Source organism: Vibrio sp. 10N.222.47.A9 (assembly GCF_963872585.1).
Taxonomy (GTDB): domain Bacteria; phylum Pseudomonadota; class Gammaproteobacteria; order Enterobacterales; family Vibrionaceae; genus Vibrio; species Vibrio splendidus.
Map to the genome: position 1 here is coordinate 1 of NZ_CAWNBB010000001.1, position 57,671 is coordinate 57,671.

Annotated in this window: 52 protein-coding genes and 1 tRNA gene (1 of these 53 running past the window's edge); 31 read left to right on the forward strand and 22 right to left on the reverse strand. The window is 44.0% G+C overall.

The genetic code is table 11. The features are described from left to right. The first annotated feature begins 54 nt into the window (after positions 1-54). Together AACT19_RS00005 and AACT19_RS00010 are read left to right on the forward strand one after the other, a co-directional pair. Positions 55-139, forward strand: a tRNA-Leu gene (locus AACT19_RS00005). A 157-nt stretch (positions 140-296) separates the two neighbouring features. Continuing rightward, positions 297-1,343 (forward strand): lactonase family protein, encoded by a 1,047-nt coding sequence (locus AACT19_RS00010; RefSeq protein WP_076644728.1) that lies wholly within the window; start codon positions 297-299, stop codon positions 1,341-1,343. Positions 1,344-1,414: 71 nt separating this feature from the next. Here the strand turns inward: AACT19_RS00010 and AACT19_RS00015 are convergent, their stop codons facing one another. Then, a complete protein-coding gene (locus tag AACT19_RS00015) occupies positions 1,415-2,590 on the reverse strand; it encodes a 2-octaprenyl-3-methyl-6-methoxy-1,4-benzoquinol hydroxylase (protein ID WP_076644729.1) in 1,176 nt (391 codons plus the stop codon). A 308-nt stretch (positions 2,591-2,898) separates the two neighbouring features. Between AACT19_RS00015 and miaB the strand changes: the two genes are divergently transcribed. From miaB to lnt, 5 genes are all read left to right on the forward strand, one after another. Further along, positions 2,899-4,323, forward strand: coding sequence for a tRNA (N6-isopentenyl adenosine(37)-C2)-methylthiotransferase MiaB (miaB, locus tag AACT19_RS00020; RefSeq protein ID WP_004735256.1), 1,425 nt, complete (start codon positions 2,899-2,901; stop codon positions 4,321-4,323). A 163-nt stretch (positions 4,324-4,486) separates the two neighbouring features. Beyond that, on the forward strand, positions 4,487-5,608 hold the full coding sequence (locus AACT19_RS00025) for a PhoH family protein (protein WP_017087693.1): 1,122 nt from the start codon (positions 4,487-4,489) through the stop codon (positions 5,606-5,608). Beyond that, on the forward strand, positions 5,609-6,070 hold the full coding sequence (ybeY, locus tag AACT19_RS00030; RefSeq protein WP_004735254.1) for an rRNA maturation RNase YbeY: 462 nt from the start codon (positions 5,609-5,611) through the stop codon (positions 6,068-6,070). A gap of 120 nt (positions 6,071-6,190) precedes the next feature. Further along, positions 6,191-7,081 (forward strand): CNNM family magnesium/cobalt transport protein CorC, encoded by an 891-nt coding sequence (corC, locus tag AACT19_RS00035; protein ID WP_004735253.1) that lies wholly within the window; start codon positions 6,191-6,193, stop codon positions 7,079-7,081. 32 nt (positions 7,082-7,113) lie between these two features. Continuing rightward, positions 7,114-8,631: an apolipoprotein N-acyltransferase gene (lnt, locus tag AACT19_RS00040; protein WP_017087694.1), complete on the forward strand. Its 1,518-nt coding sequence runs from the start codon at positions 7,114-7,116 to the stop codon at positions 8,629-8,631. 112 nt (positions 8,632-8,743) lie between these two features. On the opposite strand, the gene AACT19_RS00045 is transcribed toward lnt, so the two are convergent. Then, positions 8,744-9,214, reverse strand: coding sequence for a zinc ribbon-containing protein (locus AACT19_RS00045; protein WP_004735251.1), 471 nt, complete (start codon positions 9,212-9,214; stop codon positions 8,744-8,746). 265 nt (positions 9,215-9,479) lie between these two features. Here AACT19_RS00045 and leuS point away from each other — a divergent pair, with 265 nt between their 5' ends. From leuS to lipA, 12 genes are all read left to right on the forward strand, one after another. After that, positions 9,480-12,056 (forward strand): leucine--tRNA ligase, encoded by a 2,577-nt coding sequence (leuS, locus tag AACT19_RS00050; protein WP_076644730.1) that lies wholly within the window; start codon positions 9,480-9,482, stop codon positions 12,054-12,056. Between the two features lie 180 nt (positions 12,057-12,236). Next, the gene (locus AACT19_RS00055) at positions 12,237-12,878 is read left to right on the forward strand and encodes an LPS-assembly lipoprotein LptE (RefSeq protein WP_065682573.1); all 642 of its coding nucleotides are present in this window, start codon (positions 12,237-12,239) and stop codon (positions 12,876-12,878) included. A gap of 9 nt (positions 12,879-12,887) precedes the next feature. Beyond that, positions 12,888-13,913 carry a DNA polymerase III subunit delta gene (gene holA / locus AACT19_RS00060; RefSeq protein ID WP_076644731.1) on the forward strand — a complete coding sequence of 342 codons (1,026 nt, stop codon included), beginning with the start codon at positions 12,888-12,890 and terminating at the stop codon, positions 13,911-13,913. A gap of 64 nt (positions 13,914-13,977) precedes the next feature. Next, positions 13,978-14,295 carry a ribosome silencing factor gene (rsfS, locus tag AACT19_RS00065; RefSeq protein WP_076644732.1) on the forward strand — a complete coding sequence of 106 codons (318 nt, stop codon included), beginning with the start codon at positions 13,978-13,980 and terminating at the stop codon, positions 14,293-14,295. 3 nt (positions 14,296-14,298) lie between these two features. After that, entirely contained in the window at positions 14,299-14,769 is a 471-nt protein-coding gene (gene rlmH, locus AACT19_RS00070; protein ID WP_004735246.1) for a 23S rRNA (pseudouridine(1915)-N(3))-methyltransferase RlmH, read from the forward strand. A 6-nt stretch (positions 14,770-14,775) separates the two neighbouring features. Then, a complete protein-coding gene (gene mrdA, locus AACT19_RS00075) occupies positions 14,776-16,668 on the forward strand; it encodes a penicillin-binding protein 2 (RefSeq protein ID WP_076644733.1) in 1,893 nt (630 codons plus the stop codon). After that, entirely contained in the window at positions 16,668-17,789 is a 1,122-nt protein-coding gene (gene rodA / locus AACT19_RS00080; protein WP_004735244.1) for a rod shape-determining protein RodA, read from the forward strand. Before mrdA ends, rodA begins: the two co-directional genes overlap by 1 nt. Positions 17,790-17,792: 3 nt before the next feature. After that, positions 17,793-18,632: a septal ring lytic transglycosylase RlpA family protein gene (locus AACT19_RS00085; protein ID WP_076644734.1), complete on the forward strand. Its 840-nt coding sequence runs from the start codon at positions 17,793-17,795 to the stop codon at positions 18,630-18,632. A gap of 93 nt (positions 18,633-18,725) precedes the next feature. Further along, positions 18,726-19,907, forward strand: a complete 1,182-nt coding sequence (locus AACT19_RS00090) for a serine hydrolase (RefSeq protein ID WP_017079939.1) — start codon at positions 18,726-18,728, stop codon at positions 19,905-19,907. Positions 19,908-20,142: 235 nt separating this feature from the next. Further along, positions 20,143-20,418, forward strand: coding sequence for a DUF493 family protein YbeD (gene ybeD / locus AACT19_RS00095; protein ID WP_017079938.1), 276 nt, complete (start codon positions 20,143-20,145; stop codon positions 20,416-20,418). Between the two features lie 195 nt (positions 20,419-20,613). Further along, the gene (lipB, locus tag AACT19_RS00100) at positions 20,614-21,273 is read left to right on the forward strand and encodes a lipoyl(octanoyl) transferase LipB (RefSeq protein ID WP_017079937.1); all 660 of its coding nucleotides are present in this window, start codon (positions 20,614-20,616) and stop codon (positions 21,271-21,273) included. Positions 21,274-21,277: 4 nt separating this feature from the next. Then, positions 21,278-22,243, forward strand: a complete 966-nt coding sequence (gene lipA, locus AACT19_RS00105; protein ID WP_004735240.1) for a lipoyl synthase — start codon at positions 21,278-21,280, stop codon at positions 22,241-22,243. A 207-nt stretch (positions 22,244-22,450) separates the two neighbouring features. Here the strand turns inward: lipA and AACT19_RS00110 are convergent, their stop codons facing one another. The 3 genes from AACT19_RS00110 to AACT19_RS00120 all read right to left on the reverse strand — a co-directional run bounded on the left by AACT19_RS00110 (position 22,451) and on the right by AACT19_RS00120 (position 25,442). Next, positions 22,451-23,812, reverse strand: a complete 1,362-nt coding sequence (locus AACT19_RS00110; protein WP_076644735.1) for a sodium-dependent transporter — start codon at positions 23,810-23,812, stop codon at positions 22,451-22,453. 275 nt (positions 23,813-24,087) lie between these two features. Further along, on the reverse strand, positions 24,088-24,882 hold the full coding sequence (locus AACT19_RS00115) for a YggN family protein (protein WP_083717856.1): 795 nt from the start codon (positions 24,880-24,882) through the stop codon (positions 24,088-24,090). A gap of 86 nt (positions 24,883-24,968) precedes the next feature. After that, positions 24,969-25,442 carry a GreA/GreB family elongation factor gene (locus AACT19_RS00120; RefSeq protein ID WP_017080322.1) on the reverse strand — a complete coding sequence of 158 codons (474 nt, stop codon included), beginning with the start codon at positions 25,440-25,442 and terminating at the stop codon, positions 24,969-24,971. A 145-nt stretch (positions 25,443-25,587) separates the two neighbouring features. On the opposite strand from AACT19_RS00120, the gene AACT19_RS00125 reads away from it, so the two are divergent. Beyond that, positions 25,588-27,522: a RecQ family ATP-dependent DNA helicase gene (locus AACT19_RS00125; RefSeq protein ID WP_076644736.1), complete on the forward strand. Its 1,935-nt coding sequence runs from the start codon at positions 25,588-25,590 to the stop codon at positions 27,520-27,522. A 256-nt stretch (positions 27,523-27,778) separates the two neighbouring features. Further along, positions 27,779-29,677 (forward strand): methyl-accepting chemotaxis protein, encoded by a 1,899-nt coding sequence (locus tag AACT19_RS00130; RefSeq protein WP_076644737.1) that lies wholly within the window; start codon positions 27,779-27,781, stop codon positions 29,675-29,677. A 126-nt stretch (positions 29,678-29,803) separates the two neighbouring features. Here the strand turns inward: AACT19_RS00130 and dinB are convergent, their stop codons facing one another. Further along, a complete protein-coding gene (gene dinB, locus AACT19_RS00135) occupies positions 29,804-30,880 on the reverse strand; it encodes a DNA polymerase IV (protein ID WP_019350587.1) in 1,077 nt (358 codons plus the stop codon). 163 nt (positions 30,881-31,043) lie between these two features. Between dinB and AACT19_RS00140 the strand changes: the two genes are divergently transcribed. Beyond that, positions 31,044-32,285, forward strand: coding sequence for a diguanylate cyclase (locus AACT19_RS00140; RefSeq protein ID WP_017079932.1), 1,242 nt, complete (start codon positions 31,044-31,046; stop codon positions 32,283-32,285). Positions 32,286-32,412: 127 nt separating this feature from the next. Here AACT19_RS00140 and nqrM read toward each other — a convergent pair whose 3' ends face one another. From nqrM to bolA, 9 genes are all read right to left on the reverse strand, one after another. Continuing rightward, positions 32,413-32,667, reverse strand: a complete 255-nt coding sequence (gene nqrM, locus AACT19_RS00145; protein WP_004735214.1) for a (Na+)-NQR maturation NqrM — start codon at positions 32,665-32,667, stop codon at positions 32,413-32,415. A gap of 16 nt (positions 32,668-32,683) precedes the next feature. Then, complete coding sequence (locus AACT19_RS00150) at positions 32,684-33,688, reverse strand: FAD:protein FMN transferase (RefSeq protein ID WP_076644738.1); 1,005 nt, start codon at positions 33,686-33,688, stop codon at positions 32,684-32,686. A 174-nt stretch (positions 33,689-33,862) separates the two neighbouring features. Further along, on the reverse strand, positions 33,863-35,089 hold the full coding sequence (gene nqrF, locus AACT19_RS00155; protein WP_004735212.1) for an NADH:ubiquinone reductase (Na(+)-transporting) subunit F: 1,227 nt from the start codon (positions 35,087-35,089) through the stop codon (positions 33,863-33,865). Positions 35,090-35,118: 29 nt separating this feature from the next. Further along, a complete protein-coding gene (gene nqrE / locus AACT19_RS00160; RefSeq protein ID WP_004735211.1) occupies positions 35,119-35,715 on the reverse strand; it encodes an NADH:ubiquinone reductase (Na(+)-transporting) subunit E in 597 nt (198 codons plus the stop codon). A 7-nt stretch (positions 35,716-35,722) separates the two neighbouring features. Continuing rightward, positions 35,723-36,355 (reverse strand): NADH:ubiquinone reductase (Na(+)-transporting) subunit D, encoded by a 633-nt coding sequence (locus AACT19_RS00165; RefSeq protein WP_004735210.1) that lies wholly within the window; start codon positions 36,353-36,355, stop codon positions 35,723-35,725. Continuing rightward, complete coding sequence (locus tag AACT19_RS00170) at positions 36,355-37,122, reverse strand: Na(+)-translocating NADH-quinone reductase subunit C (protein WP_004735209.1); 768 nt, start codon at positions 37,120-37,122, stop codon at positions 36,355-36,357. The genes AACT19_RS00165 and AACT19_RS00170 overlap by 1 nt, the downstream gene beginning before the upstream one ends. Beyond that, entirely contained in the window at positions 37,112-38,356 is a 1,245-nt protein-coding gene (locus AACT19_RS00175; RefSeq protein ID WP_004735208.1) for an NADH:ubiquinone reductase (Na(+)-transporting) subunit B, read from the reverse strand. The genes AACT19_RS00170 and AACT19_RS00175 overlap by 11 nt, the downstream gene beginning before the upstream one ends. Before the next feature lie 5 nt (positions 38,357-38,361). Next, positions 38,362-39,702 (reverse strand): Na(+)-translocating NADH-quinone reductase subunit A, encoded by a 1,341-nt coding sequence (locus AACT19_RS00180; protein WP_076644739.1) that lies wholly within the window; start codon positions 39,700-39,702, stop codon positions 38,362-38,364. Between the two features lie 521 nt (positions 39,703-40,223). Next, positions 40,224-40,532, reverse strand: a complete 309-nt coding sequence (bolA, locus tag AACT19_RS00185) for a transcriptional regulator BolA (RefSeq protein ID WP_017079929.1) — start codon at positions 40,530-40,532, stop codon at positions 40,224-40,226. Positions 40,533-40,707: 175 nt separating this feature from the next. On the opposite strand from bolA, the gene AACT19_RS00190 reads away from it, so the two are divergent. From AACT19_RS00190 to AACT19_RS00205, 4 genes are all read left to right on the forward strand, one after another. Beyond that, entirely contained in the window at positions 40,708-41,859 is a 1,152-nt protein-coding gene (locus AACT19_RS00190) for a methyltransferase (protein ID WP_076644740.1), read from the forward strand. A gap of 66 nt (positions 41,860-41,925) precedes the next feature. Continuing rightward, complete coding sequence (locus AACT19_RS00195) at positions 41,926-42,495, forward strand: YajG family lipoprotein (RefSeq protein ID WP_076644741.1); 570 nt, start codon at positions 41,926-41,928, stop codon at positions 42,493-42,495. Next, a complete protein-coding gene (locus AACT19_RS00200; protein ID WP_017079928.1) occupies positions 42,495-43,043 on the forward strand; it encodes a peptidylprolyl isomerase in 549 nt (182 codons plus the stop codon). The genes AACT19_RS00195 and AACT19_RS00200 overlap by 1 nt, the downstream gene beginning before the upstream one ends. A 54-nt stretch (positions 43,044-43,097) precedes the next feature. Continuing rightward, on the forward strand, positions 43,098-44,456 hold the full coding sequence (locus AACT19_RS00205) for an AmpG family muropeptide MFS transporter (RefSeq protein WP_017079927.1): 1,359 nt from the start codon (positions 43,098-43,100) through the stop codon (positions 44,454-44,456). Between the two features lie 73 nt (positions 44,457-44,529). Here the strand turns inward: AACT19_RS00205 and AACT19_RS00210 are convergent, their stop codons facing one another. Next, entirely contained in the window at positions 44,530-45,876 is a 1,347-nt protein-coding gene (locus AACT19_RS00210) for a DUF4397 domain-containing protein (protein WP_076644742.1), read from the reverse strand. Positions 45,877-46,462: 586 nt separating this feature from the next. On the opposite strand from AACT19_RS00210, the gene AACT19_RS00215 reads away from it, so the two are divergent. From AACT19_RS00215 to csdA, 3 genes are all read left to right on the forward strand, one after another. Then, positions 46,463-47,263 carry a nucleoside-specific channel-forming Tsx family protein gene (locus AACT19_RS00215; protein ID WP_004735200.1) on the forward strand — a complete coding sequence of 267 codons (801 nt, stop codon included), beginning with the start codon at positions 46,463-46,465 and terminating at the stop codon, positions 47,261-47,263. A gap of 110 nt (positions 47,264-47,373) precedes the next feature. Beyond that, positions 47,374-48,267, forward strand: coding sequence for a 2-dehydropantoate 2-reductase (gene panE / locus AACT19_RS00220; protein ID WP_076644743.1), 894 nt, complete (start codon positions 47,374-47,376; stop codon positions 48,265-48,267). Between the two features lie 87 nt (positions 48,268-48,354). Continuing rightward, entirely contained in the window at positions 48,355-49,566 is a 1,212-nt protein-coding gene (csdA, locus tag AACT19_RS00225; protein ID WP_076644744.1) for a cysteine desulfurase CsdA, read from the forward strand. 75 nt (positions 49,567-49,641) lie between these two features. On the opposite strand, the gene csdE is transcribed toward csdA, so the two are convergent. The 4 genes from csdE to AACT19_RS00245 form a co-directional block, all read right to left on the reverse strand. Further along, a complete protein-coding gene (gene csdE, locus AACT19_RS00230) occupies positions 49,642-50,070 on the reverse strand; it encodes a cysteine desulfurase sulfur acceptor subunit CsdE (protein ID WP_004735197.1) in 429 nt (142 codons plus the stop codon). Between the two features lie 73 nt (positions 50,071-50,143). Then, the gene (gene tcdA / locus AACT19_RS00235; RefSeq protein ID WP_004735196.1) at positions 50,144-50,953 is read right to left on the reverse strand and encodes a tRNA cyclic N6-threonylcarbamoyladenosine(37) synthase TcdA; all 810 of its coding nucleotides are present in this window, start codon (positions 50,951-50,953) and stop codon (positions 50,144-50,146) included. Between the two features lie 113 nt (positions 50,954-51,066). Continuing rightward, complete coding sequence (gene mltA / locus AACT19_RS00240; protein WP_083717857.1) at positions 51,067-52,179, reverse strand: murein transglycosylase A; 1,113 nt, start codon at positions 52,177-52,179, stop codon at positions 51,067-51,069. Positions 52,180-52,260: 81 nt separating this feature from the next. Then, positions 52,261-52,734 carry a DUF2850 domain-containing protein gene (locus tag AACT19_RS00245; protein WP_004735194.1) on the reverse strand — a complete coding sequence of 158 codons (474 nt, stop codon included), beginning with the start codon at positions 52,732-52,734 and terminating at the stop codon, positions 52,261-52,263. A gap of 163 nt (positions 52,735-52,897) precedes the next feature. On the opposite strand from AACT19_RS00245, the gene argA reads away from it, so the two are divergent. Both argA and AACT19_RS00255 read left to right on the forward strand, forming a co-directional pair. Next, positions 52,898-54,235: an amino-acid N-acetyltransferase gene (gene argA / locus AACT19_RS00250; protein ID WP_065682557.1), complete on the forward strand. Its 1,338-nt coding sequence runs from the start codon at positions 52,898-52,900 to the stop codon at positions 54,233-54,235. Positions 54,236-54,518: 283 nt separating this feature from the next. After that, positions 54,519-54,710: a hypothetical protein gene (locus AACT19_RS00255; RefSeq protein ID WP_004735192.1), complete on the forward strand. Its 192-nt coding sequence runs from the start codon at positions 54,519-54,521 to the stop codon at positions 54,708-54,710. 81 nt (positions 54,711-54,791) lie between these two features. Here AACT19_RS00255 and recD read toward each other — a convergent pair whose 3' ends face one another. Together recD and recB are read right to left on the reverse strand one after the other, a co-directional pair. Continuing rightward, a complete protein-coding gene (recD, locus tag AACT19_RS00260) occupies positions 54,792-57,017 on the reverse strand; it encodes an exodeoxyribonuclease V subunit alpha (protein WP_076644745.1) in 2,226 nt (741 codons plus the stop codon). After that, positions 57,017-57,671: the end of an exodeoxyribonuclease V subunit beta gene (gene recB / locus AACT19_RS00265; RefSeq protein WP_076644746.1), read on the reverse strand. 3,020 nt of this gene lie beyond the right edge of the window; the window shows 655 of its 3,675 coding nt (coding positions 3,021-3,675); its start codon lies beyond the right edge, outside the window; its stop codon occupies positions 57,017-57,019. Before recB ends, recD begins: the two co-directional genes overlap by 1 nt.

Consider the following 57,671-nt stretch of genomic DNA (forward strand, 5'->3'; position numbering starts at 1 on the left):
TTAACTATATACTCTTCGCTAGGCTCTTTGCTTAGTTGAGAGGAAAGCTTTGCTGCGGTCGTGGCGGAATTGGTAGACGCACCAGATTTAGGTTCTGGCGCCGAGAGGTGTGAGAGTTCAAGTCTCTCCGACCGCACCATCATTGAATAGAACCCAGCTTTTTAGCTGGGTTTTGTTTTATCTGGAATATGCAATTCTGCTAGCCAAGTCACCAAGTATTCTCTTCTATAACCTCACTTTTAATACGATTTTATAAGACAATGTCTGCTCCACTTTCTAATTGAGTATGACTACCTATGAAAACCCTCCCATTAACGATCGGTTGCTACACGGATACGCCAAGTAAAAGCCAAGGTGTCTATCAAACTCAGTTAGATCTAGAAACAGGGAAACTATTACCTCTAGAGCTTATTGCCGAATGTCATAACCCCTCTTTTGTCACCGCGACAAAGTCTGGAATCTATACAGCATCTGAGGTTGAGCAAAAGAAACTGCCGAAACTCATTCATATACCTAATGTTGATTCACAAATCGCGTCCAATACAGGCCTTATCTCGGGAGATCACCCCTGCCACGTTGCGATAGATCCACACAATAAATTTGCTATCACTTCCCAATACTCGTCAGGTACATTTGATATCTTTAGCTTAAGTATCAATGGCAACATCGATAAACGACTCAAAACAATCAAGATGGTTGGCTCAGGGCCGAACAAAGAGAGACAAACTAGCCCACACGCCCATCAATGTTTGTTCTTACAAAACTCACCACAGTTTGTGACTGTCGATCTCGGCACCGATCGAATCAACTTCTATTGCTTTGACGAAGAGCAAGAAGAGTTCCTTGATGAGCCAATGCAGTCTATTAAAGCGCCCGCAGGAAATGGAACTCGTCACCTAATCTTCAACAAAGCTGAAGACAAAGCCTATGTAATCTGTGAGCTCTCTGAAACGATATTGATTTTGGAAAAGTCTTTAGGTATTTGGAATATAGTGGATGAGGTTGATGCCTTACCTAATATGGAGAAGGGAGAAGCCGCAGCTGCGATTAAGCTATCCCCTGATGAACAATTCCTTTATGTGTCATGTCGACACCAATCAAGAATCAGCAGCTTCAGTGTCGACTCTGAGGCTCAAAAACTGACTTTCATTGATAGCTACGACACTGAAGGTAAATTCCCAAGAGACTTCCATATAACTGACGATGGGAAATGGCTTATCGCCGCCAACCAGCACTCCAACAACATCACCTCATTCAAGCGAGATAATGAGGATGGGTCTTTGGTTTATACAGGGTACTCGTTAGACCTTGATGCACCAGTTTGTGTCACTCAGCAACAATAAGCATTACAGCAAAAACAAAAAAGGAGAGCATCGGCTCTCCTTCTCTATATAAATAACCTGATCTAACCGTTTTAAAGGCCCAAGGCGTATTTCAATACTTGAGCTTTAATCGGCCCTGAACTTTCCGCTAATTTTAGTGCAGCATTGCGGACAAACTTTAGAGGGCCAATGTCATTACTGAAAGTTTTATAGAAGAAGTCCATTCCACTCTGCATCATTAAGTTGTCACTTCTTCTCATCACTTCATAGCGTCTTGCTACAGATTGATTCAATTCGCCTTTTTCATTGGTGACATCCAATAGTACTGAAACATCTTTAAAGCCCAAGTTGACGCCCTGCCCTGCTAAAGGGTTAATCGTGTGCGCTGAATCACCGACTAAAATGCAATTATTCTTCGAGTATGATTGAGCATGACGTCGTGTCAGAGGAAAAGATCCAGAATTCAATACCTTGATATCACCTAGCTCTTTAGGAAAGTTAGCAAGTACTTCATTTCGCAATTTTTCAGGGGTCATCGATGATAATTGCTTAATGCGAGATGGGGAGTCATACCAGACCAACGATCCCTGCCCGACTTCTTGACCGTCAGAGGTTAGAGAACATAATGGCAAAAATGAACGAGGACCACTTGGTAGGAATTGCTGCCAAGTAATATCTTGTTGAGGCTGCTCGGTTTCGACATTGATAAGCATGCAGTGCTGTCGGTAATCCCAAGCGGTAATACCAATCCCAGCTTGCTGACGAACGGCTGAATTCGCGCCATCAGCACCAATCACCCACTTCGCTGACAACTCAGCTCCTGATTGAAGCTTAACGATATTGGTTTCACCAAACTCAATCTCATCCAGCTTTTCTGGGCATAACAGTTCGAGATTGTCGTAGGCATCAAATTGAGACCATAATCCTAGTTGAATGAGCCTATTCTCAACGATATAGCCTAGACGGGGCAGATCCAGTGATGCAGCCTCAAATCGAGTACGACACTCTGGATGCTCCCACGTTTCTAAACGCTTGTAAGAACACACGCGCATCGCTGCGATATTTTGCCACGCACCAAGATCTTCAAGTAAATCGACCGATGCTTGAGAAATCGCAGACACACGAATATCCATCGCTTGTGACTCATCAAAAGCTTGTGGGGCAAAACCTTCGATCACCGCAACACTCAGCCCTTGCTTTGCAAAGCCGACCGCTGTTGCTGCGCCAACCATGCCGCCACCGACTACCACAATATCGTAACTGTTCATATTTTGTACTTATCAGTTTGATTCTTTGACTGTTTTTGATTGTACTTTTTCATAACTAACTTGTAACCAAAAACCTTATTCGAAAAAAGGGTTATCCCTTATGGTATATGGCGTTAACAATAATAAAAACCACTACATAAGAGATTTGTTCAGACTACTAGTCAGTCGGTTTTGAAACCAGTACAATACGCCGCTTGCCGCTAGAGCCAGTCATAAAATTGAATACCTAATTATGACAAACAATGCTGGCGGATGAATAATGGGCGATTTGCTCCCTTAAATTAAACTAACGATCGAGCGAACATATAATGAGTAAGAAACTGCTAATTAAAACTTGGGGCTGTCAGATGAATGAATACGATTCATCAAAAATGGCCGACCTGCTTAACGCTGCAAATGGCTATGAGCTAACTGAAGTACCTGAGGAAGCAGACGTACTACTATTGAATACTTGTTCTATCCGCGAAAAAGCGCAAGAAAAAGTATTCCACCAGCTTGGTCGTTGGAAAACGCTTAAAGATAAAAAAGAAGGTGTGGTGATCGGTGTGGGTGGCTGTGTAGCAACTCAGGAAGGCGACCACATTCGTCAACGTGCACCGTACGTAGACGTTATCTTTGGCCCACAAACATTACACCGTCTGCCAGAGATGATTAAGTCATCACTGTCTAACGAAAAACCAGTAATGGATATCTCATTCCCTGAGATCGAAAAGTTCGATAACTTGCCGGAACCTAAAGCAGACGGCGCAACAGCCTACGTTTCTATCATGGAAGGCTGCTCTAAGTACTGTACTTACTGTGTTGTTCCATATACTCGTGGTGAAGAAGTTAGCCGTCCAATGGATGATGTACTCTACGAAGTTGCACAACTGGCAGAGCAAGGCGTACGTGAAGTAAACCTACTAGGCCAAAACGTAAACGCATTCCGTGGCCCTACTTACGAAGGCGACATCTGCACATTTGCAGAACTACTTCGCCTAGTTGCGTCTATCGATGGTATCGACCGTATTCGTTTCACTACAAGTCACCCGCTTGAATTTGGTGATGACATCATTGAAGTTTACAAAGATACGCCAGAGCTAGTGAGCTTCTTACACTTGCCGGTACAAAGTGGTAGTGACCGTATTCTTACGATGATGAAACGCCCGCATACGGCAATCGAGTACAAGTCTATTATCCGCAAACTGCGTAAAGCTCGTCCTGATATTCAAATCAGCTCTGACTTTATTGTTGGTTTCCCTGGTGAATCTAAGCAAGACTTCCAAGATACAATGAAGCTAATTAAAGAAGTTGATTTCGATATGAGCTTCAGCTTTGTTTTCTCTCCTCGTCCAGGTACACCTGCCGCAGATTATCCATGTGATGTGCCAGCACAAGAGAAGAAAGATCGCCTGTGGGAGCTGCAACAGACAGTAAACACACAAGCTATGCGTTTCTCTCGCCTAATGCTAGGTACAGAGCAGCGTATCCTTGTTGAAGGTCCATCAAGAAAGAATCTAATGGAACTGCGTGGCCGTACTGAAAACAGCCGTGTTGTGAACTTCGAAGGTTCTGCTGATCTTATCGGACAGTTCGTAGATGTGAAGATCACTGAGGTTTACACCAACTCACTACGTGGTGAGCTAGTTCGCACAGAAAAAGACATGGGTCTACGCGTTGTAATGACTCCAGCAGAAATGATGGAAAAAACAAAACGTGAAGACGAGCTAGGTGTAGCAACATTTACGCCATAGCCAATACAACTGTTTGAGCACAAAGCGCAAACACAAAGCTTGAAATTACCTAACTAAGTGACCATCTTAGAAATAGGGATATCACCATCAGAAGCCCGGTCTAAATCGGGCTTCTTGCTCTTTTTTTTATTTAAGAGTGAGTGGCACAAAATGAGAGGCTAATTTGAGCAATAAAATCGTTACCTTAGAGATAAATCTAGAGCCAGCAGACAACAAGCGCTTGGCAAGTTTATGCGGACCATTCGACGACAACATCAAGCACCTTGAGCGTCGTCTGGGTGTTGAGATTAATTACCGTAGCAACTTTTTCACCATTGTCGGTAAGCCTCACACAACTGCCGCAGCTTTAGACATCATCAAACACCTCTATGTTGAAACGGCTCCAGTTAAAGGCAACATAATCGATATCGAACCAGAGCAAGTGCATCTGGCGGTCACTGAGTCTGGCATTTTGGAGCAACACGTCGAGTCTGAAATCGACTACGGCAAAGAAGTGACCATTAAGACTAAAAAAGGCGTCATCAAACCACGCACACCAAATCAAGCTCAATACCTAATGAACATGGTCACTCATGACATCACCTTTGGTATTGGACCTGCTGGTACTGGTAAAACGTACTTAGCTGTTGCGGCTGCGGTTGATGCACTTGAACGTCAAGAAGTTCGTCGAATCCTACTGACTCGCCCTGCTGTTGAAGCTGGTGAGAAGCTTGGTTTCCTGCCGGGTGATTTAAGCCAAAAAGTGGATCCGTATTTACGTCCACTTTACGATGCACTGTTTGAGATGCTTGGCTTCGAGCGTGTTGAGAAACTGATTGAGCGCAACGTGATTGAAGTTGCGCCACTGGCTTACATGCGTGGTCGTACATTAAATGATGCGTTTATCATTCTTGATGAGAGCCAAAACACCACGGTAGAACAGATGAAGATGTTCTTAACCCGTATCGGTTTTAACTCACGCGCTGTGATCACAGGTGATATTACGCAAATCGATTTACCTCGAGGAGCTAAGTCAGGTCTACGTCATGCAACTGAAGTACTCAACGAAGTGGATGACATTAGCTTTAACTTCTTCATGTCTGAAGACGTCGTTCGCCACCCTGTCGTTGCTCGTATCGTCAATGCGTACGAGAAGTGGGAAGCAAAAGACCAGAAAGAACGCAAAGAGTTTGAAAAGCGTAAACGTGAAGAGCGTGAAGCCAAACTTCTTGAAGCTCAGCAAGCCGTTACGACACAATTAGCAACACAAAATAGCTCTGTAATTACAGAACAAGGTGATAAATAGATGTCTATTGAACTAGACCTGCAAATAGCGGTCGAAAATGAGCAAGGGCTTCCAACTGAGCAAGATATTCAGCTTTGGTTGGACAAAACAATTCCTCAGTTTCAAGAGAATGCCGAGCTCACCGTTCGTATTGTTGATACAGAAGAGAGCCACCAGCTCAATCATGACTACCGTGGAAAAGATAAGCCAACTAACGTGCTGTCTTTCCCATTTGAAGTACCACCAGGAATGGAATTAGATCTACTGGGTGACCTCATTATCTGCCGCCAAGTTGTCGAAAAAGAAGCAGAAGAGCAAAATAAGCCTCTGCTAGCACACTGGGCTCATATGGTTGTACATGGCAGTCTGCATCTGCTAGGTTATGATCATATCGAAGATGATGAAGCTGAAGAGATGGAGTCACTCGAGACAGAAATCATGCAAACTATGGGGTTTGAAGACCCTTATATTCTAGAAAAGTAAATTGATTCTAGTAAAGTAGGTTGCAGAGAAACAATAACTCATCGAACCTGTGATTTTCGCAGGAATCTGAGTTGTAACGTGTGCTATCACACTTCTGGTAGCGTTATTTTTTGAGAAATCATGAACGAAGGTAACCCCCCCACTTCTGAGGGAAGTAAAAAATCTGAAGGTCCGAGTAGAAAGTCCTTCTTTGAACGCCTAGGCCAACTATTTCAAGGTGAAGTAAAAGATCGCCAAGAGCTCGTAGATGTAATCCGCGACTCAGAAATTAATGACCTAATTGACCACGACACGCGCGACATGCTCGAGGGTGTTATGGAAATTTCAGAGATGCGAGTACGCGATATCATGCTGCCTCGCTCTCAAATGGTTACAGTTGAACGCACCGATGATTTAGATACATTGATTGCGCTTATTACTGATGCTCAACACTCTCGCTACCCAGTGATCAGTGAAGATAAAGACCATGTTGAAGGCATTCTATTAGCGAAGGACCTACTTAAGTATTTGGGTTCAGAAAGTGCCCCATTTGATATCGAACAAGTGATTCGCCCTGTCGTGGTTGTTCCTGAAAGTAAGCGAGTTGATCGCCTGCTCAAGGAGTTCCAAGAAGAGCGTTACCACATGTCTATCGTTGTCGATGAGTTTGGCGGTGTTTCTGGCCTGGTAACCATTGAAGATATCCTCGAAGAAATCGTTGGTGAAATTGAAGACGAGTTCGACGATGAAGAAGAGCTAGATATTCGTAAGCTGAGTAAGCATACCTATTCGGTTAAAGCTTTAACCACCATTGAAGAGTTCAACGATACGTTTAACACTTCCTTCAGTGATGATGAAGTCGATACTGTGGGTGGTATGGTAATGACAGCACTCGGTCACCTGCCTGTTCGTGGCGAAATTGTAGAAATCGGAAACTACCATTTCAAAATAACATCCGCAGATAACCGTCGTGTGATTCAGCTACAGGTAACCATCCCTGACGAGCAGCCTCTTCCGACTATCGAAGAATAACAACTTCTCTCTAAAGAGATGACAGAAATTAGATGACTAAGACCTTTATTCATCGCCTATTACGGCCGCTTGCGGCCGTTTTTGTTGGCGCTATAACCACCCTTTCATTCGCTCCATATTCAATATGGCCTCTTGCTATTATCAGCCCAGCTTTGTTGCTGTTACTGATCCATAACCGTTCTCCTAAAAGTGCGCTTTGGATTGGCTACGGATGGGGTTTAGGCCAATTCGCAACAGGTATCAGCTGGGTATACGTCAGCATCGATCATTTTGGCGGCATGCCACTGGCAGCCAACCTGTTTTTGATGGCTTTGCTCATTGGCTACCTAGCGGTTTATTCAGGCCTATTTACCTGGAGCTTAAACAAGTACTTCCCTGCTAATAACCTAAGCCGCTTTTTCCTCGCAGCTCCTGCATTGTGGTTAATCAGTGATTGGCTACGTGGTTGGGTAATGACGGGCTTTCCTTGGCTTTGGCTTGGCTACAGCCAAATCGATTCTCCACTAGGCTCGTTTGCACCGATTGGCGGTGTCGAGTTAATTACTCTGGCAGTCATTGTCTCTGCATCTGCACTCGCTTATATGGTTATCAATAAAGCATGGAGTGTTGGCATCATCCCTGCAATCGTATTCAGTGCAGGTTTTGGCATTCGAAATATCGATTGGGTGACACCGAACCCTGAAAAAACAACCTCAGTGGTATTGATTCAAGGCAATGTAGATCAAGACAGTAAATGGCTACCAAGCCACCGCTGGCCTACGATGATGAAGTACACAGATCTAAGTAGAGAAAACTGGGATGCCGATATCATCATTTGGCCTGAAGCCGCTATTCCAGCATTCGAAGTTGAGATTCCATCTTTCTTACGTAACTTAGATAGCGCAGCGAAGATGAACAACAGCTCAATCATCACTGGCGTACTCAATCAGTCTGAAGATAAGAAGTACTACAACAGCGTTCTTTCTCTAGGTGTCAATCCATACGGTGAATACAGCTACGATCCAGACGAACGCTACCATAAACATCACCTATTGCCATTTGGTGAGTTTGTGCCGTTTGAAGATATCTTGCGCCCATTGGCACCGTTCTTCAACTTGCCGATGTCATCATTTAGCCGTGGCGATTTTGTTCAACCAAACATCGTGGCAAATGGCCGTCACTTAGCGCCTGCGTTGTGTTATGAAATCGTCTTTAATGATCAAGTTAGACAAAGCGTGACTGATGAGACGGACTTTATTTTAACGCTCTCTAACGATGCGTGGTTTGGTCGTTCGATTGGCCCACTGCAACATATGGAAATCGCACAAATGCGTGCTCTGGAGCTTGGTAAGCCAGTGATTCGCTCAACCAACAATGGTGTGACGGCAGTAACCGATTACAAAGGCAACATCATCAAGCAAATACCTCAGTTTGAAACGGCCGTATTAAAAGCTGATCTCATTTCAACTGATGGGCAAACGCCTTTTCACGCAGTTGGTACTTGGCCACTGTATATCTGGGCGATGCTCAGCTTGGTGATTGGCTGGGTAATTAGAAAGCCAAAGAGCTAGATTAGAAATTCGAAGAAAGTGATTTTAGGGTTGGCTGATTGGGTCAACCCTTTTTTATTGCTGCGGTGTAAAGTTGATGGTGCTATGGCTATAGTGTTTATGACTTAAGTGTTTACGGCTTAAGTGCTTTACGGCTAAACCCTGTCGCCCCACACTTGATACATGGAATGATATTGGTCGGGTGGTTGTATTCGGTTTGATGTCCACACTCATCACAGACAAGCGTCCCGAGCCCGATAACCTCATCCGCTTGATACAACCCTTGATGTTCTAAGTCTTGGAACAATTCAACCCATTCCACCTTAGTGCGATCAGTGATATCCAACAATCCTTGCCAAATAGAATCTGTGATCATCAAATAAAATGGACCACCTTTACTCTCTTCATAACTTTCGGAAAACTCTTTTAAGTCCGACTTCACATAGGCCGAGATCAATGAGAGCTCATCTTTGGTCATATCATTGGCTGCTTTCGCATACTTACCTGACGTTTCGATTTTGTTGTTAAGCTCTTCAGGACTATGCTTCAGCGTTTCTATCACCTCTTCGACGACTTCTTCATAGAGTGCTTTTTTCTTCGGCATAACGACCTCCTTAAGATGACCAAGCTTTATCTTAGTGAACGGGGCCGTAGTTAAGCGACCAGTTCCTAACAAACAAATGCAATTCATACCCTTAAGTATAGCTGTCCTAAGTAATTTGGTTGAATTTACGCAATCAACCGTGCTGCAACTGCAAGTATGAAGGGTATAACTATTGTTGTACTAAGCTCCTTTAGGTATTCTATGACGATCTGTAAGATTCTGTTCTAACCGAACTCACAAATTCCAAGATAACCGGATACCATCGATGCAAGAACAATATAACCCGCAAGAGATTGAACAAAAGGTTCAACAACACTGGGATGACAGCGAGACTTTCGTTGTAAGTGAAGACCCAAATAAAGAAAAATTCTACTGTCTTTCTATGTTCCCGTACCCAAGTGGTCGACTGCATATGGGTCACGTGCGTAACTACACCATCGGTGATGTGGTATCTCGTTTCCAACGTCTACAAGGCAAAAACGTAATGCAGCCAATCGGTTGGGATGCATTCGGCCTACCTGCAGAAAATGCAGCTGTAAAAAACAACACAGCGCCTGCTCCGTGGACTTACGAAAACATCGAATACATGAAAAACCAGCTTAAGCTTTTAGGCTTTGGTTACGACTGGAAACGTGAATTCGCAACGTGTACACCAGAGTACTACCGTTGGGAACAAGAGTTCTTCACGAAGCTTTACGAACAAGGCCTAGTTTACAAGAAGACATCTTCTGTTAACTGGTGTCCAAACGACCAAACTGTACTAGCGAACGAGCAAGTAGAAGACGGTTGCTGCTGGCGTTGTGACACTCCGGTAGAACAAAAGAAGATCCCACAATGGTTCATTAAGATCACTGAGTACGCTCAAGAGCTACTCGACGATCTGGACAACCTTGAAGGTTGGCCTGAAATGGTTAAGACCATGCAGCGCAACTGGATCGGTCGCTCTGAAGGTGTTGAACTATCTTTCGCTGTTAACGGTGAAGAAGCGCCGCTAGAAGTGTACACAACACGTCCAGACACACTAATGGGTGTTTCTTACGTTGGTATCGCTGCAGGTCACCCTCTTGCAGAGAAAGCATCACTGAACAACCCTGAGCTTGCAGCATTCGTTGAAGAATGTCGTAACACCAAAGTGGCTGAAGCTGAACTCGCAACGATGGAAAAGAAAGGCATGGATACTGGCCTAACAGCTATCCACCCTCTTAACGGTCGTGTTGTTCCTGTTTACGTAGCTAACTTCGTTCTTATGGATTACGGCACAGGTGCTGTAATGGCGGTTCCTGCTCACGATCAACGTGACTACGAATTCGCAACTAAGTACGGCATCAATATCATCCCAGTAATCAAACCTGAAGACGGTTCTGAGCTAGATGTGTCTGAAGCGGCTTACACTGAGAAAGGTGTACTGTTCGATTCTGGCGAGTTCGATGGTCTTGCGTTCCAAGAAGCATTCGATGCAATTGCTGCGAAACTGGAAGCTGAAGGCAAAGGTAAGAAGACTGTAAACTTCCGTCTACGTGACTGGGGTGTTTCTCGTCAACGTTACTGGGGTGCTCCAATCCCAATGGTAACCACTGAAGACGGTGAAGTTCACCCAGTACCAGCGGACCAACTGCCAGTCATTCTTCCAGAAGACGTGGTAATGGATGGCGTAACTAGCCCAATCAAGGCAGATAAGTCTTGGGCTGAAACAACATTCAACGGCGAACCAGCTCTACGTGAGACTGACACGTTCGATACGTTCATGGAGTCTTCATGGTACTACGCACGTTACTGTTCACCACAAGCTGATGACATTCTAGATCCAGAGAAAGCAAACTACTGGTTACCAGTTGACCAATACGTTGGTGGTATCGAGCACGCTTGTATGCACCTGCTTTACTCTCGTTTCTTCCACAAGCTTCTTCGCGATGCGGGTTACGTAACATCTGATGAACCGTTCAAGCAGCTTCTATGTCAAGGCATGGTTCTGGCTGACGCGTTCTATCACACGAACGAGAAAGGAACGAAAGAGTGGATTGCTCCAACTGACGTGACTATCGACCGTGACGCAAAAGGTCGCATTGAAAAAGCTGTCGACAACCAAGGCCGCGACGTTGAACACTCAGGCATGATCAAAATGTCTAAGTCGAAGAACAACGGTATCGACCCACAAGAGATGGTAGACAAGTACGGCGCTGATACAGTACGTCTATTCATGATGTTTGCATCGCCTGCAGACATGACGCTTGAGTGGCAAGAGTCTGGCGTTGAAGGCGCAAATCGCTTCCTTAAGCGTGTTTGGAAACTGGTTCACGCTCACTCTGCTAAGGGTGCAGCTGAAGCTGTTGACGCTTCTGCGCTATCTGGTGACCAGAAAGCACTTCGTCGTGATATCCACAAGACTATCGCGAAAGTAACGGACGATATCGGCCGTCGCCAAACGTTCAACACAGCCATCGCTGCAATCATGGAACTGATGAACAAGCTAGCGAAAGCACCTCAAGAATCTGTACAAGATCGTGCAATCCTTGATGAAGCGCTAAAAGCGGTAGTACGCATGCTTTACCCAATGACTCCACACATCTCTTACGAAATGTGGATTGCTCTGGGTGAATCAAACGTAGACTCAGCAACATGGCCAACGTTTGACGAGAAGGCACTAGTTGAAGACGAGAAGACTATCGTTGTCATGATCAACGGTAAGCTACGTGCGAAACTAACGGTTGCAGCTGACGCGACAGAAGAGCAAGTTCGTGAACTTGGTCTAAACGATGAGAACGCTAAGAAATTCCTAGATGGCTTAACTATCCGTAAAGTTATCTTCGTACCAGGCAAGCTTCTAAACATCGTTGCTAACTAATTTCGTTAGCACAGTACAATTGCTAAAGAATTAACGAACTTAATTCATCAAAAGCAGTCTTTAGACAGGGTGCAACATTGCCCTGTCTACTTATTTAAGTGCTTTAGACTCAGAGCCCTACGATTCGAAAGCTCTAAAGCCTTTAAATAAGTATTCTACCTTCATGAGAGCCATCAAATAATGCGCCTGATTTCACTATCTTCATTGAAAGTTACTGTTGTTGTTTTAACCGTTAGTCTACTGAGTGCCTGTGGTTTCCACTTACGTGGTGACTATTCTGTACCAGAAGAACTCAACAAGATCTCTGTGACCAGCTACGACCAATACAGTACGTTTACACGTATGATGAAAGGTCAGCTACGTATGAATGATGTAGAAATCGTACCGCCTGCAGAAAACACCCCTAATTTACATATTATTAGCGAAAGCGTTAGTGAGCGAACTCTGTCCCTTTACCAGAATACTCGTGCAGCAGAAAAAGAACTGACGCTCAACGCATCATACCGCGTCACGATTCCTGAGTTAGGCTCAAAGACATTCTCAACGAGCGTAACCCGTAGTTACCTAGACAACCCATTAACTGCATTAGCAAAATCTGTTGAGCGCGACATGATCGAAGATGAGATGCGTAAGCTTGCAACAAGTCAAATCCTTCGTCAAATGGCTCGACTAAAAGCGAACATCGCAGCTGATAGCATGGATCTAGATGCGCTAGAAAATGTTCAAGTGAAAGAGCTTGAGAAACAATACAACATCAAGAACGTCGAAATAGATCCAAGTTCTACGGAAACGGCAAAGCCCGTCGAATCAGCTGAACAATAGGTTTATTTGATGCGTATTTTTGCTGACCGCTTATCAGAGCAACTTGCTAAACAGCTAAGTAATGTTTACCTCATTTTCGGTAACGAACCTCTGCTGTTACAAGAGAGCCGAGAAGCGATTCAAAAGGTTGCAAAACAGCAAGGCTTTGATGAACGTCACCGCTTTGCAATTGATAACAGTCTGAACTGGAATCAAGTCTATGACTGTACTCAAGCATTAAGCCTGTTCTCTAGCCGTCAAATCATCGAACTTGAACTGCCGGAATCAGGAGTCAATGCTGCGATAGCCAAAGAGCTACTGGCAATCTCAGAGCATATCCACAGCGATATTCTGTTGGTCTTGATTGGCACGAAGCTAACCAAGGCTCAAGAAAGTGCTAAATGGTTTAAAGCACTGTCTAATCAGGGTCACTGGGTCAGTTGCCTAACGCCAGATGTCAGCCGATTGCCTCAGTTTGTCCAAGCGCGCTGCCGTCAAATCGGCTTATCTCCAGACCCTGAAGCGATTCAAATGTTGGCACAGTGGCACGAGGGTAACCTATTTGCTCTCACTCAAAGCCTAGAAAAGCTAGCGCTCCAATACCCTGACGGAAAACTTACCCTAGTACGCTTAGAAGAATCACTAAGCCGCCACAACCACTTTACTCCATTCCATTGGAGTGACGCGTTACTGGCTGGAAAAGGTAATCGTGCACAACGAATTCTAAGACAACTGGAAGCTGAAGGTGTAGAGCCAGTCATTTTACTGCGTAGCATACAACGTGAACTTGCCTTGCTATTACAAATGCAGCAACAAATGAAACAGATGCCGATCGGCCAAGTATTCGAAAAACATCGTATCTGGCAATCGAAGAAGCCTCTTTATAACGCCGCGCTAACAAGAGTTTCGATATCTCAATTACATTCGTTGTTTGGGTTGCTGACTCAAGCCGAATTGATGACAAAAACTCAATATGAACAGTCGCCTTGGCCACTAATTCATCAGTTAAGCGTAGAGTTTTGTATCCCTTCAGCTTCAATCCCATTTCACGCATAAAAGCGTGGTATATTCTAGGGTCAACAGATCCTAAAAAGCTAAATTCAGATTAAAGGAACACCCCGTGTTACGTGAAGAACTAAAAGATTTTCTTGCAGACAAAGCCGACGACATGAAAGCAGAATCGATTGTTACTATCGATGTAGAAGGCAAATCAAGTGTTACTGATTACATGATTGTTTGTACTGGCACCTCTAAGCGCCATGTTGCCTCTATCGCACAACATGTTGCCGATGAAGTGCTTAAAGCTGGTATGCAACCACTAGGCATGGACGGGCAGCAAGAAGGTGAATGGGTTGTTCTAGATATGGGAACAAGCATGCTTCATGTTATGCAAGAAGAACATCGTGAGCTGTACCAACTAGAAAAACTTTGGGGCTAAGCGTTGAAGATCCAGTTAATCGCAGTTGGTACAAAAATGCCAAAGTGGGTCGAAGAAGGCTTTAAAGAATATAAACGCCGCTTCCCTCATGATATGCCATTAGAACTCATTGAGATCACTGCGGGAAAACGTGGTAAAAATGCTGATATTGCACGTATTCTCCAAAAAGAAGGCGAAGCAATGTTGGCAGCAGTGCCAAAAGGCAACCGCATTGTCACGCTTGATATCCCAGGTAAAAAGTGGGATACCCCACAACTGGCAGAACAATTGGAAAGTTGGAAATTGGATGGACGCGACGTTTCTATCCTTATTGGCGGGCCTGAAGGATTAGCACCTGCGTGTAAAGCGGCTGCAGACCAAAGCTGGTCTCTATCGGCGCTTACTCTCCCTCACCCATTAGTACGCGTTATCATGGCTGAAAGCTTGTATAGAGCTTGGAGCATCACTGCTAACCACCCTTATCATCGAGAATAAGCGTTAATGTTACGTAAACGTAGCCAAATCCGTGATTACAAAGCAGAAGCACGACTATTTACTAGTCGTGCTTTTGTTGCGTTTGCGGGGATCATAGTCATGATGTCGATGTTGGTTGTTAACCTGTACAACATTCAGGTCAACCAATATCAGGACTATAAAACCCGCTCTAACGACAACCGTATCAAGGTCGTTCCCATCGCGCCTAACCGTGGTTTGATTTACGATCGCAACGGTTTACTTCTTGCCGAAAACCGCCCCGTTTTCAACTTAGAAATTACACCCGAAAAAATCAAAGATATGGATGACACGCTCGTCCGTCTACAAACGTTAATAGAGATTCCACCTGAACGTATCGAGCGTTTTAATCGTGATCGCCGCAATTCACGACGCTTCAAGTCAGTGCCAATTCTGAATCAGCTCACCGAAGAGCAAGTTGCGGTCTTCTCTGTAAACCAGCATAAATTTCCGGGTGTTGAGGTAACAGGCACATTAAAGCGTTTTTATCCGTATGGTGATGTACTGACTCACGTTATTGGCTATGTATCGCGCATCAACGATCGCGATATACAACGCTTAGTACGAGAAGAAAAAGACGCCAATTACAAAGCAACACGTGACATCGGTAAACTTGGCATTGAGCGCTACTACGAAGACATGCTGCACGGTACCGCTGGCTATCAAGAAGTCGAAGTAAACAGCCGTGGACGAGTCATTCGCACACTAAAATTTGTCCCTTCGGTTCCGGGCAAAGATATCGTACTTAACTTAGATATCAATCTTCAACTATATGTGCACAAACTGCTCGATGGACGCCGTGGCTCTGCCGTCGTTCTCGACCCGAAAGACAATGGCGTGTTAGCGATGGTGTCTAGCCCAAGCTACGACCCTAATGCATTTGTGCATGGTATCTCCTCTAAAGGTTATAACGCCCTACTACAGAACAAAGATCGACCTTTGGTTAACCGTGCCACATTGGGTATTTATCCACCAGCTTCTACGATCAAACCGTTTATTGCCGTTGCTGCTCTACAAGAAGGTGTGATTACACCAAATACAACGCGTAATGATCCAGGCTATTGGAAAATACCTAACTCTAAAACCAAGCCGTTTCGCGACTGGTTACGTTGGGGACACGGTGTTGTTGATATAGAGAAAGCGATTGAAGAATCAGTTGATACCTTCTTCTACCAAATCTCCTTTGATCTAGGTATCGACCGTTTATCTCAATGGATGATGCTATTCGGCTTTGGTGACTATACAGGCATTGATATTTACGAAGAAAGCAAAGCCAACATGCCAACTCGCGAATGGAAAATGGCAAGACACCGTGTGCCTTGGTACCAAGGTGACACCATCCCTGTTGGTATCGGACAAGGCTATTGGACAGCAACACCGATGCAAATCGCAAAAGCCACGTCTGTATTGGTCAACGAAGGTGAAGTAACAGCGCCTCACCTATTACGTGCGACGATCGATAATGGTCAGCCATTCGATGACCAAACGGTATCAGAGATCGAAACTTATCCTCCAATCACTGGTGTTAAGCAGAAATACTGGGATATCGCGCAAGAAGGAATGAGACTGGTAAACCACGGAAAGAAAGGTACTGCAAGACGTTCATTCCAAAAGATGTCTTACCAAACCGCTGGTAAATCAGGAACTGCGCAAGTATTCGGTCTCAAAGAAGACGAAGAATACAACGCGGACGAAATAGCAGAGCATTTACGCGATCATGCACTCTTTACTGGTTATGCTCCTTTTGAAGATCCAGAAGCGGTTGTGACTATCGTATTAGAAAACGCAGGTGGCGGCTCATCAAATGGCGGCCCTGTCGTTAGAAAAATATTAGACCATATTATTCTCGCTGAAGAAGATGAAAGTAAGGCAACAAAATAATGAAACTTGATCCTTCTACTGGACGAAATAGAGCCTTGTTTGAAAGGCTCCATATCGATCTTCCATTACTGCTCGGTATTCTGGTGTTGATGGGCTTTGCCTTATTGATCATGTACAGCGCCAGCGGACAAAGCCTTGCGATGATGGATCGTCAAGCAATGCGTATGGTGCTGTCTTTAGGTGTCATGATCTTCTTAGCGCAACTTTCGCCTCGTACCTATGAAACCTTGGCCCCGCTGTTATTTGCAGGCGGTGTCATCTTACTCTTGGGCGTGTTGTTCTTTGGTGAGGCATCTAAGGGTGCCCAACGTTGGTTAAATTTCGGTTTTGTTCGATTCCAACCCTCTGAACTATTAAAGCTTGCAGTACCTTTGATGCTGGCTCGATTTATCGGTAAACGATCACTGCCGCCAACCTTTCAAACATTAGCGATCTCGCTAGTAATGGTGTTTGTACCTACCATTTTAATCGCTAAGCAACCCGACTTGGGTACATCCATCCTTATCGCCGCATCCGGTATCTTCGTGATATTCCTAGCTGGTATAAGTTGGAAAATCATTGCTAGTGCCGCCATAGCGTTAGGGGCATTTATCCCAATATTATGGTTCTTTTTGATGCGTGAATATCAAAAAGTACGAGTAAGAACCCTTTTTGATCCTGAATCAGATCCATTAGGTGCGGGCTACCACATCATTCAAAGTAAGATTGCGATAGGTTCTGGTGGTGTATCAGGAAAAGGTTGGCTACAAGGTACTCAATCTCAATTAGAATTCATTCCAGAGCGCCACACTGACTTCATTTTTGCGGTAATTGCCGAAGAATGGGGCATGATTGGTATTTTGTTCTTGCTTGCTATCTACCTATTCATTATTGGACGGGGTTTAGTGCTCGCGAGCCAAGCTCAAACGGCATTTGGTCGAATGATGGGTGGCAGTATTGTACTGAGCTTCTTCGTTTATATCTTTGTAAACATTGGCATGGTAAGCGGTATTCTACCCGTGGTTGGTGTTCCTCTACCTCTCGTCAGCTATGGCGGTACTTCGATGGTTACCCTTATGGCTGGTTTTGGTATTTTAATGTCGATCCATACACACAGAAAAGCATTCTCAAAGGCGACCTAATCGATGTCTATTACAATATTTCAAAGAAAAGCATCTTTGGTTGATGAGCTGCCAATCAAAAAAATAGTCTCTATCCTAGGCTTAGCGATTTTAATCAACGGCTGTTCTTCACAAAAGCCTACCGGTCGCTACGATATTGATTCGGATATTGCACCGGATGCACCTATCTCGGTAGAGCATCTAGAAGATGCTCACCCTCAATATGAACCTTATAGTTTGGGCGGAAACACTAACTACACACTGCGTGGTGAAGACTACAAGATCATAAAAAGAACCGAAGGGTTTACCGAGAAAGGAAAAGCATCTTGGTACGGTAAGAAATTTCATGGCCATTTAACCTCAAATGGCGAGATCTACGACATGTATTCCATGTCTGCAGCACACAAAACATTGCCGATTCCGAGCTATGTAAAAGTGACGAATACCGATAACAATAAAACGACGATTGTTCGTATCAATGACCGAGGCCCATTCCACGAAGGCCGAATCATTGACCTTAGTTATGCGGCAGCTTACAAGCTCGATGTCTTGAGAACCGGCACCGCAAATGTTGAGATAGAAGTCATCACCGTAGCGATGCCAACCGACGTGAATAAAAAGGCCGCTTTGCCGCAATTTATTATTCAGGTCGCAACCTCTCCACATGAAGATAGGACCGAGAAGTTAGCCAAAGATCTAGGCGAAAAGCTAGCTGTAGCAACGTTCTTGCAGCCAAATGACGATAACTACCGTCTGATGCTTGGGCCATTTCATGACTATGCTCTGACTCAAGAAAAATTAGAACAAGTTAAGCTAATGGGTTACCCGTCAGCTTATATAAAAAAACACACACTAACCCGCTAATTAATCTAACAGTTACTTCTGGTAATCAGCGCTCTGGTGTGACAGAGTGATTCTGTTAATATATGAATAGTTCACCAAATAATTGCATTCAAAATGATTAAATCTAATAAACTTGTTAAATCGATTTTTGCTACTTCTGTTGCTCTTTCTGCAACGATAGCTACATCGTCATTCGCAGCTCCAATTGTAGTCCCTGATGCACCGCAAATCGCCGCTAAAGGTTTTGTTCTGATGGATTACCATTCAGGCAAAGTACTAGCAGAGAAAGAGATGAACACTCAACTTTCTCCAGCAAGTTTAACCAAGATGATGACGAGCTACGTGATCGGCCAAGAGCTAGAACGTGGCAACATCAATCTAAACGACGATGTTGTAATCAGTGAAAATGCTTGGGCTAAAAACTTCCCAGATTCATCGAAAATGTTCATTGAAGTGGGCACAACGGTTAAAGTGGAAGAACTGAACCGTGGTATCATCATTCAATCAGGCAACGATGCTACTGTTGCAATGGCTGAGCATATTGCTGGTTCTGAAGATGCATTCGTTGACCTAATGAACGCATGGGCAAGCTCTATCGGCATGAAAGACACGCACTTTGCTAACGTGCACGGTCTAGACAACCCGAATCTATACTCAACACCTTATGATATGGCGCTACTTGGTCAGGCGCTGATTCGCGATGTTCCTGATGAGTACCGTATCTACTCAGAGAAAAAATTCACTTACAACGGCATCACCCAGTACAACCGTAACGGTCTGTTATGGGATAAGAGCATGAACGTTGATGGCATCAAAACGGGCCATACAAGCAAGGCAGGTTATAGCCTAGTCAGCTCAGCAACCGAAGGCAAAATGCGCCTAGTTGCTGTTGTGATGGGCACCAAGAATGCTAACGCTCGTAAAACAGAAAGCAAAAAGCTACTGAGCTACGGTTTCCGTTTCTTCGAAACAGTGGCACCACATACTGCTGGTGAGACATTCGTTGAAGAAAAAATCTGGATGGGTAGCAAGGACACGGTTGCTCTAGGTGTCGACGAAGATACTTTCGTTACCCTACCTCGTGGTCAAGCTAAGAACCTAAAGGCAAGCTTCGTTCTTGAAAAGGAACTGGAAGCACCAATTAGCAAAGGCGATGTTGTCGGTAAACTATTCTACCAAGTTGATGGGGAAGACGTTGCTGAATACCCACTACTTGCACTAGAAGATGTAGACCAAGGCAGCTTATTTAGTCGTCTATGGGACTACCTAGTATTGCTGTTTAAGGGTTTATTCTAAACCAGTCAAAGCTTTGCTCTAAGCAATACACAAGCTCAGTGCAAAGCTAACTCAATGAGTAAGTTCATTATTTACTCATCGACGAACTAAAAGCCGCCATGTGCGGCTTTTGTTGATCTTGAGTTCAGTGATATTTACACGTAATATTCCGCCCTATTACTCGTGTCTGTTGACCGAACACGCTTTTTATCGACATTTCGCCAATTTGCGAGAGTCTAGCCTTTTGGAGCTATTCATGAACATCAATTCTGATGCAAAACTAAAAGATCTCTTAGAGTTCCCTTGTTCATTCACTTACAAAGTAATGGGCTATGCAAAGCCAGAACTTACTGAGCTAGTGCTAGAAGTGATCCAGCGTCATGCTCCTGGTGACTACAGCCCAACGCTAAAACCGAGTGCGAAAGGTAACTACCACTCTGTTTCGATCAATATTACAGCGACTTCAATTGAGCAAGTAGAAACGCTTTATAAAGAACTGGGCGAGATCGAAATCGTTCGTATGGTTCTGTAATCTCCGATTACACATGAAAAACAGCGGCTTATTGCCGCTGTTTTTGTTTGAAGCACCCTATCTAGGTCAAATTCATTCAACTTAATTTTCAATAAATACAAAGAAAGTTGAAAAACCTTGCAGTCCGTCTGTAGTTAGAAACCTGTTTCGCGTTTATAATGCGTTCACTTTATTAATCCTTGAGGGAGTGCAGCTTTGCAAAATAAGCTAATCGTAAAAAAATTAGGCCGTCAGGATTACGAACCTGTATGGAAAGCCATGCATAAGTTCACAGACGAACGCACAGAAGAAGACGTAGACCAAGTTTGGTTGGTTGAACACAACCCTGTCTTCACTCAAGGACAAGCAGGCAAAGCCGAGCATGTATTAAATGCTGGTGACATCCCTGTAATTCAAAGCGATCGCGGTGGCCAAGTGACTTACCATGGCCCAGGTCAGTTAGTCGCTTACTTTTTGATTAACATCCGCCGCAAAAAATTCGGAGTCCGTGATTTGGTGACTCATATCGAGAACCTCGTAATCAACACTCTGAAAGCTTACAATATAAATTCAACTGCCCGACCTGACGCTCCTGGTGTTTATGTCGATGGCAAGAAAATCTGTTCACTCGGATTACGTATTCGACGTGGCTGCTCGTTCCACGGGTTAGCACTCAACGTCGATATGGACCTGTCTCCATTCCTACGTATTAACCCATGTGGTTATCAAGGTATGGAAATGGCACAAGTAAGCCAGCTAGGCGGGCCAAGTGAACTAGAAAACGTTGAGCAACAGTTAATACAAGAGCTCGTAGAGCTACTCGGCTATGACCAAGTAGACATTCAAGCCACCAGTAACATTACAGCAGAAGCATAAAATCATGAGCAAACCAATCCAAATGGAAAAAGGCGTTAAATATCGTGACGCTGACAAAATGGCATTAATTCCCGTAAAGAATATGCCTGCTGAACAGAAAGAAGTTCTACGTAAGCCTGCATGGATGAAGATTAAACTTCCTTCAGACAGCCATCGTATTCAAGAAATCAAATCAGCAATGCGCAAGAACAACCTGCACTCAGTTTGTGAAGAAGCGTCTTGCCCTAACCTAGCCGAGTGTTTTAACCACGGCACGGCAACGTTTATGATTCTTGGCGCTATCTGTACTCGTCGCTGCCCGTTCTGTGATGTTGCCCATGGTCGCCCTGTTGCTCCTGAAGCAGAAGAGCCGAAGAAACTGGCTAAGACGATTAAAGACATGAAACTGAAGTACGTAGTAATCACTTCAGTTGACCGTGATGACTTGCGTGACGGCGGTGCTCAACACTTTGCTGACTGTAACCGTGAAATTCGCGAACAGAATCCAAACATTCGCATTGAAACCCTGGTACCAGACTTCCGTGGTCGTATGGATGTTGCGCTTGATCTAATGAAAGACAACCCGCCAGATGTTTTCAACCACAACCTAGAGACAGCGCCGCGTCTATACCGCAAAGCGCGTCCAGGTGCGAACTACAAATGGTCTCTTGATCTATTGAAGAAATTCAAAGAACAGCACCCTACTATCCCAACAAAATCAGGGGTGATGATGGGCCTTGGTGAGACGAAAGAAGAGATCGTTCAAGTACTGAAAGACCTTCGTGAACATGGTGTAACGATGCTGACACTAGGCCAATACCTAGCACCAAGCCGTCACCATTTACCAGTAGAACGCTACGTGCCGCCTTCTGAGTTCGATGAGCTGAAAGAGATTGCTCTAGAGCTAGGCTTCACTCACGCAGCTTGTGGTCCGTTTGTACGTTCTTCTTACCATGCAGACTTACAGGCTCAAGGTATGGAAATTAAGTAATCACGATTGCTTAACTAGAAACGCGAAGGCGCTGACTATTATGTTCAGCGCCTTTTTTCTATCTTGTTCGTACCACCAAGCTTTATATTTCATGCCACTATAGCTTTATATAAAAACAACAAAGCCACTCTTTATGAGTGGCTCTGTGCTTAACGTTTCAAGTTCTTCTGAGGGTTTAGGTTCAGAGAGTCCCGATAGGGTTCAGCGTTAGCCGAAAGATGCCCAGATAACCGTTGCGACTAGGATTGGGCACACAAACTTCACATACATTGGCCACACCTTACCAAACCAACCCAATTGGAAATCAGGGCAACCTTGCTCAAGCTCTTTCACCTTAGAAGCTCGACTCCATACCCAACCACCAAACACGCAGAACATCAGTGCTGCGACCGGTTGAAGGTACTGAGTCGCTATCATCGCAACCATGCCAAACATCGCGGCAAAGTTGTAAACAATCACCACACTAAACAACGCGATAACACCACCAATTACCCAGCTCGTAGGCGTTCGTCTAGTGTTAAAACGCTCGCTCACTAGTGCTACAGGGCCTTCAAGCATCGAAATCGATGAAGTCAGTGCGGCAATCGTTAGCAATAAGAAGAAAACAATCGCGAAGATCTGACCAAGCACGCCTAAGCTATCAAACATCAACGGCAGAACCGTAAATACAAGCGTATCAGAACTTAATAGTGAGCCATCTTCCGCATAGATTTGTACCCCTTTCTGCATCGCAACAAACATTGCAGGCATCACGACTAAACCCGCAATAAAAGCGACAGCGGTATCAACTAAGGTAACGTTCATTGCCATTTTGGGCAGGTTCTCTTTCTTACTCAAGTAAGAGCCATAAACCAACATCGAGCAACCACCAATGGTTAGCGAGAAAAAGCCTTGCCCCATTGCTGCCAAAATCAATTTTCTATCCCAAACTTTTTCAAAATCCGGAACCAAGTAGTGTTTCAGGCCTTCCATCGCACCAGATTGCGTCATGATGTAAACAAACAATAAGCCAAATAAAACAAATAGCGCAGGCATCAAACGAGTCGACCATTTCTCGATACCTTGCTTAACACCGCCCTGAACAATCAAGATAGTCAGCACATAGAATGCGACAGTGCCAAATACATTTCGCTCAACACTGAAGCCTTTAAACCAATCAGCAGCAGCCTCTAAACCCATCAGATCAGCGACAGCACCAATGAGGAAGCAGATCAACCAACCACCAACGATACTATAAAATGCCAACACGGCGCTTGGCACACTCAATCCGACCCAACCGACAAACTCACCGACTTTCTTACCCAAAGGGTTCGTAGTCAAAGAACGCATGCTATCGACAGGGTTTGCTTGGCCGTGACGACCAATAGCCATCTCAACCACCAGCATTGGGAAAGCGACCACGAAAATCATGATCAAATAGACTAAGAGAAAAGCGCCACCACCGTTACTGGCAACTTGAGTTGGGAAACCCCAAATATTACCTAAGCCAACCGCTGCACCCGCCGCTGCTAAAATAAAACCCAAACGAGAGCTAAAGAGCTCTCTTGAAGAGGAAGATTGTTGGTCCATATTGCCCGCATCAAAAATCAGTGAACTAGTTGATAAGTACAGTAATCAAAAGCAATGATAGGCACAACCAATAAATGAACAATTATCTTATTTTTACAATCCATTTAGTATTTAAGACCAAGTTATTAACAATTACCCAGACTAACTGACCACATAAAATCAAGACAACGATTGATCCACCTACTGAGAGGCATTCCTAAGTTAATTGTTAGCTTATTTAACCCATAAAAAAAGAGCACCAAACGGTGCTCTTGTGATTCATCAGTCAATTCAGATTAGATCGTGAATACTTGATAGTCTTTTAAGTTCGGAATAATTTCATGCAGCTCTTGCTCTTGTTCCGCCATCTCATCAAGAGAATCACAGAACTCGTTCGCTTCTTCTTGTACTTGTTGAGAGTGTTCTTTCATTCGCTCTTCAACTTTCAGCTTTAATTCAGCCATGCTATCAGCCAATTCGGTAAGGTTTAAACCACCGTCTTGTTTCATTCTTTCTGACATCGCATTAAAAGCGCTTGAGATAAATTCTTGATTAAAGATTTCTTTCGCCTTCTCGAAATCTTCAGACCAACCATTGGCCATCGAATCAAAGCTTTCAGCTGGTAACACTAACTCGCCATCTTTGTAGTAACGCGCTTCCAGTTCAGCAAAGTAGGTTTTCATTGATTCTTTTACATTATCAAATGATTCCGGTGAATCTAGGCTAGCCGCAATATCATCAATCACGTCATTCGCTAACGCTAGGCTATCGTTCGCCATTTGTTTCGCTCGTGGTAAGTACTCACTCATGCTTTCGCGGTATTTTTCAATCGCCGCTTGTTGGTCGGCATCAAGTTCAACCTTCTCACCATGGATATATAAGTCGTTGTTGCCATCGAAAACGGCAGTATCACCATTCACTTGATGGATTTCGACTTTTTGGTCATCGATTCGCAATTCATTTTTCAAATCAACTCGACACTGCGCAGCAAAAGTTGGCAGGCTCACAAAAGAGATTACTGCTGTTAACGATGCGATTAATACATTGTTTTTAATAAATATTTTGTTTTTCATAAATACATTGTTTTTCATAACATCCTCTCATCAATCTGACCGATTACTATACCCTTGGTATATGCTTCTTTGTCAGAGAAACGTTTTATATATACGTTACTCAGTTAGTCGATAGATATTACTTCATAGCAAAACTGTTTATCTGCGACCTTAAACTCAATTTCATCACCGACTTCTTTACCCATTAGAGCCTGGCCAAAAGGTGCATTTGCCGTCACGATGGCAATCTCATTCTCATTCCACGTGACAGAAAGTCCGCCGACTCTCGGCCCCATAAAAAAGTGTTTATATTGATCATGCTCGTCAATGACCACAACGTAGCTGCTCACCGTAATTCGCTCACTGTCGCGCAACACTAAGTTACGATAACACTGAATGTCGTCTTCACACTCTTGCACTCTTACGGCTTGGCCATGAGCAAGATACGAAGCTTCTAATGCCAATGTATCGTACTTATGTTCAGGCACAGTCTCTTCATCGGTCGCAGCATCAATCGCACGCTGAGTCGCAGATTGGGCGATACGTAGTCGGGATTCGAGTTGCTCTAAGATTATTTGGCGAAGCTCTGACTTATTCATACTATTGGGGTGCTTTTCTATAGGAGCTACAGAATAGAATTAGGTACAATCAGGTGCAAGACATTTGATTCATCAAGCGACGCGATCATGAATGGACGCTCGCTTTATCATCAATACGACACTTAATAATTCAGGTAGAACATAAATGATTGAGCAGAAGTTAAAACAAGTATTCGGATTCGACTCACTGCGTAATGGGCAAAAGCAAGTCATTGATAATGTTCTATCTGGTCATTCGACGGCGGCCATATTCCCAACAGGCTCAGGTAAGTCGCTTTGCTATCAATTGCCAGCGCTAGCATTGCCACATTTAACCTTAGTAATATCGCCACTGTTAGCTTTAATGAAAGACCAGCTCAGCTTCTTGCACAGCAAAGGCATTAGCGCAGCTGCAATCGAATCAAGCCAAGACAGACAAACCACCCAACAAGTGATGCAGTCGGTACGTAACGGAGACACCAAGATCCTCATGATCTCCGTTGAACGCTTGAAGAACGAGCGCTTTCGCCAGTTTATCTCCCAAGTGCCGATCTCGTTACTGGTGGTCGATGAAGCGCACTGTATTTCAGAATGGGGACATAACTTTAGACCAGACTACCTAAAGCTTCCCCAATACCAAAAACAGCTCAATATTCCTCAGGTACTGCTACTGACAGCCACCGCGACCACATCAGTTATCCAAGATATGAAGTCTAAGTTTGATATCGATGAGGAACGTGTTGTGGTTACGGGTTTCTATCGTCAAAACCTCGATCTGTCTATTCAACCTTGCGAACAAACCAGTAAACTAGAAACCTTGTGCAACGTCGTTAATCAAGCTTCTCTTGCTCCGACTATTGTTTATGTCACCCTTCAACAAACAGCAGAGATGGTGGCTCAGCAACTTCGTAACGCTGGCGTTAATGCTGTTGCTTATCATGCAGGTCTTAAGCCAGAAAACAGAGATGTAATTCAACATCAATTCATGAATGATGACGTGAACTGTATCGTGGCCACCATTGCGTTTGGTATGGGCGTCGATAAATCCAACATTCGCCGAGTCATTCACTTTGATTTACCAAAATCGATAGAGAACTACTCGCAAGAGATCGGTCGAGCAGGCCGAGATGGCCAGCCTTCAGTATGTATTCTTCTCGCCAACAAGTACGGCCTCAGTACACTGGAGAACTTCGTATTTGGCGATACGCCAGACAACATATCGATCCAAGCAGTATTGAAAGAGATCTACGAAAATCAAAACATTGGCGCTTCTGGCTCAAACCAATGGGAGATTATGCTTAACCAGCTATCACGTGAATCCAACATTCGTCAGTTGCCGCTAAAAACGCTACTGGTGTATCTCGAAATTGAAGGCGTGATTGAGCCGAAGTACAGCTACTTCGCTGACTACAAATTTAAGTTCGTTCGCCCGAAACAGCAGATCACCGAACAGTTCCAAGGCGAACGTCGTCATTTTGTCGAAGCGATTTTCCAGTGCTCGCCTCAAGCCAGAGTCTGGTGCCAAGTTGATTTCGATGCGCTGTGGACACACTTCCAGACTGATCGTCAGCGTGTGATTGCGGCAATCGATTATTTCAATGAACAAGGTTGGATTGAGTTGGAAAGTAAGCAGATCACCGATGTGTATGCTATCCACAACACCTCTGAAGACATGATGCAGTTATCGGAACGTCTAACTGAATTGTTTAAAGAAAAAGAGAACAGTGAAATAAACCGTCTTAACCAAATGCTGAGCTTCTTTGAGGCAGACACTTGTCTAAGCTCACGCCTAGCGAGCTACTTTGCCGATGATAAGGCACCAACAAACTGTGGTCATTGCTCGGTATGCCGTGGTGAGGTGGCAATATTACCAACCGTCGATGTTGATCCCGTTGACGACGAAACCGTAATGACATGGATTCATGAATTTGTATCTAAGAGTCAACAATTAATCACTGACGAAGCCATTACGCGTTTTCTATGCGGAATAGCAACCCCGCTTTCAACCAAGCTTAAAGCCAGCAAAATGGTCGGTTACGGAAAGTTAGAGCAGCAACCATTCAGTGATACCTTAGCGCGAGTTAAACAACTTCCTAGATAAGGCACCTCACGTATTGATATAGAAACTGGCTAGGCTATGAAGTCTAGTCGGTTACATATGGCTTAGATTCCTTAGCTCCTAGAATCAAGCTTTCTTCTCTTCTATGAGCTGCGACCAATTTAATCATTCCTGCCATTAAAAACCTTAAAAACAATCAATAATCTTCAAAAACTAGACACCCTTTCAGATTGGTTAACAATCGGCCAACTTTCAAATTTTGATTGATACCCTTATCTTGTATTAAAGGAACCATAGAATGGTCAAGAAGATATCCCTATCTTTTCTTATAGTTATGCTCGTTTTATTTTTGGTCGCATTAACATCTGCAAATCACTATCTCAACAACTGGAAATGGGAAAACATTCAAGTTAATAACGACGAAGTGGTCAGTGTTGTTTCTCAAACGTTTGAGTCGAACCTAGAAGATACAAAGTCTATGATTCAACAATTCGCGTTTCTACTTCCATATTACGGAACCGACGCCCCTTTTAACGAATCTCGAATGCTCCGAGTGTTAGATAGAGTTCATTCCGCAAACCCTGCTTTTATCGATGTTTATTTTGCAGACATTAATGGCACCCCATTTAGTGCACTATCCAAAGGCTGGGTGAAGGATTTTAATGTTATCGAAATGCAGAGAGAGTGGTTTCTCGCCATATCCGCAAAAGGCAATACTAGCTATATATCAGCTCCCTATGTTAGTAACACAGGTGAACGAGTTATTTCAGTATCTGCACCAATTAAGAGAAGTGGACAGTTAGTTGGAGTATTTGGTGTTGATATAACACTGTCTGAGTTAATGCCGGAGTTTGGTGTCGAATTTGCTATTACAACAAAAGATGGCGAGATTGTGATGGCAGACGCCTCAACCAGAGAAACAGGCTGGGTGAATAAAAATATCTACGATTTACGCCCAAACTTTACAACACTGACCAACATCCCCTATCTATATAAAGCTGAGGGCTCTGACGAACCTTACACAATATCCAAGCAGCCACTGACAGATAGCTATGACTTGTTTGCATGGACTAACCAAAGTCATGAAGACACTATGAATAAAAGCCTAATGACAGGGATCATAGGGTTGTTCGCATGTATTGGTATTTTACTGATGATAACTGTTTATGTCGCTATTCAAAGACAGCTTAGAAACCTACCGATTATGGTATCAACGCTTGAAAAAATGTCCGTCGGTGAGTTCACTCCTATTGAGTCCAACTCAAGTAATAACGAACTCGATCAGGTACAAACCTCATTACAACGGTTACAAAAAAGTATCTCTAATATTGTCGAACAGTCGAATATTAAGATGTCAGATTTAGCCGTACAACAAACGAAAATAGAACAGTTAATAGATGATACAAACACCAATGCAAGCTCTGGGTTTAATAATGTAGAACAGGTAGCAACTGCGGCAACTGAGTTATCGGCAGCTGCGTCTAGCGTATCAGACAACGCTGCGCACGCAGACAGAATGGCAAAAGCGACTATGCAGGTTATTGAAACCAGTGCCAACGTAATCAGCGAAGCCGATAATATAAATCATGATGTGAGTTCAGCGATGGCAGAATCAGCCATTATCGTAAATGAACTAAGGGAGCATTCTGAACACATAAACTCGGTGGTTGAAGTTATCAACTCAATATCAGAGCAAACAAACTTACTTGCTTTAAATGCCGCAATAGAGGCAGCGCGTGCTGGAGAACATGGACGTGGATTTTCAGTAGTCGCTGATGAAGTAAGATCGCTTGCAAAGAGAACTCAAGTATCTACGGTGGATATCAAAAACATCATCACTCAACTTCAATCTCAGTCCAGAAAAGCTGACGAATACATGTCTTCAAATACGGTATTGGTTCAACGCTCGCAAGAAATGATGCTTGAACTTTCACAAGCCTTCTCCGATATCAGACAACAAGTTATAGAAATATCTGAAATGAACACCATGGTATCTTCTGCCTCAGAAGAGCAAAGTATCGTGACGCAAGATATTACCGAACGTATTGAAGGTATTAACACAACAGTAAAAAACAGTGTAACCAGTGCTCAACATACTCAAGACGCCAATATCGTTATTTCAGAAAAAACGGCAGAACTCAAAGAGGTGTTAGCCTTTTTCAATATTAGTCAGATAGGTAACAGAGGCCGAGACTAATAATAACTTCGATAATAATCCAAAGAAAATACGCTTAATAAGGCGTTCGAGTAACGAGCGCCGAAACATATTGGGAAATATATCGCACCACGAAAGTCATATGACGGGTGCCCAATAAACAATGCCCTAAAAGAAACTCAACTGACGCATCTGGTCTTTAGGCTGTAGCATTACGCTCAAACCAAGCAGGCGTATTTCTCGCCCTTGTTGTCTTTTCAGTATTTCACTTAACAGTTCTTTGAAGTGTTCGCGATCAAGAGAGGCGTGTATGTGTTCAATAGTGGTTTGCTGGAAATCGGCGAACTTGAGCTTAATACCCTGCTTGATGATCGCTTTACTTGGGCTGGCTTTTTCGAGGCGAGTTTCAAGCTCAGGAAACAGCTTATCTTCGATCACCTGCCAACATTCCTCGTAGGTAGAAATGTTTTGAGTAAAGGTGCGCTCCACACCTACCGATTTTCGTTCACGTTCGATGATAACTTCTCGGTCATCAACTCCATGACTCCGCTTCCATAGTGATGCACCTTGACGGCCAAACCTGAGCAATAGATCGCGATAATCAGACTCCTTAATATCCTTACAAGTAAAGAAGCCTGCTTGATGCAGTTTTTCGATACTGACCTTGCCAACACCGGGAATCTTTTCGAGTGGGAGCTCATCAATCACAGCTTGTACGTCTTGCGGAGGAATCACAAACTGTCCGTTAGGTTTGTTCATATCCGACGCTACTTTCGCTAGAAACTTTATTGGAGCGATGCCAGCCGAAGCGGTCAAGTTGAGTTCATTCCAGATATCGTGACGAATCGCCTCTGCAATCAGTGTGGCCGAACCATGACATTGCTTGGAATCGGTGACATCAAGGAAAGCTTCATCCAAAGAAAGAGGTTCAATGATGGATGTGTATCGAGAGAAAATTTCGCGGATCTTTTTCGATATCTCGACGTAGACCGACATTCTCCCAGGGACAACCAACAGGTTGGGGCAAAGCTGCAGCGCTTTTCCTGTTGGCATTGCAGAACGAATACCAAACTTGCGAGCTTCATAATTACATGTACTCAAAACCCCGCGCTGTTTTTCATGTCCCCCGACTGCGAGCGGTCGATTTCTATAAGATGGGTTATCTCGCATTTCTACAGCTGCGTAAAAACAATCCATATCAACATGGATTATTTTTCTAACTTTCTCTTCGCCCGCACTACACATTTAGGAATAACTCAACCTTACAACTGTATCTATGAACAGTATAATCAATTATTCTCAGATTTAAAATGATCTGGAGTCCAGCTCAACAGGTTTCTCTTCAATAGCCGCCTACTATTCTGATAGTATTGTTAAGGAGTATTTAGTCTATAAGTAGGGATAGCTTTTGAGTGAGAAAATACTAGTAGTAGAAGACAGTCGTGCATTCAGAAACTACCTGTACCAGCAATTTAAAAATGATGGCTATGATGTTTCACTGGCTGAATCTGTAGCAGAAGCCAAAGCTATCTTAGAGCAAGAGACGGATTTCTTGTGTGCGGTGCTCGATTACTGCTTACCCGATGGCCAAGATGGTGAGATCATTGATTTGGTACTCGGCTATCAACAAAAAATCATTGTGCTCACGGGCATGTTCAACAACACACTTCGAGAGCAAGTACTCGCAAAAGGTGTGCTTGATTACATCCTCAAAGACAGCATGTCGTCAGTCAGTTACTTACTTCCTCTGGTTAATCGAATCTCGAATAACCGATACCATAAAGCCTTAGTAGTTGATGATTCTGCTGTGGTTCGTCGATATGTCGTCCAACTTCTTGAGCATCAATATATTCAAACGATTCAAGCGGTAGATGGAGAGCAAGCACTAGAGCTCCTCCAAAACGATCCTGATATCACTTTTGTCGTTACCGACCATGACATGCCGAACAAAGACGGCATTTCGATGACCCGTGATATTCGAGTCCAACACGATCGTAATCAACTTGCTATTCTCGGCCTATCTGGCAGTGATGATCGCACAATGACCGCTCGCTTCCTTAAAGCTGGCGCCAACGACTTCCTTTATAAGCCATTTAACCAAGAAGAATTTTTCTGCCGTATTCACCAATTGCTCGACATGAAAGAAGCAACCAACGAACTGTTTCGTCATGCAAACGAGGATGCTCTGACCGGACTTTGGAACCGTCGCTACCTTTTCAATCAAACATGCAAAGGCTGCGAACATCGCAGTATCGCTATGATGGATATCGACTTTTTTAAAAAGGTGAATGATACCTACGGCCACGATGGTGGTGACGCAGTATTAATTGAGGTTGGTAAAATCATCAAAGAGCACTTTAAAGATGATTTAGCAGTTCGCTTCGGTGGCGAAGAGTTTTGCATTCAGTCATGCGAACCATTTGAAGATTTTATAGAGACCTTGGAATCGATGAGAGTCGCAATTGAAAATCATGAAGTGCAGCATGATTCACATGTGATTAAAGTGAGCATGAGCATTGGCGTGACCGACCAAGAAGGCTCTTTAGACGAGCAAATCAAAGCAGCAGACGAGCTACTTTATACCGCGAAAAAGCAAGGTCGAAACCAGTTGATATGCGCTCGTAATAACCTTCAACGCGTTAATGAGTAACTCCTGCTTTCCTAGAGCACGAGCCGAGTCAGCCTTTAAAATGAAAAGAGCCCAAGGTGTTAACCTTGGGCTCTTTGTTTTTTGGGGAACAGGTTTCGCTGCTAATCGTTATTGCTGCTAATCGCAATTAAGCAATACGATCTTTATTCCAAGAAGCTTCTTTTTGCTGACGCTCAGCCAGTTTCTCTTCGCGGTACGCTTCACGTGCTTCACGCTTTTTGCGCGCATCACAAGGTTCAGGACAGTTACATACTTTATCAATACCAACAGCACCTAAACCACCACAGCTACCCTTCACAACTTTCTTTTGGATAATATAGCCAATAGACATCGCTGCGATTACTGCAAGAAAAACACCAAATGTAATCAGAAATGTATTCATAATTATCTCGCTTACCTTATTTACCTAAGTATGGCTTAAATGCTTCAGAAGCAATTTCTTTAAAGCCATCTGCTGTTTTTACCACCATGAACACAGGGATGTTATGTTGGTTCGCGACTTCCAGTCCTTTTTCTTCACCTAAGACCATAAGGCCTGTAGATAAACCATCTGCAGTCATTGAAGACGGGTTTAAAACGGTTACAGAAACCACTTTATGATGAAGCGGCTTGCCTGTTTCAGGGTTAATGATGTGTGAGTAACGAACACCATCGTGCTCAAAATAGTTACGGTAGTCACCAGATGTTGCGATCGCCATATCACCCGGCTCGATGATCTCTTGAATGTTGCGCTCGTCGACAGTTGGCTTCTCTATGGCGATACGCCAACCCACACTTTCACGGTTTAAACCCTTCAAGCGGATTTCACCACCTACTTCAACCATGTAATTATGAATACCAATTGAATCAAGGTAATCAGCAACGACATCCACACCCCAACCTTTTGCGATAGTTGAAAGGTCAACATACAAGTTAGGCAAGTCTTTGCTTAGCTTATTACCTTCAACGCTTAAGTGATGAATACCAACCTTAGCCTTGCGAGCCGCAAGCTCTTCATCTGATGGAACCACTTCAGGACGAGCTTCAGGACCAAAACCCCAAAGGTTAACTAATGGTCCAACCGTAACATCCAATGCACCTTCAGTAAGACCGTTCAAACGAATCGCTTCTTTCACAACAGTAGCTGTTTGTTCAGATACTTCGAATGCATCGGCACCTTTATGCTGGTTAAAACGGCTCAGTTCTGAGTCTTCACGGTAGGTCGACATTTGATCATTCACTTCTTCAAGCAGACGGTCGATCTCGGTATGAACTTCGTTAGACTCAGGAAATTCATCACCATTGATATACTTGATATTGTAACTGGTACCCATTGTCGGGCCACTTAAATGCACTTGCTCTCTTGCCTGATCACAGCCCGCAAGAAAAATCAAAGAAGTTAATGCAACAAGCCAAATTCTCACTTGCTTACTCCTGTTTAAGGTTAAGGATTTATATAAGGAAAAATAAGAGTAAAAAATAGGTATTTTGAATGCCTTACTCTTTCTTATATAAGCCGGTTTTTTGTCACGAGTAGTCTTAGAAAAACAAATGGCTGACTCGTAAGAGTCAGCCATAATATCAATCACTTAAATGGATTAACCACCGAAGTCATCTAGTAGGATGTTTTCATCTTCTACACCAAGATCTTTCAGCATGCCGATAACAGCCGCATTCATCATTGGTGGACCACACATGTAGTACTCACAGTCTTCAGGAGCTTCGTGATCCTTCAGGTAGTTTTCGTACAATACGTTGTGGATGAAACCTGTGTAACCGTCCCAGTTGTCCTCTGGTTGAGGATCAGACAGTGCACAGTGCCACACGAAGTTCTCGTTTGCAGCCGCTAGGCCATCGAAATCTTCAATGTAGAACATCTCACGCTTAGAACGTGCACCGTACCAGTAAGACATCTTACGAGTAGAGTTAAGACGCTTAAGTTGGTCGAAGATATGTGAACGCATTGGTGCCATACCTGCACCACCACCGATGAATACCATTTCATTGTCTGTGTCTTTAGCAAAGAACTCACCAAATGGACCAGAAATAGTACATTTGTCGCCTTCTTTAAGAGACCAGATGTATGAAGACATCACACCAGGAGCTACGTCAGGGTTGTTTGGCGGCGGAGTTGCGATACGCACGTTAAGCTTGATGATGCCTTTCTCTTCTGGGTATGAAGCCATAGAGTAAGCACGAATCGAATGCTCTTTAACGATAGACTCGTAACGGAACAAGTTGAACTTATCCCAGTCACCACGGTATTCGTCAGGAATATCGTAATCTGCGTATTTCACGTGATGTGGTTCAGCTTCAATTTGAATATAACCACCCGCGCGGAACGGAACTTCTTCACCTTCAGGGATAGCAAGTGCTAGCTCTTTGATGAAAGTAGCTTCGTTATCATTAGAGATAACTGTACATTCCCACTTCTTAACACCAAAGATGTCTTCGTCTAGCTCAATCTCCATGTCAGTTTTCATAGCAACTTGACATGCTAGACGTTCGCCTTCGCGAGCTTCGCCTTTGGTGATGTGATCAAGTTCAGTTGGTAGGATGTCGCCACCACCAGACTTAACTTTTACACGACACTGACCACAAGAGCCACCGCCACCACAAGCAGACGATACGAAGATACCAGCGCCAGCTAGGGCACCAAGTAGCTTGCTACCAGGTTGAGTAACGATCGCCTTTTCAGGGTCGCCGTTTACAGCAATAGTGATGTCACCTGATGGTACTAGCTTAGACTTAGCGAAAAGAATCACTAGTACTAGAGCCAATACAATAATGGTAAACATCGCTACGCCAAGAATAATGCTTTGCATTTGTTATTCCTTATTACTGGGTGCTTACCCTACAGTTGAACACCAGAGAAAGACATAAAGCCTAACGCCATCAGACCAACAGTAATGAACGTGATACCAAGGCCACGTAGACCTGGAGGTACGTCAGAGTACTTCATCTTCTCACGGATACCCGCAAGAGCAACGATAGCTAACATCCAACCCACACCAGAACCGAAGCCGTAAACAACAGATTCAGCAAAGTTGTAGTCACGAGTTACCATGAAAGATACACCACCAAAGATTGCACAGTTAACTGTGATCAATGGAAGGAAGATACCTAGTGCGTTGTACAAAGGTGGGAAGAAACGGTCTAGAACCATCTCTAGGATTTGTACAAGTGCAGCGATAACACCGATGAATGCGATGAAGTTAAGGAAACTTAAATCGACACCGGCAACAAGTGCATTTTCTTTTAGGATGTGTGTGTAAACAAGGTTGTTTACAGGAACAGCGATTGTAAGTACTACAACTACCGCAACACCAAGACCAAAAGAAGTTTTAACTTTCTTAGAAACCGCTAGGAATGTACACATACCTAGGAAGAAAGAAAGCGCCATGTTTTCGATGAAAATCGATTTAACTAGCAGACTAATATAATGTTCCATGACTACCTTACCCCTTCGCTTCTACTTGTTCTGGTTTGAACACACGAATTGCCCAAATCAAGAAACCAATTAGGAAGAATGCAGAAGGTGCTAGAAGCATCAAGCCGTTTGGCTGATACCAACCACCGTTGCTCACTAGAGGTAGTACTTCCATACCAAATAGTTTGCCAGAGCCTAGAAGCTCACGGAAGAAACCAACAGTGATAAGAACGAAACCGTAACCAAGACCGTTACCAAGACCATCGATGAAAGATGGGATTGGCGCAGACTTCATTGCGAATGCTTCAGCACGACCCATTACAATACAGTTAGTAATGATTAGGCCAACGAATACAGATAGCTGCTTAGAGATATCGTATAAGTATGCTTTAAGCACTTGGTCTACCACGATTACTAATGATGCGATAATTGCCATCTGAACGATGATACGCACACTGTTAGGAATGTGGTTACGGATCAAAGAAACGAAGAAGTTAGACAGAGCAGTAACGAACATTACCGCGATAGTCATAACAAATGCAGTTTCTAGCTTAGTGGTTACCGCAAGAGCAGAACACACACCAAGAACCTGTAGCGCGATTGGGTTGTTATCCAACACAGGCGCTAAGATGCTCTTTTTAATTTCTTTTGCACTAGACATTAGTTCAGACCTCCGTCACGAACTTTTGCTAGGAACGGACCAAAGCCCATATCACCTAACCAGAAGTCAAATGTATGTTGAACACCAACGCTGGTCAGTGTTGCACCAGAAAGGCCATCTACACCGTGCTCAGAACCTTGAGGAGCGCCACCTTTAACAACCTGAATAGCAGGTTTGTGGTTTTCGTCGAATAATTTCTTACCAACGAATTGAGCGCGCCAAGTTGGGTTCTCAACTTCACCACCAAGTCCAGGAGTTTCACCTTGCTCGTAGTAAGTGATACCAGAAACTGTGTTGCCATCAGTTTCTACCGCAACGAATGCGTACATCATTGACCATAGACCGTTACCGTGAACAGGGATGATAACTTTAGAAGTTTCAGCGCCATCTTTCACTAGGTATACCGTACCCGTGTTAGCACGACGAATGATCTTAGCGATGTCATCTTCAGCTGAAAGCTTGATTGACTGAGCCGGATCTTTTGCCGCTTTACGTTGGTCGTATGCAGCAGCGTCGCCGTCAACGAAATCGCCAGTAGCGAAATCAACTAGACGAGGTTCGATGTTCTCTGCGTACAGTGCTGGGATATTACCCGCAAGTTCAATGCCCGCAACTTCAAGGATCTTAGTTTGCTGATCCAGAACTGCGTTAGCTTGTTGCTTAGGTTTAAGAACAACTGCAGCTGTTGAAACGATGATTGAGCACACTAGGCTCAATGCGATAACAACAAACAGCGTCTTTTTAATGCTATCGTTATTACTTGCCATAGCGCGCTAGTCTCCGCTTAATGTTCTTCTCGATTACAACGTGGTCAAACAGAGGAGCAAATAGGTTTGCGAATAGAATCGCAAGCATCATGCCTTCTGGGTATGCAGGGTTAACTACACGAATCATTACACACATTGCGCCGATTAGGATGCCGTACCACCACTTACCTTTATTGGTAAATGAAGCTGATACCGGGTCAGTCGCCATGAAGAACATACCGAATGCGAAGCCACCTAGAACTAGGTGCCAATGCCAAGGCATGCTGAACATTGCATTAGTGTCAGAACCAATCACGTTAAATAGTGTTGATACTGCAACCATACCGATCATTACACCCGCAATGATGCGCCATGATGCAATGCCCATGTAAACAATCATTGCTGCACCAATCATAAGTGCAAGCGTTGAAACTTCACCGATAGAACCTGGAATGTTACCAATGAATGCGTCCATCCAAGTGATTGCTTCACCAGATGTTACGTTCATTAGTGCGCTACCGCCGCCTTGAGCCCATTGGCTAAGAGCAGTTGCACCAGAGAAACCGTCTGCAGCAGTCCAAACTACGTCACCTGAAATCTGTGCAGGATATGCAAAGAATAGGAACGCACGGCCAGCAAGTGCAGGGTTCAGGAAGTTACGACCCGTACCACCGAAGATCTCTTTCGCAACTACAACACCGAAGGTAATACCTAGTGCTGCTTGCCATAGAGGAAGTGTTGGCGGAACGATAAGCGCAAATAAGATAGAAGTAACAAAGAAACCTTCGTTGACTTCGTGCTTACGCACCATACAGAACAGTACTTCCCAGAAACCACCAACGATAAATACCGTTGCGTAGATAGGTAAGAAGTAAGTCGCACCCAAGAGCATCTTACTGCCCCAACCTGCATCGGCCCCTAAGGAGGCTCCAAGCATTTCGGTTAGCCAGTAATGCCAGTTACCATCAATGATAGAAACTAGTTCTGCACCTGAATACATGTGGTTTAGTGCTGCGATAGCCTGACCACCTGCGTTGTACATACCCCAGAACATTGCTGGGAATACCGCAAGCCAAACCATGATCATGATACGTTTTAAATCAACGCTATCACGGACATGCGAGCTTTTCTTTGTAACAGTACCTGGTGTGTAGAAAAGTGTTGCTGCTGCTTCGTAAAGCGCAAACCACGTTTCGTGTTTACCACCTGGTTCAAAATGATGCTCGATGTCTTCAATAAACTTTTTAAGGCCCATGAAAATTACCCTTCCTTCACAATTGTATCTAGGCATTCACGAAGTAACTGACCGTACTCGTACTTACCAGGACATACAAAGGTACACAGTGCTAAATCTTCTTCATCTAGCTCTAGTGCACCAAGTGCTTGTGCACTATCAACGTCACCAGCGCATAGATCACGAAGCAGCAAAGTAGGCTCCATATCTAATGGCATTACTTTCTCGTAGTTACCAATTGGAACCATAGAGCGATCACTACCGTTCGTTGTCGTTGTCATATTGAACAACTGACCTTTAAACACGTGACCAAGGAATGAACGAGTAACAGAGAACTTGTTCTTACCAGGCATAGCCCAGCCGAATAGTTCTTTATCACGACCTTCACGAAGAACCGAAACTTGTTGATGGTAACGGCCAAGGTAAGCATGTGGACCTGAAGCGTGAACACCAGATAGCACTGAACCTGAGATCAGGCGAACTTCACCTGGCATCAACTCGCTGTCCGTCAACTCTTCAAGGCTAGCACCAATTTGAGTACGAACTAGACGAGGGTTGTTAACTACTGGACCAGCCAGAGAAACAACGCGCTCAGAGTAAATCTCACCAGTAAGGAAAAGCTTACCGAATGCGATCACGTCTTGGTAGTTAATGCTCCACGCTACATTTTGTGCATTTACCGGATACAGGTAATGCATATGCGTGCCTGCAAGACCTGCAGGGTGTGGGCCATCAAAAACATGTTCTTCAACGTTAGACTGAGCTGAACGAGGTAAGCTAGTACCTTTTTTACAAACGTACACTTTACCGTTAGTCAGAGTTGAAAGAAGATCTAAACCAGCAACGAAAGCATCAGACTGCTCGTTAATGATTAATTCTGGCTCAGCTGCTAGCGGATTAGTATCCATAGCAGTAACAAAAATAGCCTGAGTTTCAGAATCAACTGCTGGAACCTTGCTGAACGGACGAGTTCGCAAAGCGGTCCATGCGCCAGACTCAACTAATTGAGTTTTAACCGTTTCACGGTCAAGACCTACTAGTTGGTTAGCTTCATAGCTATTGAACGTGATTTGCTCATTGCCTGCTACTTCAATCACTACTGATTGAAGAACACGCTTAGCACCACGGTTCACTTCAATAACTTTACCGCTTGCTGGAGAAGTAAATACAACACCTGGGTTCTTTTTATCTGCAAAAAGAACTTGGCCTTTCTTCACTTCATCACCAACGCGAGCATGCATCGTAGGACGCATACCAACGTACTCTTCGCCAAGCAAGGCGACTTTAGTGATGGACTTACCATCATTAATCACCTGGGATGGAGTTCCTGCGATAGGAAGATCCAAACCCTTCTTTATTGTAATCATACGCACTTGCACTACTTTATCGGGAAAAAGATTCTTTTAATTGCGTAAATTCAGGACGTTTTAAAATCGCCCTTAGACACGACATTACAGTGTCCGGTTTTGGTAAATTTGAGATACCAAAATCGCAACAATACATTAATAAACTCATCACAAGAATTATGTGAGATTTATCAGGTGCCATATTCTAGCATTTTTTGACAACTTGATGCCATGACCAATAACTTGAATACGGCCTTTATTTGGTGAGATTTGAAGCATATGGACTCTCAAATATGTATAAATTTGACGAGCCGCACAGATAGAATGGCTTTTAGAACGTGTTTTAAACAAGAGATTAATACTCTGTCACAAACTAATATTTTACGTGTTATGTTGAAACACTGTTAATAAAAACATTACTCATTGTAGGTATTTTTGGTCGGTCAATTTACCATCAGCTTGAGTAATATAACAACAGAAAACAGATAGATTTTGAGACAAAAGAGGCGGCCTAGCCGCCTCTTCTATATGGGTTAATTATCTTACTTACCACCACCCATACACATCGGGCTATCTGGCACGTTATTTAGCTGCTTCATCCATTCATCTTTTGTATAAGTGTGAATGGATAGTGCGTGAATATTATTCGCTAACTCTTCTGATAGTGCTTTATTTACCGCTCTATGACGAGCAATAAGACGCAAACCTTCAAACACATCGCTGACAACAATCACTTTAAAATGACTCTCAGAACCAGCCGGAACATTGTGCATATAGCTCTCATTCACCACGTTTAAATGACTTGGTGAAAACTCATTGTGCAATTTTGTTTCGATAACTTCTTGGATCATTGTGATTCCTTAAATAGCGTATTGGCATTATCTGTCGCTCCAGTATAAACCCTAACTAACCGACTGTCTGAGTATTTCATCGCTGACTCGAGGGGTTTAGTCGAGTTTTTTATATCTTGTTCAGGCTGCATTTGAGACAATATCTTTGTTATTTCTTACATAAGTATCTCAAGCAATGAAAACTGAACTTACCCTTCACGATAGAACTTTAACCCTAAATCGTTTCCCCAACCGTTCAAATGAAACCCTTCAAGCTTGGGATGCCGGCGACGAATATCTGATTAGCCATGTTGAAGAGATGAATCTTGAACCTGGTAAACACATCCTGATCATGAACGACAGTTTTGGTGCCCTATCCGCTTGGTTCTCCAAAGATCATGACGTGACCATGATGAGTGACTCTTTCATTTCTCATCGCGGAACGTTAAAAAACTTACAGCGCAATCAAAGTAACCGAGTGAACTTCTTGAACACGATGGATGATATCCCACACGGTATCGACCTTGTGATCATGCAATTGCCAAAAACCAACCGCCACCTAATATGGCAATTGAGCCAGTTGCGCCAAGCATTGCCTGAAGGCTGCCAAGTGATTGGTGTGAATAAAGTAAAAGAGATTCACACTTCAACACTTAACCTGTTTGAAAAATATCTGGGTGAAACCAAAACCTCTCTGGCTAAGAAAAAGCATCGCCTTGTGTTCTCTTCTCCAAACTGCCAACCGATTCAAACAGTAGAACCTTCTGTTGAATGGGACGTAGACGGTGAAGATATCCGCCTGAAAAATTTACCAAATGTTTACTCAGGAGAAGCACTCGATCAAGGCGCTCGTTATATGCTAGAGCACATCCCTCAAGATCCTGAGCTACGTCATATCATCGACTTAGGCTGTGGCAACGGTGTATTGAGTGTAAAAGCAGGGCAATTGAACCCACAAGCTCGTATCACCTGTGTGGATGAAAGCTTTATGGCGGTGGAATCGGCGCGCCAAAACGTCAAGGATAACCTTGGTGAAGAAGGCAACTTCCAGTTCATCGCCAACAACTGTCTAGATGGCTTCAAGAAGAACAGCACTTACTTAGTTATGTGTAATCCTCCGTTCCACCAGCAACAAGCGATTACAGACCACATTGCATGGCAAATGTTCTGTGATGCAAAGCATGTTCTTAGCAACGGAGGCAAATTAATTGTTATTGGCAACCGACACCTCGGATACGATGTCAAACTAGCAAGACTATTTGGTGAAGCTAACGTTGAAACGCTTGAACTAAACCAAAAATTTGAGATATTACAAGCAACAAGAGAGCCTGCGAATTTTAATAAATAAGCAGAAACGACTTCACAAGAATTTAAGATACCGAGCTTCTGGTGTGAATTTAGAAAGGATAAAGGAATGAAAAAACTGATTTTGGCTGCTTCTATTATGGCATTGACAGCATGTTCTGCCCCTCAGCAAGAACAGATCAATGTAATGCCAGAAGCTTCACTAAGCTCAAGCAACCTTGTACAAGGCAAAACATACACACTAACCAGTAAAGATGTTCGTGCCGCTCAATATGTAGCCTTGGTTGATAGTGGCCGTTCAAACATTCAGCCAATTCACGCTAAACAAAACATGCGTATTTCGCTAGAGAACGCAGTAGCTCAACAGTTAGAGTCTCAAGGTTTTCGAGCAAGCGTAAACAGTGAAAACTCCATTGTTTTAGAGATTCAAGAAGCACTTGTTACCGTAGAACACACCATTCTGGAAAACAAAATGGACGGTAAAGTAACGCTTGAAGTAACGGCCGAGACACCTGAAGGTAAGCTCGTTAAAACATTCAACGGTACCGCAACTCGTACTGGAGCGCTAAGTGCTTCAAACGACGACATCTCAATGGTTCTTAACGATGTGATCAACTTGGTTCTTACTGAAATTGCGAACGACCCTGAACTACAAAACTACATGAAGGAACGTTTCTAATGAGCCGTATTCTAACTTCTATTGCATTAATGCTGGTGAGCGTGAGCGTTTGGGCAGGCCCAAAAGTGAACGTTGAAACAACATTAGGTGACTTCACGATTGAGCTAAACCAAGAGCAAGCTCCGGTTAGTACTGAAAACTTCCTAAAATACGTGGCAGACGGCAGCTACGAAGGCACTATCTTCCACCGTGTTATTCCTGGCTTTATGGCGCAAGGTGGCGGCTTCGATCAAGACATGAATCAACAAGCGACTTATGCCCCAATCAAAAATGAAGGCAGTAACGGTCTAAAGAATGATACAGCAACGATCGCAATGGCTCGCACTAACGCTCCAGACTCTGCGACTCGTCAGTTCTTTATCAACTTTTCGGATAACGACTTCTTGAATGCAAAAGGTGGTAACCCGGGCTACGCTGTTTTTGGCACGGTAACTGAAGGGTTTGATGTCGTACAAAAGATGGCAACCATTCCGACTAAGCGAATGGGCCGCATGTCAGATATCCCAGCCGACCCTATCATCATCAACAAAGTAACACTTCTTAAGTAATTTCATACAGCGCCCTTAACCTCTTAAGGGCGTTTTTCTATACAAGGACGCCCCATGTCATCTGGCACTCCCTCTCTTTCTTGGATGCAGACTTTCCGTAGCTACCTAGATAAACGTCTACTTTGGGTGTTTATGTTGGGTTGTTCGAGTGGCTTTCCGTGGGTTCTTATCGGCTCTAACATGTCAGGCTGGCTAAAAGATGCAGGATTAACTCGTGCTGCTATCGGTTATTTCGGTAGTGTGTTCGCCGTCTATGCCATCAACTTTCTTTGGGCACCACTGGTAGACCGAGTCAAACTGCCGATTCTACATGCGATATTGGGACAACGACGCAGTTGGATATTTCTATGCCAAAGCTTTGTATTGATCTGCACGCTGTTCATTGCCGGGGTTAACCCTGCCAATGACTTGATGTTCACCTCAATGCTGGCTCTCGGAATTGCGATTGCGTCGGCAACCCAAGATATAGCCATTGATGCCTTCCGTATTGATTCATTTCCTAAATCTGAATCTACCAAATTACCGCAAGCATCCGCAATGGCAGTGATGGGATGGTGGACAGGCTACTCTCTTCCTGGTTACCTCGCATTTATCAATGCCGATACAATAGGTTGGAATGGTGTTTATTACGGCATGGCCGGTGTCGTCATCATTCTGATGCTATTCACTCTATTTGTCGGAGAACCAACAACACAACGTGAAGCATTACAAAAAGAAGCACAACAGCGCCATAATAAAGTTGTGGGCTCTAAAGTTGTGGCCTGGCTAAGCGTTACCGTGTTGGAACCTTTCTACGATTTCTTTAAGCGAAACGGTGTTCAAGTCGCTATTACGCTTCTGTTGTTCGTATTCCTGTTTAAGATAGGTGAAGCCTTCTTAGGCAGAATGTCTATTCCCTTCTATAAAGAGATAGGCTTTAGCAATGAACAAATCGGCCACTACTCCAAGTTAATTGGTTGGGGTGCAACCATATTCTTCACCTTGCTAGGCAGTGTCTTCAATGTGAAATTTGGTATTGTACGTGGGCTAATGATTGGCGGCGTAGCAATGGCAGCCAGCAACCTAATGTTTGCATGGATTGCTCAAGTAGGACCCAATGAAAACTTATTCCTTGCAACGATTATTGTCGATAACTTCACAACCGCCTTTTCGACAGTTGCATTCGTTTCCTTCTTAACGCTACTAACTGGGCAAGCTTTCTCGGCAACGCAATACGCCTTGCTAGCATCATTGGGAAATTTCGGTCGTACAACTCTGGCTTCATTTAGCGGTGAGCTGGTCGACTTCCTCAATGATTGGTCAACCTTCTTTATACTAACGTCATTAATGGTGATTCCAAGTTTGATCATGCTCTACTCGTTACGCCACTTTTTCACTGATTTATTAGAAAAAGCCAAAAACAACCACGAATAAGAGTAAAAAACAAAAGAGAAGAGGGTAGCCCAGTGCTACCCTCTTTTACTTTCTGCCAGCAGAGACTTAAACGCTAATCTGTTGTATTACTTACGATTAAGTTAAAACCAGTTCCCGTCGAGTCATCAATCGCTACGACTTGATAAACAACACCGTCAGCCAAAGTTGCAGGCGCAGAGTCAATGGCAACAGTAGTTGGGTCTCCTGCTACAGTAATTGTCACGTAGTAAGATCCCGCTGCAACATAAATACCATTCGCGTAATCTTTGAACTTCACATCACTTAATGCCGGAGTGCTACCAGATATTCCCACGTTCTCAGTCAAGTAGATATCAACCGATGCTGCAACTGGGTTTGCCGCAGCATGGGTAATGTTTAACACCGCACTGGTCGCAACCGGGCGACGGTTTTCAGGGACAACTAGTGGTTCCAAATTGAGTGGACTTACCGTACCCACGGCATAAATGCTGTAATCCATTCCGGCAAATACAGCCAACCCGTCAGCATCAATCAATGCATTGGTCGTTGTGCCATCGGCAAAGATGTCAATATCGTAAGTCCCTGCTGCTAAATCTAAAAATCCACGGATCTCTTTAAACATTAAATCAGCAAGTGGAGCAAATGCAGAACCGTTGACAAATGGGTCGACATCCGGCGCACCATCAACCAAATGCCCCACTCTTACTTCTGCCGTTTCTGCCATGTCGTAGATTAAAGATGAGCCGCTACCATCCATCACCATCAACTTCACCGGAGATGCACTGTTTGAATCAGCTCTTGGCACCGCCGCAATCGTTAGCTCGCTACCGCCAGAAAGAGTGATTTCTCCAGAGTCAAAAGCAATAGCACTGCCGCTCACGGTTTCTAATCTCACACGGTATTGCCCTGCTGGGATATTGAGTACGTCGGTAAAATCCTTATAACCTAGAGTACCAAGCGGAGCGCCCAATGGATCATTCGGTGCCGTTACGTATAAGTTCACATCCCCAACCCCTGTTGCCGCGTGAACAACTTGCACATCTAAACTTGAACTCGTTGCCGTTCCCTCAGCAGGCCTTGTAACAACTAAAGCCTCAACCGGGTTATTAGAACCATCAGCATCGCCGACCACCATTACGGTGTAATCTAGATCACCGCTCAAATCGAATTGGCTTGGCGGAATCACAGTCGCTACTTCGTCACCTGGGAGTTGGACATCGACTTGCAGAGTGGTTTGGCCTTGATCTAATGAGGCATATCCGGATGCTTGAGCATAATCGACACCGCTCCAACGAGCCTGACTATTTACTAAGACATTAGCCAACGGAGCATCTGGCGATGCATGTACAGCTTGTAGTTGAGTTGTTGGTTCATCGTCATCATCACACCCCACAATGAACAGGGCTGACATCGCTACCGCGAGTACTGGTGAATATTTCATCGGTCTTCTCTCCAAAAAAGTTAGACCAGTTCGTCACACAAATGATTAGTCCAATAACTAATCTTTAAAAATTGTCTCAAAACCTAGTGCAGTGAACTGTCTTTAATTCTCCGTGATTCAAAAAGTAGCTAGGTTGAAATTCCTAGTCAGTCATCACATGAGTTGTTCATCAATTGATTCCAACATCATTACGCAGTTGGTCAAAAATAGATCAAAGACAAGATTGAAAGGAGGTTTGAATGAGTCATTTTTAAAGAGAAAACGCTTAGAAAGGAATACTGTTGATTTTGATATGCATGTCACTCTAATTAGTAGAATCGTTTGCTTAGCACAGTATTTCACCTATTTATCCGCAAAATAATCTAATTTCACAAAATCAATAGAATTAGAGGTGCATCAAGATGCATTGATACATTAAAGTTCCATCATTTAGATCATTAGTGTGATCAACCTCACCTTAATAATTGCAATTTTCACTCCGTCTCACTTTTATTTGAGAACAAAATCGCTATTATGCTCGGCATTCGGACATCATAAACACGCACGGATTAGCGGGTTACTTATTTCAAACATAGAGAGTTCCATTATGCGTAAATCACTTTTAACTCTTGGCCTACTTGCAGCAGTATCTGCTCCAGTAATGGCAGCTGATTATTCTGACGGCGATACTCACAAGAACGATTACAAATGGCTTCAATTCAACCTTATGGGTGCATTTGATGAGCTTCCAGGTGAATCATCACATGATTACCTAGAGATGGAATTCGGCGGCCGTTCGGGAATCTTTGACCTTTACGGTTATGTTGATGTTTTCAACCTAACATCAGACAAAGGTAGCGATAAAGTTGGTGATCCTAAGATCTTCATGAAGTTTGCTCCACGTATGTCTATTGATGGCCTAACAGGAAAAGACCTATCTTTCGGTCCAGTACAAGAGCTATACGTTGCTTCATTAATGGAGTGGGACGGTACTGATTACAAAACTAACCCATTCTCTGTAAACAACCAGAAAATCGGTCTTGGTTCTGACGTAATGGTTCCATGGTTTGGTAAAGTTGGCGTTAACCTTTACGGTACTTACGATGGCAACCGTAAAGACTGGAACGGCTACCAAGTTTCTATGAACTGGTTCAAACCATTCTACTTCTTTGAGAACGGTTCATTCATCTCTTACCAAGGTTACATCGACTACCAATTTGGCATGAAAGACGAATACGTTTCAGCTAGCAACGGTGGTGCAATGTACAACGGTATCTACTGGCACTCAGATCAATTCGCAGTAGGTTACGGCCTTAAAGGCTACAAAGATGTATACGGCATCAAAGATAGCGATGCGCTTAAGTCTTCAGGCTTCGGTCACTACGTAGCAGTAACTTACAAGTTCTAATTGAACTTCTAAGAAAGTTTCCTAAATGGCACCCTCGGGTGCCATTTTTTATTGCTTTCATTTAATGCCTCGCTATCCTTGCAGCATCACTTTCTTATCTCGGTATTGCTGTGAACATCACTATTGTTGGGCCAGGGGCCATCGGCTCTTTATGGGCAATAAAACTACTTCAAGCTGGTCATAATGTGTCTTTGTGGAGTCGTTCCATTGATAACTCAATTGACTTATCACTTGATGGACAAGCTTCCCTTTCCTTCAGTAACAACAATATCGAAAAGCTATCAGCGAGTGACTTGGTTATTTTCACGGTCAAAGCTTGGCAAGTGGCAGAAGCCACTACTCCGTTACTTCAACATCTCGATCCCGACACCATTCTCATGTTCATGCATAACGGAATGGGCGCGGTTGATGAGATAGCTACTCAAATTGATGCTTATCCAATAATATTGGCGACGACTACTCAAGCTGCATTCAAACCCGACCGCAATAATGTATCTCACACAGGAATCGGCCAAACTCAATTGGGTGCTTTCAACCAAACTGGCCAACAGTGTACGTTTTTAGTTGATGTCTTAGATGATGCTCTCCCTGCTGTGCGTTGGAACCCACAAATAGAAGCCGCGCTTTGGACTAAGCTCGCCATCAATTGTGCGATCAACCCACTCACGGGCCTTGAACAGATCAAGAATGGCGAGCTTGCAGATAAAAGGTTTGAGGATATTTTGAGTTCTATCGTTAAAGAGCTCACGCAGGTTATGCAAGCCGAAGGGATCGTTTGTTCATTCGATGAATTGGAAGCAAGCGTCAAACAGGTTATCCAAGCCACGGCGCAGAACAATTCATCCATGAAGCAAGATATGTTTTACCAACGTAAGACAGAGATCGACTTCATTAACGGCTACCTTATTAAGACTGCACTCAAGCATCAGATAGACGTTCCCGTTAACCAAAGACTGTTCGCTCAGGTCAAAGGGCAAGAAAATCGCTGGAATCATCAAGATTAGTCAGCAACGGTTAACAAGTCGCGATAAAATAACAATACCGCTAAGCATTACGCTAGCTCCAATATCCAAGATTTTAGGTAAGAATAGATGCTTGATATCAATCACATCCGAGAGCAGTTTCCTGCGCTATCACAAACCATCAATCAACAGCCGTTGATTTATTTAGACAGCGCGGCAACGACACAAAAACCTCAGGTGGTTATTGATGCCATTAGCCAATATTACTCCAAACAAAATGCCAATGTTCACCGTGGTAGTCATAGCTTAACAGCGAACGCGACCAGTCAGTTTGAAGCGGCAAGAGATAAGGTCGCTCAGTTTATTGGTGCAAGATCTTCAAAAGAGATCATTTGGACTCGCGGTGCCACCGAAGCACTTAACCTGATCGCTCAAACCTACGCAAGAAGTACCCTTCAGCCTGGCGATGAGATCTTGGTTAGCGAAATGGAGCATCACGCCAACATAGTGCCTTGGCAAATTGTGGCAGAACAAACCGGGGCTAAAGTCGTTAAAGTACCGATGACATCGGATTGCGAATTTGACCTAGTCGCGTTTGATACGCTTTTAAATGAACGAACCAAGATTGTTGCATTGGCTCAGATAACCAACGTGACGGGTTCTCGTCAGCCAATTGAAGCTGTCATAGAAAAAGCACACAAGATGAATGCGATTGTTGTGGTCGATGGCGCGCAAGGGATCGTTCATGAGCCTATTGATGTTGCTGCTTTAGGTGCGGATTTCTACGTATTCTCTGGGCACAAACTCTATGCCCCTGCGGGTATCGGTGTGCTTTACGGCAAGCTTGAATTGCTCGAAGCGATGCCACCTTGGCACGGTGGTGGCAAAATGGTTGATCGCGTCTCTTTTTCTGGCACCACTTTTTCAGAACTGCCGGGGAAATTTGAAGCGGGCACGCCAAATGTGGCGGGAGCGATAGCATTAAGCACCGCAATAGAATGGTTAAGTGGTTTTGCACAACAAGATGTCGAAAATCATATCCACCAGCTTCAGCGCGAAACCTACCGTGCACTCAGTAAACTGGATGATATTCAGATATTGGGATATCAACCCAACGCAAGTGTGATTACTTTTGTGATGGATGGTGTTCACCATCAAGATATAGCGACCCTACTGGATCAGCAGGGCATCGCGGTACGTGCAGGACATCATTGTGCTCACCCATTAATGGATGCACTTAATGTGAAAGGAACGGTTCGAATTTCATTTGGTATTTACAACAACATGGATGACGTTGATAAGCTTATAGCTGCGATAGAAAAAGCCGTTGATATGCTTTAGGGGATGGCGAGTAGCAAATTATTTAGGGTTGGCGTTTAGCGTCAACCCTTTTTGTTTCTGTGTATCTGAGTGATATTAAGCACTTAACTCTTGGATTTGAGCAACAATCGCTTTTAATCCGTTTCCGCGAGATGGGCTTAGGTGGGTGATTAAACCGATGTTTTCAAAGTAACCATCAATATCAAACGCTTGAACCTGCTCTGATGTTTTTCCATCATACGCAGCCATCACTAATGCAATCAGACCGCGAACGATACGAGCATCAGAATCAGCAAAAAAACACCAAACACCGTCGATGTTCTGAGAAACTAGCCACACTTGGCTTTCACAACCAGAAACTACAACCTGCTCACTCTTCAGCTCATCAGGCATGCTAGGTAATTTCTTACCCCATTGAATCACTTGGCGATAACGATCTTCCCAGCCGCTGAATGTCTGCATCTTCGCGACAATATCATCACTGGTAATTTCAGTGCCGAATGGAGAGCTTGGGAATGACATCATTTTAATATCCAATAGATTATGACTAAATGTAAAGGTAACAATGGTTTAGTGTTCTCAAGCAAATAATAGAGAACTACTTAGAGTGCTTTTGAATCAGCTTTTCAACAATACGTGAAACAGCCACAAAACCAAAAGTCGCGGTGACCACTGTCGCAGCGCCAAAACCCGTCGCACAGTCCATGCGTTTTGGACCTTCCGCTGTTGCTTTCGCAGCACATACACTGCCGTCGGCTTGAGGGTATTTCAGTTGCTCAGTCGAGAACACACAATCGATACCAAACTTACGCGCAGGGTTCATAGGGAAATTATGATGACGACGAAGGGTATCTTTTAGCTTCTTCGCTAGCGGATCTTGAATCGTCTTAGTCAGATCGGCCACTTTGATTTGAGTCGGGTCGACTTGCCCACCCGCGCCACCGGTGGTGATCACCTTAATTTTGTTACTACGACAATATGCCAACAGTGAAGCCTTAGCTTTCATACTATCAATCGCATCTAACACAAAGTCGAACTCTTTCGATAGGTATTCAGCCTGATTATCAGGACCAATAAAGTCGTCAATCAGGTTCACTTTACACTCAGGGTTAATCAGTTTGACGCGTTCTGCCATCACTTCGATTTTGCTCTTACCGACGGTACCCGACATTGCGTGGATTTGACGGTTGATGTTAGTCACACACACATCATCCATATCGATCAAAGTCAGCTCACCTAAACCGGTACGAGCAAGCGCTTCAACAGCCCATGAACCTACACCGCCAATACCGATCACACACACGTGTGCTGCTCTAAGTATGTCGACTTCACTATTGCCATATAAGCGACGAGTGCCACCAAATCGTTGGTCATAGTTTTCTGAAGCTGGAGTGGTCAATTCACGCATTGTTGCCGCCAATTTATTTCTGAGAAAAAGAAAAGAGTGCGTTTTATACGCACTCTTGAATTAAAAGTCTAGGGGATTAGCGATTCGCTTTCAATGCCCTATTTTATTGTTGTTTACTCGACCTTTTCAGGAGGTAAAGCCCAAGGCGCTTCGGTTGCACTGCCATCTAAGCCAAGCTTCCATACACGACCAAAATGCTTGTAATGACCCGCTTCCGTTCCCGCTCTTGGCCCCATACCGTGGTAGAGATCCAAATGGTTCTGCTTAACTGCGCCACCGGTATCCAAAACAAGTAACAGTCTTAGTTGGTGCGCACCGCTCCAAGTACCGTCTGCATTCAATAATGGAACCTCAGCCAGGATTGGCGTCCCCATAGGCAATATAGAGCGATCGCCCGCGACTGCCGCCATAGGTAATAGAGGGATGCCCGCGCTGCCCATTACTGATAGGTCGTCTCTCGCTTCAAAAAACACGAAAGATGGGTTTTGCTCAAGCAGCTCTTTGACTACTTCAGGATCGTTTGCCAATATCCACTCTTTGATTGCTTTTAGCGACATTTTTTCGCGTGGAACTAAGCCTCGCTCGATCAAAACACGGCCAATGCTCACGTAAGCTTTATTGTTCTTACCCGCGTATGCGAAATACTGCAACGTATCGTCATCACCGAAATGCACGAATCCACTGCCCTGCACTTCCATCATAAAGGGATCGATGCGGCTCGCCGAGTAACCTAACTCAAGACCTTGACCTTCTAATGCGCCATTGTAAATCTCTTCGCGTGTTGGGCACTCTTTGCCACACTCAGGAAGCCCGTAAACTGGGAAACGGTATTCTTCACTGGCTTCGTGGCGTAGCTCCATTACAGGAGAAAAGTACCCCGTGAACAAAACGTTGCCTTGCTTATCACCACCACCCAATTGAGCAGTTTGAACGCCAAAGTTAGCGAGCTCGCTTGGATCTCCACTTTGCATCGCCCACTCATTGAGTTGCTGATAAAGCGGCTCATAGATTTTAGCCATCGAAGGGGATTTAGAAACCACCATTTCAGCTTGCTCTGCAAATGCGGTGTAGTCTCTTGGTTTATTGGATTCAACCTGATCGACCTTATTTAAGGTGCGAGAAAATTCGTCATCAAGGTGTTGTTGAGCAAGATCAGTCGGTTGAGCACAGCCAAATAAGAAAGAGGCAGCGACAAGGGGAAGCCATTTTTTAATCACAAGAGTCATCCTAAAAATTCTATGCATCGAGGATGACAAAAACAGTCAGATAACACAATCGTAGATTGTAAGAGTTTACAATAAGATAACCTATCGGACTGAGTTCTCGATATGGCCTTTAAGGCGGAAGACGGGATTGTAGTGATTATCAGAATCGAGCACCATTTCTGTGTTGTCAGAATTGGTCATGCGGAAGCGATAGGTTTTATCACCCGCTTTATATTCGAAGTAGTTACCATCAAAGTCAAAACTCGTCGAAACAACAGACCCACGCACTGACACGCCATTAGCATTTAGTCGAAATTCGTCTGTCGCATAATGTGCAACGTCCTGCTCTACCCACGTACCGTATATCAGATTGTCGGGCGTTGCCGCATCTTGTACTCGGGAAAGCACATCACCGAACAAGGAAACCACAGCAAACGATCCCACCAAAGCTAAAACCATTAAACAGCGTTCAATAATCTTACGCTTCAACTTAGATTGATTGCGTTGCTCAACTTCACTGTAGAGGCCTTGGGTAATCTCATCGATTTTGTTCTTTGTTGCTGGAGCTTGTTGCATTCGGTTACGACTCATAAAGATGCTATATGCATTCTACACTGAGACAGTTTATATAATGAACCCTAGATGAGAATAGTTTGCGCTTTATTCCAAAAAAGTTGTTGTTTATATTTGAATTTAAATGCTAAATTAACGAATAAATAAACACAAATGGACTTGTTCTGTGAAATTAAGAAGTACAGCGCTAGTAAAAGGTTTCAGACAATCAACCCCTTACGTGAACGCTCACCGTGGCAAAACCATGGTTATTATGCTTGGTGGCGAAGCCGTTGCCGATAGAAACTTTGGCAACATAATTAGCGATATAGCCTTACTCCACAGCCTTGGGGTAAAAATTGTTCTCGTTCACGGAGCAAGACCGCAGATCAACCAACTATTAGCAAGGCAAGATTGCCACACGCCTTACCATAAGAATATTAGAGTTACTGACGAATATTCTTTAGGTGTCGCGATGCAGGCTGCTGGTCAACTACAACTGGCTATCACAGCTCGACTTTCAATGAGCCTAAACAACACCCCTATGGCAGGCACTCAACTCAATGTGATGAGTGGTAACTTCATTACCGCTCAGCCGCTAGGTGTCGATGATGGTACGGATTATTGCCACAGCGGGCGTATTCGTAGAATAGACATCGAAGGGATTAATCGCACACTTGACCAAGGCTCCATCGTCCTTCTAGGGCCTATAGCTAGCTCCGTGACTGGCGAAAGCTTTAACCTGCTTTCTGAAGAGGTCGCAACCCAAGTTGCTATTCGTTTAAAGGCCGACAAGCTGATTGGTTTTTGCTCTGAGCAAGGGGTAACGGATCAAAACGGTAATGTGCTCGCCGAACTCTTCCCTAAAGACGCCAAGCAAATTCTAGAACGCTTAACGGAATCTCAGAACCCTAAAGAAGATATGAGCACTGGTACGTTACGCTTCTTAAAAGGGGCTATCTCTGCTTGTCGTGCTGGAGTGCCTCGTTGTCATCTAATCAGCTACAAAGTGGATGGCGCATTAATTCAAGAGCTATTCTCTTTTGATGGTATTGGCACCCAAGTGGTCATGGCAAGTGCCGAGCAAGTAAGACAAGCTCAGATTGATGATATCGGTGGCATCTTTGACCTCATTCGTCCACTGGAAGAACAAGGCATCTTAGTTCGCCGTTCAAGAGAGCAGTTAGAGCAAGAGATCTATCGCTTTACCATTATCGAAAAAGACGGCCTAATTATTGGCTGCGCTGCGCTATACGCGTATCCAGAAGACCACATGGCAGAGATGGCCTGTGTTGCTATCCACCCAGACTATCGCGATGGAAACCGTGGCCAGTTACTGCTGGATTACATGCGCCACCAATCAAAATCTCGTGATATCGACCAGATCTTTGTCCTTACTACGCACAGCCTTCACTGGTTCCGTGAGCAGGGGTTTTACGAGATAGGCGTGGACGAGTTACCGATGGAAAAACAAGGGCTATACAACTATCAGAGAAACTCAAAAATCTTAGCGCTAAACGTATAAATAAAGTTTTGGAGCGGAATCTCAATTTAATGGAAAAATAATTGCAAATGTAATCGTTTACTATATGAGATTTATCAAATATGCACTTTCACTCACACGAATAATTGTATAGAATTTAGGCGCTTTATAATATTAACAAATGTTTTTATTGGAATTGCCATCTCGATAGTCATATCGAACTCATTGAGATGGTCACTGCACGGATTGCTATACCCGTTGACGGTCAGCATGCTAACCATTAGCTCTGCTCGTTAATATAAACAGCAAAAAGAGCAACATTGATATGAGAACCATTGTTTGTAACTCGCTGCAAAGTTTTTGGGATATGGCTGATAACCAATTCTTAGAAGGGCTAGACGTACACTGCGTGTTCCCTGTTAGCGAGAATCTAAAAGAGTTTATTTTGAATTGCCAAGCAAAGTACAAGATAAACCATATATCGTTCACTCGAGCGTTTTTAAGCAAAGAGTCTTAATAACGTTCAAAGCAACCAGGGATGGTTGCTTTGTGTTTATCTAGTTCTAAGTTCAAGCCCTTTTCTAGCGGCCATTAACGACTAATTCGTTAACCTACTGCCTAAACCACTCACTCGCTCTGTTTTCACCTTAATCCCACGCTTCAACACATTTGTGTCGCTGAACATCATCAGTCGTTTCTTCGCACGTGTAATACCGGTATAGATAAGCTCTCGCGTTAAAATAGGGCTGAAATCCGGCGGCAAGATCATTAAGGTCAGATCAAATTCACTGCCTTGAGATTTGTGTATCGTCATCGCATAAGCGGTCTCATGATCGGGGACTCTGCTTGGAAGCACGGCTTTCACACTGCCATCTGGCAACTCAAAATACACCTTCAGTCGAGGTGTGGAATTCGCACTATTTGATTCTAAAGTCGTTGAATCGGCTTCGAGCATACAGATACCAATATCACCATTGTACAAACCTAAACCATGATCATTACGCGTCACCATGACTGGTCGCCCGTGATACCACAATTCATCGTTGTGCGGATTCACCAAACGTCTTGCGGCAAGCGCCCTTTCGATTCTGTGGTTGAGGCCTTTAACACCAAAGTCCCCTTCACGAATGGAACACAGCAATCGACACTGACTAAACAAATCGAGCACCGATTTTGCGCGTGACTCTTGAGTCTCTAGCTCTTCAAGCGGTACATTCATTCTATTGAGATATCCACCATATTCATTGACCAAAGTTCGCAGCATCAAGTTATAGCTGTCACTCGACAAGGGATGGTTTTCGATGTCATCAAATCCTTTCGAAAAAACTTGATCCACCTGACTCGCAGAACCATTATTGATCGCTTTTGCCAACTGTCCGATACCTGAACGCGCATCGAAACGGTAACTCTTCTGCAACATACACAAGCTGTCTGCAATCGCAGGAGGATTAACGGCTCCCACTTTTGCCTGCTGTGTATTGGCTATCGCATCAAAACCAGTCATCTCCGCAATCAAGTTGCCTTGTGCACTGCTGTAACCCGCAGAGTTGAATGAACAGATATCACCTAACACAGCACCGGCCTCTACTGAAGCGAGCTGATCTTTATCACCCAATAAGATGAGCCTTGCGTGCTCAGGAAGTGCATCCACCAGCTTATACATCATCGACAGATCAACCATAGAAGCTTCATCCACTACCAATATATCAAGGTGAAGTGGATTACGTCGGTTATGTCTAAATTCCGCTCGATTAGGAATCGCGCCGAGTAACCTATGTAAAGTACTGGATTCAGTCGGTATGTTGGCCTTTACTTCAGGTGCTAATGGCAGCTGCTCAATCGCTTTACCAATCGACTCGGTTAAACGCGCCGCTGCTTTACCTGTCGGTGCCACTAGCTTGATCGTCGGTGTTTTGCCTTGGCTGAGCGATTGCTCGACCATCGCCGACAGTAATTTGGTTACTGTGGTCGTTTTACCGGTACCCGGCCCACCAGAAATAACAGCAAAACGTCGACTTAACGCCACCGCTGCCGCTACTTTTTGCCAATTCAAACAAGCAGATAACGGCACTAGACTATCCAGCACATCTAAATCTGTCACTTGTTTAGCTTGAACAATCGCTTGGTCTATCGCGCCCCAATCCAAAGCCTGCTCATTCACAATATCTAGATGGTCACACACCAGTTGTTGGCGCAATACCTGAGACGTTTGTTGGTTTGCTTTAGCCTTGGCTAAGGCATTAAACAGAAAATGGTAACTGCGTGCGAATAGTTGATTGAGCGTTTCAGTCAGTGCCTTCTTCTGTTCAGTATTGAACTCTACTGGCTTACTTAAACGGTTTAGAGTTTCAGCCAACACAACTTCGTAGTTCCAATAACGCTGTAAGTAGACACGCTGTCCATCAAACATCAGCGGCTTAACACAGTCATTGGTTGTACCTACTAGGTTTGACGATTGAAGTACCGCCACCCAATCAATACCTAATAACTTTTGATTCAATTGCAGGGCAGTTTCACCGTACAACCCAAGTAACTGAGCAAAATCCGCCGTTTGTTCAGGGCCTACCGTATACTGCTGTATAAGCTGAGTACAAATATGCCCCTTGCCCAACTCATGGCTCACCACCCCAGCGAGAAAACCGATCTCTTGAGAATGACTCGTCGCTTGCTGCGCAATAAAACGGGCAAACTGATAATCCAATTGACGAATTGAGCCCTTATCCGCAAGGAACTTGAGTACATCCATGAGCTGTTCAGGGATAAGTGAAACTGGCTTTACAGAGTTCGCAGTTTCCATGCCGGTATTATTGGTCGTTGTTGTCATTATAGAAGCCCCATCTGTCCAGTTTCATCGTCATTCAATTGCGCTGAACGTCTGTCTATCACTTTACCGTCAATCAATTGATCCATTTCATCGAGCAAAGCCAATGTGGGTTTAGCCGAGAAAACACCTTGTTGTGATTGGCCATCCATTCCTCTTAGGAACAAGTAATAAACCCCACCGAAATGTTGTTCATAACTGTAATCCGCAACGCGGCTGCGTAAGAAGCGATGCAATGCCAACGCATAGATTTGATATTGCAGATCGTAGCGGTGGTCGGCCATCGCCGATTTCAATGCTTCACCATGGTAGACGGCAACGTCATCACCTAGATGGTTCGATTTCCAGTCGAGGACATAGTATTTACCTTGGTGCTCGAACACCAAATCGATGAAGCCTTTCAACATGCCTTGCACGGTTTGGAAGCCAAGGTCACCCGCTTTTGCTGATAGCGGATCATGGTACTGAATGGTTTGATTCAATTCCGATGCGGCTAATACTTCGATCGGCAACAAGAATTCCATCTCAACTAAACGTTGCGTCGAATCTTTCTCGCTTAGCTTTAAGTTTTTACCGTCCAATGCTGTATTAAGAACGGTATCGACCAGTAGTTGAAGCACAGGTAACCACTCTAGTTCGTATTGCTCTGACTCTAAT

Excerpts from the sequence above, each read along its gene's own strand:
- AACT19_RS00010 (WP_076644728.1), top strand. The coding sequence starts at position 297 with ATGAAAACCCTCCCATTAACGATCGGTTGCTACACGGATACGCCAAGT.
- AACT19_RS00015 (WP_076644729.1), bottom strand. The coding sequence starts at position 2,590 with ATGAACAGTTACGATATTGTGGTAGTCGGTGGCGGCATGGTTGGCGCA.
- miaB (WP_004735256.1), top strand. The coding sequence starts at position 2,899 with ATGAGTAAGAAACTGCTAATTAAAACTTGGGGCTGTCAGATGAATGAA.
- ybeY (WP_004735254.1), top strand. The coding sequence starts at position 5,609 with ATGTCTATTGAACTAGACCTGCAAATAGCGGTCGAAAATGAGCAAGGG.
- corC (WP_004735253.1), top strand. The coding sequence starts at position 6,191 with ATGAACGAAGGTAACCCCCCCACTTCTGAGGGAAGTAAAAAATCTGAA.
- lnt (WP_017087694.1), top strand. The coding sequence starts at position 7,114 with ATGACTAAGACCTTTATTCATCGCCTATTACGGCCGCTTGCGGCCGTT.
- AACT19_RS00045 (WP_004735251.1), bottom strand. The coding sequence starts at position 9,214 with ATGCCGAAGAAAAAAGCACTCTATGAAGAAGTCGTCGAAGAGGTGATA.
- leuS (WP_076644730.1), top strand. The coding sequence starts at position 9,480 with ATGCAAGAACAATATAACCCGCAAGAGATTGAACAAAAGGTTCAACAA.
- AACT19_RS00055 (WP_065682573.1), top strand. The coding sequence starts at position 12,237 with ATGCGCCTGATTTCACTATCTTCATTGAAAGTTACTGTTGTTGTTTTA.
- holA (WP_076644731.1), top strand. The coding sequence starts at position 12,888 with ATGCGTATTTTTGCTGACCGCTTATCAGAGCAACTTGCTAAACAGCTA.
- mrdA (WP_076644733.1), top strand. The coding sequence starts at position 14,776 with ATGTTACGTAAACGTAGCCAAATCCGTGATTACAAAGCAGAAGCACGA.
- rodA (WP_004735244.1), top strand. The coding sequence starts at position 16,668 with ATGAAACTTGATCCTTCTACTGGACGAAATAGAGCCTTGTTTGAAAGG.
- AACT19_RS00085 (WP_076644734.1), top strand. The coding sequence starts at position 17,793 with ATGTCTATTACAATATTTCAAAGAAAAGCATCTTTGGTTGATGAGCTG.
- AACT19_RS00090 (WP_017079939.1), top strand. The coding sequence starts at position 18,726 with ATGATTAAATCTAATAAACTTGTTAAATCGATTTTTGCTACTTCTGTT.
- ybeD (WP_017079938.1), top strand. The coding sequence starts at position 20,143 with ATGAACATCAATTCTGATGCAAAACTAAAAGATCTCTTAGAGTTCCCT.
- lipA (WP_004735240.1), top strand. The coding sequence starts at position 21,278 with ATGAGCAAACCAATCCAAATGGAAAAAGGCGTTAAATATCGTGACGCT.
- AACT19_RS00110 (WP_076644735.1), bottom strand. The coding sequence starts at position 23,812 with ATGGACCAACAATCTTCCTCTTCAAGAGAGCTCTTTAGCTCTCGTTTG.
- AACT19_RS00115 (WP_083717856.1), bottom strand. The coding sequence starts at position 24,882 with ATGAAAAACAATGTATTTATGAAAAACAAAATATTTATTAAAAACAAT.
- AACT19_RS00120 (WP_017080322.1), bottom strand. The coding sequence starts at position 25,442 with ATGAATAAGTCAGAGCTTCGCCAAATAATCTTAGAGCAACTCGAATCC.
- AACT19_RS00125 (WP_076644736.1), top strand. The coding sequence starts at position 25,588 with ATGATTGAGCAGAAGTTAAAACAAGTATTCGGATTCGACTCACTGCGT.
- AACT19_RS00130 (WP_076644737.1), top strand. The coding sequence starts at position 27,779 with ATGGTCAAGAAGATATCCCTATCTTTTCTTATAGTTATGCTCGTTTTA.
- dinB (WP_019350587.1), bottom strand. The coding sequence starts at position 30,880 with ATGTGTAGTGCGGGCGAAGAGAAAGTTAGAAAAATAATCCATGTTGAT.
- nqrM (WP_004735214.1), bottom strand. The coding sequence starts at position 32,667 with ATGAATACATTTCTGATTACATTTGGTGTTTTTCTTGCAGTAATCGCA.
- nqrF (WP_004735212.1), bottom strand. The coding sequence starts at position 35,089 with ATGCAAAGCATTATTCTTGGCGTAGCGATGTTTACCATTATTGTATTG.
- nqrE (WP_004735211.1), bottom strand. The coding sequence starts at position 35,715 with ATGGAACATTATATTAGTCTGCTAGTTAAATCGATTTTCATCGAAAAC.
- AACT19_RS00165 (WP_004735210.1), bottom strand. The coding sequence starts at position 36,355 with ATGTCTAGTGCAAAAGAAATTAAAAAGAGCATCTTAGCGCCTGTGTTG.
- AACT19_RS00170 (WP_004735209.1), bottom strand. The coding sequence starts at position 37,122 with ATGGCAAGTAATAACGATAGCATTAAAAAGACGCTGTTTGTTGTTATC.
- AACT19_RS00175 (WP_004735208.1), bottom strand. The coding sequence starts at position 38,356 with ATGGGCCTTAAAAAGTTTATTGAAGACATCGAGCATCATTTTGAACCA.
- AACT19_RS00180 (WP_076644739.1), bottom strand. The coding sequence starts at position 39,702 with ATGATTACAATAAAGAAGGGTTTGGATCTTCCTATCGCAGGAACTCCA.
- bolA (WP_017079929.1), bottom strand. The coding sequence starts at position 40,532 with ATGATCCAAGAAGTTATCGAAACAAAATTGCACAATGAGTTTTCACCA.
- AACT19_RS00190 (WP_076644740.1), top strand. The coding sequence starts at position 40,708 with ATGAAAACTGAACTTACCCTTCACGATAGAACTTTAACCCTAAATCGT.
- AACT19_RS00195 (WP_076644741.1), top strand. The coding sequence starts at position 41,926 with ATGAAAAAACTGATTTTGGCTGCTTCTATTATGGCATTGACAGCATGT.
- AACT19_RS00200 (WP_017079928.1), top strand. The coding sequence starts at position 42,495 with ATGAGCCGTATTCTAACTTCTATTGCATTAATGCTGGTGAGCGTGAGC.
- AACT19_RS00205 (WP_017079927.1), top strand. The coding sequence starts at position 43,098 with ATGTCATCTGGCACTCCCTCTCTTTCTTGGATGCAGACTTTCCGTAGC.
- AACT19_RS00210 (WP_076644742.1), bottom strand. The coding sequence starts at position 45,876 with ATGAAATATTCACCAGTACTCGCGGTAGCGATGTCAGCCCTGTTCATT.
- AACT19_RS00215 (WP_004735200.1), top strand. The coding sequence starts at position 46,463 with ATGCGTAAATCACTTTTAACTCTTGGCCTACTTGCAGCAGTATCTGCT.
- csdA (WP_076644744.1), top strand. The coding sequence starts at position 48,355 with ATGCTTGATATCAATCACATCCGAGAGCAGTTTCCTGCGCTATCACAA.
- csdE (WP_004735197.1), bottom strand. The coding sequence starts at position 50,070 with ATGATGTCATTCCCAAGCTCTCCATTCGGCACTGAAATTACCAGTGAT.
- tcdA (WP_004735196.1), bottom strand. The coding sequence starts at position 50,953 with ATGCGTGAATTGACCACTCCAGCTTCAGAAAACTATGACCAACGATTT.
- mltA (WP_083717857.1), bottom strand. The coding sequence starts at position 52,179 with ATGACTCTTGTGATTAAAAAATGGCTTCCCCTTGTCGCTGCCTCTTTC.
- AACT19_RS00245 (WP_004735194.1), bottom strand. The coding sequence starts at position 52,734 with ATGCAACAAGCTCCAGCAACAAAGAACAAAATCGATGAGATTACCCAA.
- AACT19_RS00255 (WP_004735192.1), top strand. The coding sequence starts at position 54,519 with ATGAGAACCATTGTTTGTAACTCGCTGCAAAGTTTTTGGGATATGGCT.
- recD (WP_076644745.1), bottom strand. The coding sequence starts at position 57,017 with ATGACAACAACGACCAATAATACCGGCATGGAAACTGCGAACTCTGTA.